Annotated in this window: 58 protein-coding genes, 6 pseudogenes and 1 riboswitch (1 of these 65 running past the window's edge); of the genes and pseudogenes, 22 read left to right on the forward strand and 42 right to left on the reverse strand. The window is 71.1% G+C overall.

Annotated features, from left to right (window positions below):
- Positions 1-219, reverse strand: a 219-nt coding sequence (locus tag FMEAI12_RS14435) for a winged helix-turn-helix domain-containing protein (protein WP_235014000.1), incomplete at its 3' end; no start/stop codon positions are given.
- Positions 220-372: 153 nt separating this feature from the next.
- On the opposite strand from FMEAI12_RS14435, the gene FMEAI12_RS14440 reads away from it, so the two are divergent.
- On the forward strand, positions 373-1,599 hold the full coding sequence (locus FMEAI12_RS14440) for a class I SAM-dependent methyltransferase (protein ID WP_112106417.1): 1,227 nt from the start codon (positions 373-375) through the stop codon (positions 1,597-1,599).
- 8 nt (positions 1,600-1,607) lie between these two features.
- Here the strand turns inward: FMEAI12_RS14440 and FMEAI12_RS14445 are convergent, their stop codons facing one another.
- Together FMEAI12_RS14445 and FMEAI12_RS14450 are read right to left on the reverse strand one after the other, a co-directional pair.
- Positions 1,608-2,675, reverse strand: a complete 1,068-nt coding sequence (locus FMEAI12_RS14445; protein WP_071059703.1) for a zinc-binding alcohol dehydrogenase family protein — start codon at positions 2,673-2,675, stop codon at positions 1,608-1,610.
- Positions 2,676-2,745: 70 nt separating this feature from the next.
- Positions 2,746-3,330: a TerD family protein gene (locus FMEAI12_RS14450; protein WP_112106418.1), complete on the reverse strand. Its 585-nt coding sequence runs from the start codon at positions 3,328-3,330 to the stop codon at positions 2,746-2,748.
- Positions 3,331-3,676: 346 nt separating this feature from the next.
- Here FMEAI12_RS14450 and FMEAI12_RS14455 point away from each other — a divergent pair, with 346 nt between their 5' ends.
- Both FMEAI12_RS14455 and FMEAI12_RS14460 read left to right on the forward strand, forming a co-directional pair.
- The gene (locus FMEAI12_RS14455) at positions 3,677-4,945 is read left to right on the forward strand and encodes an aspartate kinase (RefSeq protein WP_112106419.1); all 1,269 of its coding nucleotides are present in this window, start codon (positions 3,677-3,679) and stop codon (positions 4,943-4,945) included.
- Between the two features lie 17 nt (positions 4,946-4,962).
- On the forward strand, positions 4,963-6,024 hold the full coding sequence (locus FMEAI12_RS14460) for an aspartate-semialdehyde dehydrogenase (RefSeq protein WP_112106420.1): 1,062 nt from the start codon (positions 4,963-4,965) through the stop codon (positions 6,022-6,024).
- 488 nt (positions 6,025-6,512) lie between these two features.
- On the opposite strand, the gene FMEAI12_RS14465 is transcribed toward FMEAI12_RS14460, so the two are convergent.
- From FMEAI12_RS14465 to FMEAI12_RS14490, 6 genes are all read right to left on the reverse strand, one after another.
- Positions 6,513-6,716 (reverse strand): cold-shock protein, encoded by a 204-nt coding sequence (locus tag FMEAI12_RS14465; protein ID WP_009740954.1) that lies wholly within the window; start codon positions 6,714-6,716, stop codon positions 6,513-6,515.
- Positions 6,717-7,027: 311 nt separating this feature from the next.
- Positions 7,028-8,077 carry an aldo/keto reductase gene (locus tag FMEAI12_RS14470; RefSeq protein ID WP_020463984.1) on the reverse strand — a complete coding sequence of 350 codons (1,050 nt, stop codon included), beginning with the start codon at positions 8,075-8,077 and terminating at the stop codon, positions 7,028-7,030.
- A gap of 251 nt (positions 8,078-8,328) precedes the next feature.
- Positions 8,329-9,867 carry a CYTH and CHAD domain-containing protein gene (locus tag FMEAI12_RS14475; protein WP_071059708.1) on the reverse strand — a complete coding sequence of 513 codons (1,539 nt, stop codon included), beginning with the start codon at positions 9,865-9,867 and terminating at the stop codon, positions 8,329-8,331.
- A gap of 256 nt (positions 9,868-10,123) precedes the next feature.
- Positions 10,124-10,978, reverse strand: coding sequence for a CPBP family intramembrane glutamic endopeptidase (locus FMEAI12_RS14480; protein WP_112106421.1), 855 nt, complete (start codon positions 10,976-10,978; stop codon positions 10,124-10,126).
- Positions 10,979-11,060: 82 nt separating this feature from the next.
- Complete coding sequence (locus FMEAI12_RS14485; protein WP_071059709.1) at positions 11,061-12,053, reverse strand: cytochrome d ubiquinol oxidase subunit II; 993 nt, start codon at positions 12,051-12,053, stop codon at positions 11,061-11,063.
- The gene (locus FMEAI12_RS14490) at positions 12,050-13,615 is read right to left on the reverse strand and encodes a cytochrome ubiquinol oxidase subunit I (protein WP_071059810.1); all 1,566 of its coding nucleotides are present in this window, start codon (positions 13,613-13,615) and stop codon (positions 12,050-12,052) included. Before FMEAI12_RS14490 ends, FMEAI12_RS14485 begins: the two co-directional genes overlap by 4 nt.
- A gap of 155 nt (positions 13,616-13,770) precedes the next feature.
- Here FMEAI12_RS14490 and FMEAI12_RS14495 point away from each other — a divergent pair, with 155 nt between their 5' ends.
- The 3 genes from FMEAI12_RS14495 (at position 13,771) to ppc (ending at position 18,850) form a co-directional block, all read left to right on the forward strand.
- The gene (locus FMEAI12_RS14495) at positions 13,771-14,418 is read left to right on the forward strand and encodes a BlaI/MecI/CopY family transcriptional regulator (protein WP_112106422.1); all 648 of its coding nucleotides are present in this window, start codon (positions 13,771-13,773) and stop codon (positions 14,416-14,418) included.
- A 13-nt stretch (positions 14,419-14,431) separates the two neighbouring features.
- Positions 14,432-15,658, forward strand: a complete 1,227-nt coding sequence (locus FMEAI12_RS14500) for a M56 family metallopeptidase (protein ID WP_112106423.1) — start codon at positions 14,432-14,434, stop codon at positions 15,656-15,658.
- Positions 15,659-15,916: 258 nt separating this feature from the next.
- Positions 15,917-18,850, forward strand: coding sequence for a phosphoenolpyruvate carboxylase (gene ppc, locus FMEAI12_RS14505; protein WP_112106424.1), 2,934 nt, complete (start codon positions 15,917-15,919; stop codon positions 18,848-18,850).
- Positions 18,851-18,888: 38 nt separating this feature from the next.
- Here ppc and FMEAI12_RS14510 read toward each other — a convergent pair whose 3' ends face one another.
- From FMEAI12_RS14510 to FMEAI12_RS14550, 9 genes are all read right to left on the reverse strand, one after another.
- Positions 18,889-20,451 carry an MFS transporter gene (locus tag FMEAI12_RS14510; protein WP_112106425.1) on the reverse strand — a complete coding sequence of 521 codons (1,563 nt, stop codon included), beginning with the start codon at positions 20,449-20,451 and terminating at the stop codon, positions 18,889-18,891.
- Positions 20,452-20,760: 309 nt separating this feature from the next.
- Positions 20,761-21,138 carry a transglycosylase family protein gene (locus FMEAI12_RS14515; protein ID WP_112106426.1) on the reverse strand — a complete coding sequence of 126 codons (378 nt, stop codon included), beginning with the start codon at positions 21,136-21,138 and terminating at the stop codon, positions 20,761-20,763.
- 12 nt (positions 21,139-21,150) lie between these two features.
- A riboswitch (cyclic di-AMP (ydaO/yuaA leader) is annotated at positions 21,151-21,327 on the reverse strand.
- A 371-nt stretch (positions 21,328-21,698) separates the two neighbouring features.
- Positions 21,699-22,589 (reverse strand): SDR family NAD(P)-dependent oxidoreductase, encoded by an 891-nt coding sequence (locus tag FMEAI12_RS14520; RefSeq protein ID WP_071059714.1) that lies wholly within the window; start codon positions 22,587-22,589, stop codon positions 21,699-21,701.
- 119 nt (positions 22,590-22,708) lie between these two features.
- Positions 22,709-24,220, reverse strand: a complete 1,512-nt coding sequence (locus FMEAI12_RS14525) for a HAMP domain-containing sensor histidine kinase (protein ID WP_112106511.1) — start codon at positions 24,218-24,220, stop codon at positions 22,709-22,711.
- An 80-nt stretch (positions 24,221-24,300) separates the two neighbouring features.
- Positions 24,301-24,990 carry a response regulator transcription factor gene (locus tag FMEAI12_RS14530; RefSeq protein ID WP_112106427.1) on the reverse strand — a complete coding sequence of 230 codons (690 nt, stop codon included), beginning with the start codon at positions 24,988-24,990 and terminating at the stop codon, positions 24,301-24,303.
- Between the two features lie 26 nt (positions 24,991-25,016).
- On the reverse strand, positions 25,017-25,895 hold the full coding sequence (locus FMEAI12_RS14535; RefSeq protein ID WP_235014001.1) for an FAD:protein FMN transferase: 879 nt from the start codon (positions 25,893-25,895) through the stop codon (positions 25,017-25,019).
- A 97-nt stretch (positions 25,896-25,992) separates the two neighbouring features.
- Positions 25,993-26,481 (reverse strand): FMN-binding protein, encoded by a 489-nt coding sequence (locus FMEAI12_RS14540; protein WP_112106429.1) that lies wholly within the window; start codon positions 26,479-26,481, stop codon positions 25,993-25,995.
- The gene (locus FMEAI12_RS14545; RefSeq protein ID WP_235014002.1) at positions 26,478-27,923 is read right to left on the reverse strand and encodes a ferric reductase-like transmembrane domain-containing protein; all 1,446 of its coding nucleotides are present in this window, start codon (positions 27,921-27,923) and stop codon (positions 26,478-26,480) included. Before FMEAI12_RS14545 ends, FMEAI12_RS14540 begins: the two co-directional genes overlap by 4 nt.
- A gap of 111 nt (positions 27,924-28,034) precedes the next feature.
- Entirely contained in the window at positions 28,035-29,249 is a 1,215-nt protein-coding gene (locus tag FMEAI12_RS14550; protein WP_112106430.1) for a serine/threonine-protein kinase, read from the reverse strand.
- A gap of 342 nt (positions 29,250-29,591) precedes the next feature.
- On the opposite strand from FMEAI12_RS14550, the gene FMEAI12_RS14555 reads away from it, so the two are divergent.
- Positions 29,592-30,602, forward strand: a complete 1,011-nt coding sequence (locus FMEAI12_RS14555) for a fibronectin type III domain-containing protein (RefSeq protein ID WP_112106513.1) — start codon at positions 29,592-29,594, stop codon at positions 30,600-30,602.
- Positions 30,603-30,636: 34 nt separating this feature from the next.
- On the opposite strand, the gene FMEAI12_RS14560 is transcribed toward FMEAI12_RS14555, so the two are convergent.
- Positions 30,637-31,026 carry a PPOX class F420-dependent oxidoreductase gene (locus FMEAI12_RS14560; RefSeq protein ID WP_112106431.1) on the reverse strand — a complete coding sequence of 130 codons (390 nt, stop codon included), beginning with the start codon at positions 31,024-31,026 and terminating at the stop codon, positions 30,637-30,639.
- A gap of 202 nt (positions 31,027-31,228) precedes the next feature.
- Between FMEAI12_RS14560 and FMEAI12_RS14565 the strand changes: the two genes are divergently transcribed.
- The gene (locus tag FMEAI12_RS14565) at positions 31,229-31,663 is read left to right on the forward strand and encodes an HIT family protein (RefSeq protein WP_112106432.1); all 435 of its coding nucleotides are present in this window, start codon (positions 31,229-31,231) and stop codon (positions 31,661-31,663) included.
- 55 nt (positions 31,664-31,718) lie between these two features.
- Positions 31,719-31,994 (forward strand): cell division protein SepF, encoded by a 276-nt coding sequence (locus tag FMEAI12_RS14570; RefSeq protein WP_071059722.1) that lies wholly within the window; start codon positions 31,719-31,721, stop codon positions 31,992-31,994.
- A 4-nt stretch (positions 31,995-31,998) separates the two neighbouring features.
- Here the strand turns inward: FMEAI12_RS14570 and FMEAI12_RS14575 are convergent, their stop codons facing one another.
- From FMEAI12_RS14575 to FMEAI12_RS39250, 3 genes and pseudogenes are all read right to left on the reverse strand, one after another.
- Complete coding sequence (locus tag FMEAI12_RS14575; RefSeq protein ID WP_112106434.1) at positions 31,999-32,748, reverse strand: response regulator transcription factor; 750 nt, start codon at positions 32,746-32,748, stop codon at positions 31,999-32,001.
- Positions 32,735-33,781, reverse strand: a complete 1,047-nt coding sequence (gene macS, locus FMEAI12_RS39245; protein ID WP_368672075.1) for a MacS family sensor histidine kinase — start codon at positions 33,779-33,781, stop codon at positions 32,735-32,737. The genes FMEAI12_RS14575 and macS overlap by 14 nt, the downstream gene beginning before the upstream one ends.
- 157 nt (positions 33,782-33,938) lie before the next feature.
- Positions 33,939-34,067, reverse strand: a pseudogene (locus FMEAI12_RS39250) (sensor histidine kinase); the annotation flags it as partial.
- A gap of 89 nt (positions 34,068-34,156) precedes the next feature.
- On the opposite strand from FMEAI12_RS39250, the gene FMEAI12_RS14585 reads away from it, so the two are divergent.
- Both FMEAI12_RS14585 and FMEAI12_RS14590 read left to right on the forward strand, forming a co-directional pair.
- Positions 34,157-34,456 (forward strand): YiaA/YiaB family inner membrane protein, encoded by a 300-nt coding sequence (locus FMEAI12_RS14585; RefSeq protein ID WP_112106435.1) that lies wholly within the window; start codon positions 34,157-34,159, stop codon positions 34,454-34,456.
- 280 nt (positions 34,457-34,736) lie between these two features.
- Positions 34,737-35,645, forward strand: a complete 909-nt coding sequence (locus tag FMEAI12_RS14590; protein ID WP_112106436.1) for an LLM class flavin-dependent oxidoreductase — start codon at positions 34,737-34,739, stop codon at positions 35,643-35,645.
- Between the two features lie 67 nt (positions 35,646-35,712).
- Here the strand turns inward: FMEAI12_RS14590 and FMEAI12_RS14595 are convergent, their stop codons facing one another.
- From FMEAI12_RS14595 to FMEAI12_RS14635, 8 genes and pseudogenes are all read right to left on the reverse strand, one after another.
- Positions 35,713-36,006, reverse strand: coding sequence for a ribbon-helix-helix protein, CopG family (locus FMEAI12_RS14595; protein WP_112106437.1), 294 nt, complete (start codon positions 36,004-36,006; stop codon positions 35,713-35,715).
- Complete coding sequence (locus tag FMEAI12_RS38155) at positions 35,999-36,151, reverse strand: hypothetical protein (RefSeq protein ID WP_235014003.1); 153 nt, start codon at positions 36,149-36,151, stop codon at positions 35,999-36,001. The genes FMEAI12_RS14595 and FMEAI12_RS38155 overlap by 8 nt, the downstream gene beginning before the upstream one ends.
- Before the next feature lie 308 nt (positions 36,152-36,459).
- Positions 36,460-37,035, reverse strand: a complete 576-nt coding sequence (locus FMEAI12_RS14605; protein ID WP_112106439.1) for an HhH-GPD-type base excision DNA repair protein — start codon at positions 37,033-37,035, stop codon at positions 36,460-36,462.
- Between the two features lie 96 nt (positions 37,036-37,131).
- Positions 37,132-37,302 (reverse strand): hypothetical protein, encoded by a 171-nt coding sequence (locus tag FMEAI12_RS36625; protein ID WP_160144275.1) that lies wholly within the window; start codon positions 37,300-37,302, stop codon positions 37,132-37,134.
- The gene (locus FMEAI12_RS14610; protein WP_131624664.1) at positions 37,289-37,843 is read right to left on the reverse strand and encodes an NAD-dependent epimerase/dehydratase family protein; all 555 of its coding nucleotides are present in this window, start codon (positions 37,841-37,843) and stop codon (positions 37,289-37,291) included. Before FMEAI12_RS14610 ends, FMEAI12_RS36625 begins: the two co-directional genes overlap by 14 nt.
- A gap of 116 nt (positions 37,844-37,959) precedes the next feature.
- A pseudogene (locus tag FMEAI12_RS14625) lies at positions 37,960-38,160 on the reverse strand (dihydrofolate reductase family protein); the annotation flags it as partial.
- A gap of 90 nt (positions 38,161-38,250) precedes the next feature.
- Positions 38,251-38,417 (reverse strand): annotated as a pseudogene (locus tag FMEAI12_RS39915) (NAD(P)H-dependent oxidoreductase); the annotation flags it as partial.
- A gap of 70 nt (positions 38,418-38,487) precedes the next feature.
- Positions 38,488-38,829: a MerR family transcriptional regulator gene (locus tag FMEAI12_RS14635; protein WP_112106442.1), complete on the reverse strand. Its 342-nt coding sequence runs from the start codon at positions 38,827-38,829 to the stop codon at positions 38,488-38,490.
- A gap of 63 nt (positions 38,830-38,892) precedes the next feature.
- Between FMEAI12_RS14635 and FMEAI12_RS14640 the strand changes: the two genes are divergently transcribed.
- Entirely contained in the window at positions 38,893-39,750 is an 858-nt protein-coding gene (locus tag FMEAI12_RS14640; protein WP_112106443.1) for an LLM class F420-dependent oxidoreductase, read from the forward strand.
- Between the two features lie 380 nt (positions 39,751-40,130).
- Here the strand turns inward: FMEAI12_RS14640 and FMEAI12_RS14645 are convergent.
- Positions 40,131-40,376 (reverse strand): annotated as a pseudogene (locus FMEAI12_RS14645) (DUF488 family protein); the annotation flags it as partial.
- A gap of 48 nt (positions 40,377-40,424) precedes the next feature.
- Between FMEAI12_RS14645 and FMEAI12_RS39255 the strand changes: the two are divergent.
- Positions 40,425-40,724, forward strand: a pseudogene (locus FMEAI12_RS39255) (WYL domain-containing protein); the annotation flags it as partial.
- 472 nt (positions 40,725-41,196) lie between these two features.
- Here FMEAI12_RS39255 and FMEAI12_RS14660 read toward each other — a convergent pair.
- On the reverse strand, positions 41,197-41,580 hold the full coding sequence (locus FMEAI12_RS14660) for a twitching motility protein PilT (protein WP_235014005.1): 384 nt from the start codon (positions 41,578-41,580) through the stop codon (positions 41,197-41,199).
- Positions 41,577-41,807 carry a hypothetical protein gene (locus tag FMEAI12_RS14665; protein WP_131624663.1) on the reverse strand — a complete coding sequence of 77 codons (231 nt, stop codon included), beginning with the start codon at positions 41,805-41,807 and terminating at the stop codon, positions 41,577-41,579. Before FMEAI12_RS14665 ends, FMEAI12_RS14660 begins: the two co-directional genes overlap by 4 nt.
- A gap of 512 nt (positions 41,808-42,319) precedes the next feature.
- On the opposite strand from FMEAI12_RS14665, the gene sigJ reads away from it, so the two are divergent.
- Positions 42,320-43,207 (forward strand): RNA polymerase sigma factor SigJ, encoded by an 888-nt coding sequence (gene sigJ / locus FMEAI12_RS14675; RefSeq protein ID WP_112106447.1) that lies wholly within the window; start codon positions 42,320-42,322, stop codon positions 43,205-43,207.
- A gap of 17 nt (positions 43,208-43,224) precedes the next feature.
- Here sigJ and FMEAI12_RS14680 read toward each other — a convergent pair whose 3' ends face one another.
- Both FMEAI12_RS14680 and FMEAI12_RS14690 read right to left on the reverse strand, forming a co-directional pair.
- Positions 43,225-44,433 carry an NAD(P)/FAD-dependent oxidoreductase gene (locus FMEAI12_RS14680; RefSeq protein WP_200835288.1) on the reverse strand — a complete coding sequence of 403 codons (1,209 nt, stop codon included), beginning with the start codon at positions 44,431-44,433 and terminating at the stop codon, positions 43,225-43,227.
- 400 nt (positions 44,434-44,833) lie between these two features.
- Positions 44,834-45,400 carry a TetR/AcrR family transcriptional regulator gene (locus FMEAI12_RS14690; RefSeq protein ID WP_131624661.1) on the reverse strand — a complete coding sequence of 189 codons (567 nt, stop codon included), beginning with the start codon at positions 45,398-45,400 and terminating at the stop codon, positions 44,834-44,836.
- Between the two features lie 101 nt (positions 45,401-45,501).
- Here FMEAI12_RS14690 and FMEAI12_RS14695 point away from each other — a divergent pair, with 101 nt between their 5' ends.
- The gene (locus FMEAI12_RS14695) at positions 45,502-46,320 is read left to right on the forward strand and encodes an SDR family NAD(P)-dependent oxidoreductase (protein ID WP_160144276.1); all 819 of its coding nucleotides are present in this window, start codon (positions 45,502-45,504) and stop codon (positions 46,318-46,320) included.
- Between the two features lie 85 nt (positions 46,321-46,405).
- Here FMEAI12_RS14695 and FMEAI12_RS37145 read toward each other — a convergent pair whose 3' ends face one another.
- Both FMEAI12_RS37145 and FMEAI12_RS14700 read right to left on the reverse strand, forming a co-directional pair.
- Entirely contained in the window at positions 46,406-46,546 is a 141-nt protein-coding gene (locus FMEAI12_RS37145) for a hypothetical protein (protein ID WP_165938735.1), read from the reverse strand.
- Between the two features lie 54 nt (positions 46,547-46,600).
- Positions 46,601-47,464 (reverse strand): NAD(P)H-binding protein, encoded by an 864-nt coding sequence (locus FMEAI12_RS14700; RefSeq protein WP_112106516.1) that lies wholly within the window; start codon positions 47,462-47,464, stop codon positions 46,601-46,603.
- Positions 47,465-47,545: 81 nt separating this feature from the next.
- On the opposite strand from FMEAI12_RS14700, the gene FMEAI12_RS14705 reads away from it, so the two are divergent.
- The gene (locus FMEAI12_RS14705; RefSeq protein ID WP_160144277.1) at positions 47,546-48,376 is read left to right on the forward strand and encodes a helix-turn-helix domain-containing protein; all 831 of its coding nucleotides are present in this window, start codon (positions 47,546-47,548) and stop codon (positions 48,374-48,376) included.
- Between the two features lie 112 nt (positions 48,377-48,488).
- Here the strand turns inward: FMEAI12_RS14705 and FMEAI12_RS39920 are convergent.
- The 4 genes and pseudogenes from FMEAI12_RS39920 to FMEAI12_RS37150 all read right to left on the reverse strand — a co-directional run.
- A pseudogene (locus FMEAI12_RS39920) lies at positions 48,489-48,584 on the reverse strand (Fe-S cluster assembly protein HesB); the annotation flags it as partial.
- A 218-nt stretch (positions 48,585-48,802) separates the two neighbouring features.
- Positions 48,803-49,456: an NAD(P)-binding domain-containing protein gene (locus tag FMEAI12_RS14710; RefSeq protein WP_255565701.1), complete on the reverse strand. Its 654-nt coding sequence runs from the start codon at positions 49,454-49,456 to the stop codon at positions 48,803-48,805.
- Positions 49,457-49,483: 27 nt separating this feature from the next.
- Positions 49,484-49,828 (reverse strand): helix-turn-helix domain-containing protein, encoded by a 345-nt coding sequence (locus FMEAI12_RS14715; RefSeq protein ID WP_112106454.1) that lies wholly within the window; start codon positions 49,826-49,828, stop codon positions 49,484-49,486.
- A gap of 27 nt (positions 49,829-49,855) precedes the next feature.
- Positions 49,856-50,017, reverse strand: coding sequence for a hypothetical protein (locus tag FMEAI12_RS37150; protein WP_165938737.1), 162 nt, complete (start codon positions 50,015-50,017; stop codon positions 49,856-49,858).
- Between the two features lie 303 nt (positions 50,018-50,320).
- On the opposite strand from FMEAI12_RS37150, the gene FMEAI12_RS14720 reads away from it, so the two are divergent.
- The 4 genes from FMEAI12_RS14720 (at position 50,321) to FMEAI12_RS37155 (ending at position 53,135) form a co-directional block, all read left to right on the forward strand.
- A complete protein-coding gene (locus FMEAI12_RS14720) occupies positions 50,321-51,997 on the forward strand; it encodes a plasmid pRiA4b ORF-3 family protein (RefSeq protein WP_112106455.1) in 1,677 nt (558 codons plus the stop codon).
- Positions 51,998-52,099: 102 nt separating this feature from the next.
- A complete protein-coding gene (locus tag FMEAI12_RS14725) occupies positions 52,100-52,423 on the forward strand; it encodes a PadR family transcriptional regulator (RefSeq protein ID WP_112106456.1) in 324 nt (107 codons plus the stop codon).
- Complete coding sequence (locus FMEAI12_RS14730; RefSeq protein WP_112106457.1) at positions 52,420-52,779, forward strand: hypothetical protein; 360 nt, start codon at positions 52,420-52,422, stop codon at positions 52,777-52,779. The genes FMEAI12_RS14725 and FMEAI12_RS14730 overlap by 4 nt, the downstream gene beginning before the upstream one ends.
- Positions 52,776-53,135: a hypothetical protein gene (locus FMEAI12_RS37155; RefSeq protein ID WP_200835290.1), complete on the forward strand. Its 360-nt coding sequence runs from the start codon at positions 52,776-52,778 to the stop codon at positions 53,133-53,135. The genes FMEAI12_RS14730 and FMEAI12_RS37155 overlap by 4 nt, the downstream gene beginning before the upstream one ends.
- 20 nt (positions 53,136-53,155) lie before the next feature.
- On the opposite strand, the gene FMEAI12_RS37160 is transcribed toward FMEAI12_RS37155, so the two are convergent.
- Positions 53,156-53,293, reverse strand: a complete 138-nt coding sequence (locus FMEAI12_RS37160; RefSeq protein WP_165938734.1) for a hypothetical protein — start codon at positions 53,291-53,293, stop codon at positions 53,156-53,158.
- 505 nt (positions 53,294-53,798) lie between these two features.
- Between FMEAI12_RS37160 and FMEAI12_RS14740 the strand changes: the two genes are divergently transcribed.
- Entirely contained in the window at positions 53,799-54,407 is a 609-nt protein-coding gene (locus FMEAI12_RS14740; protein WP_112106458.1) for a helix-turn-helix domain-containing protein, read from the forward strand.
- Positions 54,404-54,692, forward strand: partial view of a retropepsin-like aspartic protease gene (locus tag FMEAI12_RS14745; protein ID WP_112106459.1) — the beginning only. It continues 944 nt past the right edge of the window; the window shows 289 of its 1,233 coding nt (coding positions 1-289); it begins with the start codon at positions 54,404-54,406; its stop codon lies off the right edge, out of view. Before FMEAI12_RS14740 ends, FMEAI12_RS14745 begins: the two co-directional genes overlap by 4 nt.

Genomic DNA, 54,692 nt, shown 5'->3' on the forward strand with positions numbered 1-54,692 from the left:
GACCCGGCGCAGCCTCGAGATGTAGGAGCGCAGCGTCGCCTCGGCCGACGGCGGCGGGGACTCCCCCCACACGGCATCGACCAGACGCGCGGGAGGCACCACGTCCCCCACGCGCGATCCGAGGATGGCCAGCAGCAGCCGCTGTGTGGGGCTGCCGATGGCGATCGGCAGCCCGGCGGCGTCCACCACGTCCACCGGGCCCAGCAGGCGCACGCGCACGAACCGATCATAGGAGTCCCATGGGTCCACAACCCGTCACACGCCGGACACGCCACCCCCGCGCTATCCCGCTGCAAGCCGGCCGCATCACTCCCGCAGTCCATACCCGGATGCTGAAGTCATCACCCGGCGTCACGAGGGAGCGGATAAATCATGACAATCATCACCGACTCGGCCACGGGCACGCCCGACGGCACGTCCGCCGCGGTCGAGGCGTTCACCCAACGGGTCTTCGACGCGGTGCTGGGCGCCCAGGAGGTTCAGGCGATCTATCTCGGCGACCGGCTCGGGTACTACGCCGCCCTCGCCGAGCGCGGGCCCCTCACCTCCTCCGAACTGGCGGACGCGACCGGCAGCACGGAGCGGTACGCCCGTGAGTGGCTCGAGCACCAGGCGGTCTGCGGTTACCTCACCGTCGCGGCGGACGTCGACCAGGACGAGAACGCGGACCGTGGCGCGGGCGGAAGCCGGGACGAGCATGGCGACCGGGGCGCGGGCGCGGAGCCCGCAGGAGACGGGCAGGCCGCGGGCACGGCCGAGGCGCTCTCCCGCCGTTACCTGCTGCCCGCGGGGCACGCGGAGGTCCTCGCCGACGTCGACAGCCTGAACTACCTGGCTCCGCTCGCCCGGTTCGTGGCCGGAGCGGGCCGGCAGCTCGGCGAGATCGCCGAGGCGTTCCGGACCGGCGGAGGGGTGAGCTGGGAACGGTTCGGCGCCGACGCGCGCGAGGCCCAGGCCGCCGCGAACCGCCCGATGTTCCTCTCCCTGCTGTGCCAGGAGCTGCTGCCGGCCGCTCCCGAGGTGCACGCCACGCTGGTCGCCGGCGCGCGCGTCGCCGACATCGGCTGTGGGGCGGGATGGTCATCGGTCGCGCTGGCCCGCGCGTACCCCGGAGTGACCGTCGACGGCTTCGACCCGGACACCGAGTCCGTGCGGCTCGCCGAGCGCAACGCCGCCGCCCTCGAGGTGACCGACCGGGTCACCTTCACCGACGCCGACGCCGCGCAGGCCGCGGACGGCGAGGCGGTGGGCGGCTACGACCTGGTGTTCGCCTTCGAGTGCGTCCACGACATGGCGGACCCGGTTGCCGTGCTCGACGCGGCACGCCGCCTGCTGACCGCCGGCGGCAGCATGATCGTCATGGACGAGCGGTGCGCGGAGTCGTTCCACGCCCCCGCGGGCGAGATCGAGCGGCTGCTCTACGGGTACTCGCTGGTCGGCTGCCTGCCGGACGGGATGTCACGGCAGCCCTCGGTGGGCACGGGAACCGTGATGCGCCCGGCGACGCTCGCCGGCTACGCCGAACTCGCGGGTTTCACCTCGACGGAGACGCTGCCCATCGAGCACGACTTCTTCCGGTTCTACCGCCTCGTCCCGTAAGCCGGCCGTCAGACGCCGTCCGGGAACAGCACGGCGGCGCCGTCCACCCGGTCGCGTGCGAGGTCCTCGAGCGCCTGGTCGACGGCCGTCAGCGGGTACGGGGTGGTTGTCACCGCGAGCCGGTGGCGCCCGGCGATCTCCAGGAACTCGCGGCCGTCGGCGCGGGTGTTCGCGGTCGTGCTGCGCACCGAGCGCTCCTGGAACAGGTGCCGCTGGTAGTTCAGGACCGGGACGTCGGTGAGGTGGATCCCGGCGATCGAGAGGGTGCCGCCCCTGTCCAGCGCGGCGAGCGCGACCGGGACCAGATCGCCGACCGGCGCGAACAGGACCGCCCCGTCGAGCGGCTCGGGTGGGGAGTCGTAGGCGCCGGTCGCGGACGCCGCGCCGAGCTCGAGGGCGAGGCGGCGGGCCCGGGCGGACCTGGTCATGACGTGCACCGTCGCACCCTGGGCGATCGCCACCTGCGCGGCGAGGTGCGCGGACGCGCCGAACCCGTAGACGCCCAGCCGGCCGCCGGGCGGAAGCTCGGCGCGCAGCAGCGCCCGGTAGCCGACGATCCCGGCGCACAGCAACGGGGCCAGCTCGCCGTCGCTGTAGCCGGCGGGCAGGCGGTAGGCGTAGTCCGCGTCGACGACGGCGTACTGGGCGTACCCGCCGTCGACGTCCCAGCCTGTGTAGAGCGACGCGGGGCAGAGGTTCTCGGCGCCGCGCCGGCAGTAGGCGCACGTCTGGTCCGTTCCGGCGAGCCAGGCGATGCCGAGCCGGTCACCCAGCCGGATCGGGGCCGCCGGGGCCGGATCCGGTGGCCGGGAGCCGGCCGCGCCGGCCGGCCCGGAAACCCCATGGCCCCCGGGACCGAGCGCGTCGACGTACCCGACGATCTCGTGACCGGGCACGGTGAGCGGCCGGTGCGGGGGGAGGTCGCCCTCGGCCAGGTGCAGGTCCGTCCGGCAGACGCCGCAGGCGGCGACCTTCAGACGGACCTGACCGGGACCGGGCTCGGGGATGGGCAGCTCGACCGCGCGCAGTGGCGCCGTGGCCACCGGCGCGGGGCGGGTGACCTGCCAGGCCAACACGCGACGCACCCCCCGTCAGCGGCCGGTCAGCCCGCGGGAACTGACCCGCAGGCACTCGGCTCGCGGGCGGTCAGACGTTGACGCCGTGGTCGCGGGCGAGGCCGCTGAGGTCGTTGTGCCCCTGGCCGACCGCGCGGAACTTCCAGTCGGCTCCGTTGCGGTACACCTCGCCGAAGATGACGACCGTCTCGGTCGAGTAGTCCTCGGAGAGGTCGTAACGGACGAGCTCGGTGCCGGTCTGGTCCACCACGCGGATGTAGGCGTTGCGGACCTGGCCGAAGTTCTGGGCCCGGTTCGCCGCGTCGTAGATGGAGACCGGCACGACGATCTTGTCGATCTCCGCCGGAACCAGGCCCAGGTTGATGTTGACGGACTCGTCGTCGCCCTCGCCGGCGCCGGTCACGTTGTCGCCGGAGAGCGTGATGGCGCCCTCCGGGGACTTCATGTTGTTGAAGAAGACGAAGTGCCCGTCGGACAGTGCCTTGCCGTCGTTCTTCACGCCGATGGCGGAGGCGTCGAGATCGAAGTCGGTGCCGGTCGTCGTGCGGGCATCCCACCCGAGCCCGACGGTGAGCGCGGTCAGCGCTCCGGTTCCTGCCTCGGCGGCCTGCTTCGTGAGGCTGACGTTGCCGCCCTTGGCAAGGCTGATCGCCATGACGAATGTCCTTCCTGAAGGATCCCTTTAACGCCGACGATCCTCCACGTCGAGGACCATCGGACCAACACGGTCGCTTCCCGGGTCACCCTTGCACACAAGGCCGAACTCTCCGGGTAAGCCGTCGGTCGGATGACACACGTGCCACCGGATGACCGCCACGCGTGATCGCTCTCCGGTCACACAGGCGATCCGCCGTCCCTCGCAAGGCCAACGAAGCGGGGGCGGGCAGGGTTTCCGGCACGAGCAGCCGCCGGTCGGGATCCGCGGATCCCGACGGACGGCGGCCGACCACACATCCGCGGATCTCGGCGGAGGTGCCCCTGGTCTCGGTAATCTGGCAGCCATGGCGCTCCTGGTCGCGAAGTTCGGCGGGTCCTCGGTCGCGGACGCGGATCGCATCAAGCGGGTGGCCGACCGGATCGTCCAGACCCGCCGGGCCGGGAACGACGTGGTTGTCGTGGTGAGCGCGATGGGCGACACCACCGACGATCTGCTCGATCTGGCCGAGCAGGTGAGCCCGCTGCCGCCCGCGCGGGAGTTGGACATGCTGCTCACCGCCGGCGAGCGGATCTCCATGGCGCTGCTCGCGATGGCGATCACCAAGCTGGGCGCGGAGGCGCGTTCCTTCACCGGCTCGCAGGCCGGCGTGATCACCGACTCGGTGCACGGCCGGGCCCGGATCATCGACGTCACCCCGGGCCGCATCCGCACCGCGCTGGACGAGGGCGCGATCGCGATCGTCGCCGGCTTCCAGGGTGTCAGTCAGGACACGAAGGACATCACCACGCTGGGGCGCGGCGGTTCCGACACGACCGCCGTGGCGCTCGCCGCCGCGCTGGGCGCCGACGCCTGCGAGATCTACACCGACGTGGACGGCGTCTTCACCGCCGATCCGCGCATCGTCCCCGACGCACGCCGCATCGAGAAGATCTCCTACGAGGAGATGATGGAGATGGCGGCCTGCGGGGCGAAGGTGCTCATGCTGCGGTGCGTCGAGTACGCCCGCCGTTACTCCGTCCCCGTGCATGTCCGCTCCTCGTTCTCGTCGAAGCCGGGCACATGGGTCACCGAGACTCCGGAGGCACAGCTCGTGGAACAGGCCATCATCCGCGGCGTCGCGCACGACTCGAGCGAGGCGAAGGTGACAGTCAAGGGCTGCCCGGACAAGCCCGGGGTGGCGGCGGCGGTGTTCCGCGCGGTCGCTGACGCGGACGTCAACCTCGACATGATCGTCCAGGTCGGCTCGGTCGCCGGCTCCGGGCGGACGGACATCTCGTTCACCCTGCCGATGACGGACGGCCGGACGGCGCTCGGCGCGCTGGAGAAGGTCCGCGACCAGATCGGCTTCGAGCGGACCCTCTACGACGACCACATCGGCAAGCTGTCCCTGATCGGCGCCGGGATGAAGTCCCACCCCGGGGTGTCCGCCCGGTTCTTCGGCGCCCTCGCCGACTCCGGCGTCAACGTCGAGATCATCTCGACGTCCGAGATCAGGATCTCGGTGGTCGTGCGGGACACCGACCTCCCGGTGGCCGTACGCGCCGTGCACGCCGCCTTCGAGCTGGGCAACCCGGACGAGTCCGCCGTGGTGTACGCGGGAACCGGTCGATGAGCGAGCGGAGTCAGGGCATGGGTGGGACGTCCCGGCGGCCGACGCTGGCCGTGGTCGGCGCGACCGGCGCGGTGGGCACGGTGATGCTCGCGCTGCTGACCGAGCGCCCCGACGTCTGGGGTGAGATCAGACTGGTGGCCTCCGCCCGCTCGGCCGGGCGCACGCTGCGGGTCCGCGACGAGGACGTCACCGTGCGGGCCCTGTCGCCGGAGGTGTTCGACGGCGTCGACATCGCGGTCTTCGACGTGCCGGACGAGATCTCGGCCGAGTGGGCGCCGGTCGCCGCCGCCCGGGGCGCGATCGCGGTGGACAACTCCGGCGCCTTCCGGATGGATCCGGATGTTCCCCTGGTCGTGCCCGAGGTGAACGCCGCGGCGGTGGCGGACCGCCCGCGCGGCATCATCGCGAACCCGAACTGCACCACCCTGTCGATGATCGTCGCAGTCGGCGCGCTGCACCGGGCCTTCGGCCTCGAGTCGCTCTTCGCGACGTCCTACCAGGCCGCGAGCGGGGCCGGCCAGTTCGGCATCGACACCCTCTACGCGCAGCTCGCCCTGGTCGGGGGCACCAGCGAGCTGGGGCAGAACGCCGGCGACGTGCGCAAGGCCGTCGGCGAGGAGGGCCTCGGCCCGTTCCCCGCGCCGCTGGCGCTGAACGTGGTGCCCTGGGCCGGCTCGCTCAGGGACGGCGGCTGGTCGTCGGAGGAACTCAAGATCCGCAACGAGTCACGGAAGATCCTCGGCATGCCCGGGCTGCGCGTCTCGGCGACCTGTGTGCGCGTGCCCGTGGTCACGACGCACGCGGTGGCGGTGCACGCCCGGTTCGTGCGGCCGGTCACGGCCGAGCAGGCGCGGGACGTCCTGGCGTCAGCGCCGGGCGTGGCCGTGCTCGACGATCCCGCCGCGGGCGAGTTCCCGACGCCGGCGGATGTGGTGGGCACCGACCCGACCTGGGTCGGGCGGATCCGTCAGTCGCCCGACGATCCGCACGAGGTCGCGTTGTTCGTGTGCGGGGACAACCTGCGCAAGGGCGCCGCGCTCAACACGCTGCAGATCGCGGAGCTGCTCGCGGCCGACTGACGCCGAGGGAGATCGATTCGAGACCTGCGTGGACGCGGGTGATTCGCGACCTGCGTGGACGCGGGTATCGACGCGGGGCGTGAACCTCTCGCAACACTGAGCATCGCGCGACTCTCGCCGCGGCGCGATATTTGCGCCCTCACGCATTCCACGCGGAAGCTTTTACGGATACGAGTAATCCAACAGACGCTTCCCGAAACATCGGCAAGCTGTCCTCGGACATTGGAACGATCGGCGTCGGTCATTCGTTAAGACCCCGCACGGTTCAGCCGCTGCATGCGACCAGTTCAGAAGCGAACCGGTTCAGAAGCGAAGCATGTTCGTTCCGTGGTCTGTCCGGGTCCAGACGAGGGCGCAGATAAGACGCCCCCGAACAGATCGGAACAGATCCGCAAGACCCGTGGATCCCGCCGAAAAACGGTCAGCCCGCCCGTCGGAGACGTCCGACAGGCGGGCTGACCAAACCTGGTTTTACTGCTACTCGTGGCTCAGACGACGCGGACGGCGTCGGCCTGCGGGCCCTTCTGGCCCTGGGTCACCTGGAACTCGACCCGCTGGCCCTCCTCGAGTGCCTTGTAGCCGTCCATCTGGATTGCGCTGTAGTGGACGAAGACGTCAGACCCGCCGCCGTCCACGGAGATGAAGCCGAAGCCCTTCTCCGAGTTGAACCACTTCACCGTGCCCTGAGCCACGTGCCGTTCTCCCTGCTGGTGCAGTCAGGACCCGCACCGCGCGGGCCCCGGGCCGAACGTGACAGCGATACGATTCGCCGCCGCGTTGTTCCGCCGTGTCTCGGTTGAGGCACGAACTGGCGAACTCTGGCCACGCCTGACGCTACACGCACGCAGCCTCTGACGGGAGACCTCCGGCAGAAGAAGTCCACTTCACGGCTCGACATTACGAACATCGACTTCGTCACGCCGGTGCGCCACGGACCACTCCACCGAAGCCACCGCGCACCCCGAACACCCTCTCCAGATGACCGGAGGAACGCTGTGAGTCCTCACACGAGGGCGCTGCCAGGCAGCGCGGGGCCCTGCCGAGACGGCCCCGCACCCACATCGAGACGTTCGACCGCGACGCCGATCTCGTCCAGGTCGAGGTCGGTCAGGACCACCGCTCCGCCCGCGGGCAGCCAGGCGTCGATCTGGTCCGGGCGCCGGGCCCCGACGATCGCGGCGGTCACCCCGTCGAAGGCCAGCGTCCAGGCGACGGCCACCGCGGCCACCGTCGTGCCGTGCCGGGCCGCTATCGGACGCAGCACATCGACCAGGGCCAGGTTGCGCTCGAGGGCCGGCGGGTTGAACTCCGCCGCCGTCCGCCGCCAGTCGTCCTCGGCGAGCGCGCGGGTGCGCTGCACCGACCACCCGCCCGTCAGCAGCCCGGACTGCATCGGGCTGTAGACGATCACACCGATGTCACGCATGGCGCAGTACGGCAGCAGGTCGGCGGCCGCCAGCCGGTTGACCAGAGAGAACGGCGGCTGCAGGACATCGACACCGCCCGCCGTCGCCGCCGCCTCCAACTGGGCGACCGAGAAGTTCGACGCCCCGACCGCGCGGATCTTGCCCGCGGCGCGGAGCTCGTGCAGGGCGCCGACGACCTCGGCGATCGGGGTCCCGTCCTGCGGCGGCCAGTGGAGCTGGTAGAGGTCGATGCGCTCCACCCCGAGCCGGCGCAGCGACGCGTCCACCTCGGCGCGGATCGAGGCGGGCGCCCCGACCCGCAGGGGGGGCCGCGTCGGGTCGCTCTCGTCCCAGACCAGGCCGCACTTGGTGAACACGTAGGGACGTTGCTCGGCGGGGATGCCGGCCAGCGCCCGGCCGACGAGCTCCTCGGAGTGCCCGAGGCCGTAGACCGCGGCGGTGTCGACCCAGTTCACCCCGGACCGCACCGCGGCCCGGATGGCCTCGACCGCCTCGTCGTCGTCCTGGCGCCCCCAGCCGAACGCCCAGTCCGCCCCGCCGATGGCCCAGGCTCCGAACCCGACCCGAGTGATCGACATGTCGGTCAGGCCCAGTCGGGTGGTGCGCAGGGTCGCTGGCGCGGTCATCGGCGTCTCCTCACGGTGCGGGGATCTGCTTGGCACGGGGCCCTGCTGGCGCCGGCTGTGCTGGCGCAGGGCTGTGCTGGCGCGGAGCCGGGGCTACCGGGACCGACCAGTGCCGTACCGCCCCGATGCTGCCCGATCCGGGCCCCCGCCGCCCACTCGGACGGCACCATACCGCCACTCTGCGCAACATGTGCGACCAACATCACACGCGCCCGGCCGGCACGGACGGGGCCGGGCCGGCCCCGGACGGGTCAGCGGCGGACGAACCAGCGCCGGTGCCGGCGCGCCGACGCGTCCGGCCACAGGTCGAAGAAGTCCCGTTCGGCGGTGCGGGCGCGGCACTCCTCCAACCCGAGCAGTACGCCCAGGGTGTAGGCGGTCGGCTCGCCGGCTGTCTGCGCCTCGACCCCCCAGTCTCGCAGCAGGCCGCGGGCGATCGTCGCGTCCTGGTGGGTGCCGAGCAGCTCCTGCATCGACTCGGCGAGCCGGGCGAACGCGGCCGCGGGCGGGCCGTACACCGGACCGACCACCTCGGCCGCGTACCGCAGCCGCTTCGCCTGCTTGCGCGCGGAGTGCAGGAGCTCGTCGCGTTCGGCACCCACCGGCAGGGGGGCGGCGCGGCCGACCTTGCGGCTCAGCCGCCGGTCGGCGTCGTGCAGGAGACCGGGCAGCACCTTCTCCGCGGGCTTGCCCGAACGCCCGACGAACGGGCCGTTGACGAGCGCGAGCAGATCCTCCACGAGGGTCAGATAACGCTCGCTGCGCAGCATCTCCAGTGCCTGGGCCCGGGCGGCCGTCTGGTCGGCCGCGAGCCGGGCCGAGATCGCGCCCACGACGTCCCCGCGCAGCAGGTCGGCGGGCAGGTCCTCGAGCCGGCCCGTGAAGTAGTCGATCTGTACCTCGGCGTCGCGCGCGGCGGACAGCGCCCCGGCCAGGTCGCGCAGCTCGACGTCGAGGTGCGCGACCAGCTCCGCGGGGAAGAAGGGTGCGAAGGTCCGCAGGGTGCTGCGGGTCCGCCGGCAGGCCACCCGCATCCGGTGCACCGCGTCGGGCGCGTCCAGGCGCACCCGCGGGTCGGTGGCGAGCAGCGCCTCGACCTGCGCGATCAGGTAGGCGCGGACGACCTCGCCGGCCGGGGTCCGCCGGCGCAGCTTCGCCGCGGCGCGCGGCACGTCCGGGCCGGGCGCGCCGCTCAGCGCCGGGCCGAGCACCTGGGCCAGCTTCGACGCCGAGGCCGACAGCTCGGCGCCGGCGGCGGTCAGCACGGCCTCGACGGCGTCGAGCACGCCCGGGTCACCGGAGCCCAGCTCGACCTCGATCTCCCGCCACTTCTGCACGACCGTGGTCGCGCCGAGCGTCTGGGCCGTCACCTGGTCGTCGACGACCTCCGCCAGGTCGCAGCCCGCCTTGTCGCGCAGGCGGCGGGCGGTGCGCAGCGTCACCAGGCGGGCGACCGGGCGCAGCTCCGCCCCGCGCAGGTGCACGGTGGCGAGGTCGACAAGATCGGCGGGAACCGGATCGTGGGAGCCGAGCGGGCGGTGGATCTCGTCACGCACCCCTGGGGCCACGGGGAGCTTCAGGTGCCAGCCGGCGTCGTCCCCGCCCGTCCGGCGGCGCAGGGTGATGCGGTTGCGGGCCAGCCGCAGGTCATCGGAGTCGTAGTAGACGGCCTCCAGGGTGACGGTGCGGCGGGTGCGGGCGGTCGCGACCCCGTCCACCTGCGTCAGCCGGGGAAGTACAAAGCTCTGGTCGACGGAGTACTTCCGCTCGATCTCCCGCGAAGAGCCCACGCCCGCTCCTTTCCGCGCCCTCAGTGCCCGCAAGCGCCCGCGACCCCGGCGGATCCGTACCGCCACCCGCGGCCGCTGGCCCTCGCGACCGGTCGGCGCTACCCGACCGCCCCGGCCCGTGGCGTGGCATGGTGTTGGTCCGCCGTTCGGGCGTCGACCAAGCGGCCCGGGGTACCGGGGGCCGTTACGGTGCGTGCCCAGCTCGCACCCAAAAGGACGATCGTTGTTTGCCTTTTGTTAACCTTAGCGCGGAACGTTAGCGCGGAACGGGTATCCACGACACCCTTCCGGCCAGCGTCACATACCCCACGAACGCGACCGTGTCGATGAGTGTGTGTGCTACGACGAGCGGTAGCACCCGGCCGGTCCGCTGGAAGATCCGGCCGAACAGCAGCCCCATCGCGACATTGCCGGCGAATCCCCCCAGCCCCTGGTAGAGGTGGTAGGAGCCGCGCAGCAACGCGCTGGCGGCGAGCGCGCGGTTGTCGCCCCACCCGAGCTCACGCAGACGCACCAGCAGGTACCCGGCGACCACCACCTCCTCGGCCAGACCGTTCTGGGCCGCCGAGGCGACGAGGACCGGGATCCGCCACCAGACGTCCGGCAGGTTGGACGGCGCGACAGTCAGATTGGCGCCGCTGTGCCAGGCGACCAGGTAGAAGGCGAGACCGGTGCCCCCGACCGCCGCCGCCAGCGCCGCGCCACGGAGGGCGTCCGAGCGGGGACGGCGCCGGTCCAGGCCGATCACCGCGGGCCCGCCGCCGTGGCGGCCCAGCAGGTGGACGACGAGAAACACCGGTACCAGCGCGGTCGTGAGCGAGGCGGCCTGCAGCGCGAGATCGAGCCAGGGGCGCCCCGGCGCTGCGGACGAGTTGAGCCGCGCGACCTGCGAGCGGACCGGCTGCTGCGCGGTCAGCACCCCGAGGTAGCGGATGAGCGCGAACAGGCCGGAGGCACCGAAGGACACCCCGAGGACGAGCAGGACCTCGGTGCGCAGCGACCGCCGACCCAGCGGCTCGCCGCCGGCGGTGCCGGTGGTGGTGCCGGTGGTGGGGCCCGCTGGCCCGTCGGAATCGCTGGCCCGGCCGCTGCCGATGCTGGCCCTCGTCACCCGTCGACGGTAGTCGCGGGCGGCGGGACGCCTGGTGCCGGCCGGCCGGCGCACACCTCCGCGCGCCGGCCGGCCGCGCCGGTCAGGACTTGACTTCGGGGTTCGCGAACAGGCGGAACAGCATCCACAGCGATGGGATGAGGACCACCAGCCCGCAGGCGACCGCGATCAGCATCGCCACGATGTTGGCCTCGGGCGCGGCGGCGGAGTCGACCGTCGCGCGGCCGACGACCAGATCCGGGTACTGGGCGGCCGCCCACCCCCAGAGCACGCCGGCCACCGCTGCCCCCGCCGTGATGCGGGCCGCGGTGAAGCGGTGCTGCCACAGCGCGACCAGCGACGCGATCCCACCGAGGGCCGAGATCACGACAAAGGGCACGGACCGCTCGGCGAACCGCTCCGCCACGACAGGTGCCTCCGACCACAGCAGCGGCAGCAGCGCCGCGGCGAGCAGCCCCGAGACGACGGCCCCGCCGAGCGCGCGGCGGCGGAACCCGGGCACCAGGTGCTCGGTCTCCGGGCTCGACGCCGCGTCCCGGCACAGGTACACCGCGGCCAGGAAGGCCGTCACGGCGAGGGTGAAGACGCCGCAGACGATCCCGAAGGCGCTGGTCACCGGGGCGAGCGCGTCGCCCTCGGTGACATCACCGGTGGCCAGCGCGGCGCCGCACACCCCGAGCGCGACCGGGGTGATCGCGGACGAGATCGCGAACACGTGGCCCCACCAGTGGTCCGGCCCGGCCGCGCCGGCGCCGTAGGCGCGGTACACGTACGCGGCCCCGCGCAGGACGATCCCGGCCAGCGCGCAGATGAGCGGTATCTCCAGCGTCGACCCGACGATGCCGAACGCGGCCGGGAAGCCGCTGAACATCATGACGATCACGAAGATCAGCCAGACGTGGTTGGCCTCCCAGACCGGGCCGAGCGCGGCGGAGACGAGCCGGCGCTGGTCGGCCGCGTCCCGGCCGCGGGCGAGCAGGTCCCAGACCCCGCCGCCGAAGTCGGCGCCCCCGGTGAGGGCGTAGGCGGTCAGCCCGATCACCATCACGACGGCGAGCAGGTCGGCGGCGGTCATCGGGCGTCCCCTTCGCTGCTGGACGGATCGGTTCGCGGCGTGGTGGGCGCGGACGTCCCGGGCCCGTCGCCACCGTCGCCGTCACCGCGGACCCTCGCGGGAGTGTCGGGAGAGGCGGGAGCGGGACGCGCGTCCGGGATGTCCGGAGTCGTGGAGGTCTCCCCCACGGTGGCGGCCAGCTCAGGGCCACCCGTCGCCATCCGGCGCAGGATGAGGATGAGCGCCGTCGCGAGGCCGAGGTAGAGCAGGATCGTGCCGGTGAAGATCGCCGGCATGCCCGAACTGCTGGTCACGGCCTCGTCCACCCGCATCCGGCCGTAGACGATCCAGGGCTGGCGGCCGCCCTCGGTGACCTCCCAGCCGGCGAGCATCGCCAGCATGGACGCCGGTCCCGAGGCCGCGGCCGCCCAGAGCCACGGTCTTCCGGTGGGCAGCAGCGGGCGCTCGCCGCGCCGCCGCCGGCGCAGGACGACGACCCCGGTGACCAGCGACAACGCGATCAGGGCCATCCCGAGGCCGACCATCACGTTGAAGGCCGAGTGCACCAGCACGGCGTTCGGCCGCTCCTCGGGCGGGACGGCGGTCAGGCCGGTGATCTCGTGATCGGCGCTGAGCCCCTGCATGAGCGACAGCAGGTCGGGGACCTCGATGCCGTGCCGGACCTCGCCGGTCTGCTCGTCGTAGATCCCGCCGATGGTCAGCGGGGCGTGCGTGCGGGTGTGCCCGAGCCCCTCCATCGCGGCGAGCTTGATCGGCTGCTCGTTGCCGACCACCCGGGCGGCCCAGTCACCGACGATCAGCTGCAGGGGGGCACAGACGAGCAGGACGGCCAGACCGACGCGCAGTCCCCGCTGGTGATACGCGTCGCGCCGGCCGCGCAGCATGCCGACGGCGTACACGCCGGCGACGATGCCGCCGGTGCACATCAGCGCGGCCAGCAGCATGTGGATGAGCTGATGCGGCGCGGTGGCGGCCAGGAACGGGGCGAACGGCTCTGCCGATACGACCTTGCCGTCGACCTCTGTGACGTGGCCGGGGGTGTTCATCCAGGCGTTCGCCGTGATGATGAAGAGAGTCGAGAACGTGCCGGCGATGGCGATCGGCCACAGCGTGAGCCAGTGCGCCCGGGCCGACAGGCGCTTCCAGCCGTACAGGTACATGCCGATGAAGATCGCCTCGGCGAAGAACGCGAAGCCCTCCAGCGTGAACGACAGTCCCAGCACCCCGCCGTACCGGGCCATGAAGGCCGGCCACAGCAGGCCGAACTCGAAGGACAGCGCCGTCCCGGAGACGGCGCCGACGGCGAACATGACCGCGAAGGCCCTGGACCACTTGCGGGTCAGCGCGAGCCAGACGGGGTCGCGGGTGCGGACCCAGCGCCCCTCGACGAACAGCAGGAGCCATGGCATGCCGACGCCGAACACCGCGAAGCAGATGTGGAACGCCAGCGAGAACGCGGTCTGTGCCCGGGCCAGGTTGGTGGACACGGAGCTCGCCTGGGGCGGGTCCGCGGCCTGGGCGAGAGCCGCGACGTGGGAGAGAACTTCGGCGGCATGGACCATCTGGACCTCCTCCACCGTGGGCGGCAGCACGCCCGTCGCATTCTTCTACATTACGTAGAAGATTCTACGTTCGGTAGAAGATTTTTTCGTTGTGAGATCGACCGGGCTCGACGAAGTTCCGGGCAAGAACTTCTACGCGGCGTAGGATCGGTCCCATGGCACGCCTGGGTGACCTGGAACGGTCTGTCATGGACGTCCTGTGGTCGGCCGACGACTGGCTGACAGCACGCGACGTGGCGGCCCGCCTGCACCACGAGCGCGACCTCGCCTACACCACCGTGCTGACGGTGCTGGAGCGGCTGGAGCGCAAGGGCTTCGTCCGGCGCCAGCGGGCCGCCCGTGCCCACCGCTACGCGGCGACCGACAGCCGCGAGACCGTCGTCGCCGAGGCGATGCTGGAGGCCCTGGGCACCGCCGACGACCGGGGTTCCGCACTCGTCCGCTTCGTCGGCTCGGTCTCCGCGGAGGAGGCCGAGATCCTGCGCCGCGCGCTCGAGCCGGCCGGCGACGCGGCGACCGACGGGACCGCCACCGCGTCCGGGCCGGGCGGCGCCGTGAGTGACAGCGGCGCAGGCAGCGGCTCCGAGGGCATCAGCGCCGAGGGCGTCGGCACCGAGGGCGCGGGCCGTGGGCCGGGCGCTCCCGGCGAGGCGGGCGGTCCGGCCACGACCACCGTCGGGGGGCCGGCGGACGTCGCCGACGTCACGGACAGCACCGCGGCGGCCACCGTGGCCAGCATGTCCGAAGAATCGTCAGTCACGGCCGAGCCGCGACCGGTGCACCTCCCGGTGGACGAGCGGTAGCGTCTGCCGGGACATGACGACCGCGGCCCTTCTCGCCCTGTTCGCGGGCGCGCTGGCCTGGCCGGTTCCGCGCCTGCTGGCCGCCGCGCGGTGGCCGCACCGCTGCCCGCGGGCGGCGATCGTGCTGTGGCAGGCGATAGGCCTCGCGGGTGGGGTGTCGGCCCTGCTGGCCGCCGCGGCCTTCACTGTGGCCCCGCTGTCGCAGGGCATCCCGTCGGCACTCGCCGACCACGCCTCCAACCTTCTCGCCGGTGAGCCGCTGGTCGGGCTCGGGCGGACGAACCTCGTCGGGCTGGCCATCGCGGCGGCGCTGGCGGCACGCCTGTTCGGCGTGCTGGCCATGTCGACGGCGGCGACTCTGCGCGAGCGCCACCGGCACCGGCACCTCGTCGACCTCGCCGGCCACCGGCACCGGCACCGCGGGCACGACCCCGGTGGCCCCGGCGACCCCGGCAGCTCCGGTGAGCACGGGGAGCACGGCACCGGGTGCCGCCTGTGCGAGCACCGGGACAGGGCCGGCACCCGGCTGCGGATCCTGGACCATCCCGTCGCCGTCGCCTACTGCGTCCCCGGAGTGCGCCATGCACGGGTCGTCGTCTCCGCCGGCCTGCTGCGGACGCTGACCCCCGAGGAACTGGACGCCGTCCTCGCGCACGAAGAAGCACACGTCAGCGGCCGGCACGACCTGGTCATCCAACCGTTCGTCGCCTGGGAGCGCACCTTCCCCTTCCTGCGCCCGGCCCGTGAGGCGACGGCCGCCGTCTCGCTGCTGGTCGAGATGCTCGCGGACGACGCCGCCGCCCGGCGCACCTGCGGGCGGACCCTGGCCCGGGCACTCGCCCGCCTCGGCGTCACCCGCGCACCGGTGCCCGCCGGGACGCTGAGCGCGACGGGCCCGGTCGGACCGGCGGACTCCGGACCGGCCGACTCCGGACCGGCGGACCTCGGGCCGGCGGACCTCGGGCCGGCGGACCTCGGGCCGGCGGACCTCGGGCCGGTGAGCCCGCCGGAGTCACCCGCCGTGCTCGGAGTCGCCGGCGTGGGTCGGCTGGCGGCCGTCGCCGCCGCGGTGGCCACGGACCGCACCGACCCGGCGCGCAACGCGGGCGTGCGGACGCCGGTCGTCGCCCGGATCGCCCGGCTGCTCGACCCGCCGGCCGTCCCGATCTGGCTGCCCGGGACCGCCTACCTCACCGCCGCCGTGGTGTTCCTCACCCCGGTGATCCTGCTCCTCACCTGAACCTGAGCTTTCCGTTCACCTGAGCTTTCCGGCAACCCGGGTACCACAGAAGCGCACACAGTCGGCAGACTGGACATGTGCGTCGGCAGGGCAACAGCCCGCTCGCCGGCGCGGCGACACCGCCGTCGCCGGATCCGGACAGCGAGCCCGCACCCGCACCTGCAGAGCCCGCACCCGCACCTGCCCCGCAGACACGTCCTCACCTGATCGCTGTCGCGGAGAGCTCTTCCGCGACATCAACCCATCGGAGACGGCGGCGTGACCACCACACCTGGCATCCCCGGGACGGCGAGCACCGAGAGCCCGGAGAGCAGCAACAACCCGGCGAGCACCGGCAACCCGGCGGACGGGCGTCCGGACCAGCAGGCCCAGGACCCGGGCGGCTTCTCCGGCGGCGTGTCCTCCGACGCGCGCCACGCGGCCGTCCGCGCCGGCGTGCGCCGCCTCGGCGCGCTGCTCGGCGAGGCCCTCACCCGCCACGAGGGCCCGGAACTGCTCGCGCTGGTCGAACGGGTCCGCATGCTCGCCCGCGGCGAGGACGGCGGCACCGAGCTCGCCGCCGTCCTCGACGGCGTCGACGCGCGGCAGGCGATCCTGCTCGCCCGCGCGTTCACCGCCTACTTCCAGCTCGCGAACATCACCGAGCAGCTGCACCGGGCGCGGGAGATCTCCGACCGCCCGCGCAGCCGGCTGCGCGACCTCGCCGACCGCATCGCCGAAGCGGTGGACGAGGGGGCCGTCGACCCGGACCTTCCGGCCGAGGTCATGCGGCGCCTGCAGCTGCGCCCGGTCTTCACCGCGCACCCCACCGAGGCCAGCCGCCGTTCCGTCCTGGAGACGCTGCGCGGCATCGCCGACCTGCTCGACGCCACCGACGACCCGCGCCGCCCCGGCGCCGACGACGAGCGGCTGGCCCGTCGTCTCGCCGAGCTGGTGGACGTCCTCTGGCAGACCGACGAGCTGCGGGTGGAGCGGCCGAAGCCGGCGGACGAGGCACGCTCGGCCGCGTACTACCTCACCTCGATCGCCACCGAGGTCCTGCCCGATCTGCTGGAGGAGCTCGACACCGCGTTCGCCCGGATCGGGGTCGAGCTGCCGGTGGCCGCCCGTCCGCTGGCCTTCGGCTCCTGGGCCGGCGGCGACCGGGACGGGAATCCGAACGTCACGCCGGAGGTCACGCTGGAGGTCCTCAACCTCCAGTACGAGTTCGGCATCCGGGCGCTCACCGCCCTCGTCGACCGGCTGGTCCGTGAACTGACGGCGTCCACCCGGGTGGTCGGGGAGGTCAGCGGCGGCCTGCTCGCCGCGCTGGCCGCGGACCGCGCCGCGCTGCCCGAGGTGTACGACCGCTTCATCCGGCTCAACGCCGAGGAGCCGTACCGGCTCAAGTGCAGCTACATCCTGGCGCGGCTGGCCGGCACCCGCGCCCGGCTGGCCGCCGGCGCACCGCACGTCCCGGGCAAGGACTACCTGCGGCCCACCGACCTGGTGGACGAGCTGGAGCTCATGCGGGTCTCTCTCGCCGCGAGCCACGGCGAGCTCGTCGCGAACGGGCCGCTGCGGCGCGCGATCCGGACGGCGAGCGCCGTCGGCCTCTCCCTGGCCACCCTCGACATCCGCGAGCACGCCGACGCCCACCACGCCGCCCTCGGCGCGATCTACGACCAGCTTGCCGAGCTGGACGTCCCCTACCGCGACCTGGACCGGCCGGCCCGGCTCGCACTGCTGTCGGCCGAGCTGGCGGGGCGCCGGCCGCTGCTCGGTGCCGTCCCGCCGCGGCTGCCCGAGCGGGTGGCGCGCACCCTCGAACTGCTCACCACGGTGCGCCACGCGCTGGACCAGTACGGCGACGGCGTCATCGAGAGCTACATCGTCTCGATGACCCGCGACGCCGACGACATCCTGGCCGTCGCCGTGCTCGCCCGCGAGGCCGGCCTGGTCGGCCTCGGCCGGCCACCGGGGACGTCCAGCGGCACGGAACGTCACGGGCCCGCGGTGCCGGCGGTCGCGTGGGCGCGGATCGGGTTCGTGCCGCTGTTCGAGACCGTCGCCGAGCTGCGCGCCGCGGGGACGCTGCTCGACCGGCTGCTCGCCGACCCGTCCTACCGGGCGCTGGTCGCGGCACGCGGTGACGTCCAGGAGGTCATGCTCGGCTACTCGGACTCGTCCAAGGACGCCGGCATCACCGCGTCCCAGTGGGAGATCCACAAGGCGCAGCGTGAGCTGCGGGACACCGCCCGCGCCCACGGGGTCGTGCTGCGGCTCTTCCACGGCCGCGGCGGATCGGTCGGCCGCGGCGGCGGCCCCTCCGGCGAGGCGATCCTCGCCCAGCCGTTCGGCACCCTGGACGGGCCGATCAAGGTCACCGAACAGGGCGAGGTGATCTCGGACAAGTACACCCTGCCGCAGCTGGCCCGGCAGAACCTGGAGATCACCCTGTCGGCGGTGGTGGAGGCGTCCGTCCTGCACCGCACCTCCCGGTTCACCGAACAGGCGCTCGCCGGCTGGAACGGGACCATGACGGCGGTCGCGGACGCGGCGAAGGACGCCTACCGCTCCCTCGTCGCCGACCCGGCCCTGGTTCCGTTCTTCCTGGCGGCGACGCCGGTGGAGGAGCTCGGCAACCTCAACATCGGCTCCCGCCCCTCGCGGCGGCCCGGCGGCTCCGGAGGGCTGGCGGACCTGCGGGCCATCCCCTGGGTGTTCGGCTGGACGCAGGCCCGGATCATCCTGCCCGGCTGGTTCGGGGTCGGCTCCGGGCTGGCGGCGGCGCGCGAGGCCGGCGCGGGCGGGGAGCTGGCCGAGATGTACCGCTCGTGGCATTTCTTCCGGACGTTCCTCGGCAACGTCCAGATGACCCTGGCGAAGTCGGACCTCGCGATCGCCCAGCGCTACGTCTCGGCGCTGGTCGACCCGGCCACGGCCGCGCTGTTCGACGTCATCCGGGACGAGCACGCGCGGACGGTGCGGGAGGTGCTGGCCGTCACCGGGCAGGCCGGCCTGCTCGAGACCGCGCCGGTGCTGCGCCACACGCTGCTGGTCCGGGACGCCTACCTGGCCCCGCTGCACGCGTTGCAGGTCTCCCTGCTGGCCCGCACCAGGGCGGCCGGTGACACCGCCGACCCTCAGCTTCGCCGCGGCCTGCTGCTGACCATCAACGGAATAGCCGCCGGCCTCCGCAACACGGGCTGATCGTCAGAGCGCGGGCGCAGGGCCGGGCGGGTGGTGGGTCAGGGGCTGGGCTCCGGTTCGGCGGTCACCGGGTGGGCGGCCTGCTGGTTCCCAGCCTGTGGGGTCGCGGCCGGTGGGGTGGCAACCTGCTGGGTCCCTTCCTGCGGGGTGGCGGCCTGCCCGGGAGCGGGGGTGGTCAGGAGACGGGACCGGGTCTGGTCCGCGGTGCGCCGGGCCCAGGTGCCCGTCGTCGCGAACCCCAGGGCGAGGACGGCGGCGCAGGCCGCGACCACCGCCCACCAGGCGGCCGTGCTGGTGGGGTCGATCCCGACTCCCGGGCCGTCGCCGACGGCCCCGACCGTCGCGGTCGCTGCCGCGACGGAGCCGATCACGGCCACGCCCAGCGACTGGCCGACCTGGCGGCTCGTCGAGGCGACCGCCGCCGCGACCCCGGCCTGCGCGAGCGGCATCCCGGAGACCGCAGTGTTGGTGATCGGCGCGTTCACCAGGCCGAAGCCCGTCCCGAAGAGGACGTAGGCGACCATCAGGGTGGTGACGGAGGTCTGTGGGGACAGGCCCGTCATCGCCGCGCTGCCGGCGGTCAGGGTGACACCCGCGGCGAGCAGCGACGGACGCGGGCCGAAGCGGCCCACCGCCCGGCCGGACAGGGGCGCGACCACCAGGGTGGCCAGCGCCATCGGCAGGGTCAGCAGGCCGGCGTGCAGCGCCGAGTAGCCACGGACGTCCTGCAGATAGATCGTGTTGAGAAAGAGGAAGCCGGCGAGGGCGCCGAACGCGCACACCGCGATCGCCGTCGCGCCGGAGAAGGGCGCGCTGCGGAAGAAGCGGACGTCCAGCAACGGCTCGGTGCGCCGCGACTCGTAGCCGACCAGCAGCGCCGCCGCGGCGACCGCCGCCGCGAACAGGACGAGCGTTTCGGTGGACGTCCAGCCGGCCGCGGGCGCCTCGATGATCGAGTAGGTGAGGGTCGAGAGGACGGCGATCACAAGGAGCTGTCCGACGGGGTCCAGGCGGCGTGGGCTCGGCGCGCGGGACTCGGGGACGAAGCGGTGCGTGAGCACCAGCGCGGCGAGCCCGATCGGGATGTTGATCCAGAAGATCGCCCGCCAGCTCACCGTCTCGACGAGGATGCCGCCGAGCACCGGGCCGAGTGCCATGCTGATCCCGATCACCGCGCCCCAGAGACCGATGGCGCGGGCCCGTTCCCGCGGGTCGGTGAACGTGTTGGTGATGATGGACATCGCAACCGGGTTCAGCATCGAGCCGCCGACGGCCTGCACCATTCGGAAGGCCACCAGCCAGCCGAGCCCGGGCGCGAGGCTGCACAGCAGCGAGCCTGCGGTGAACAGGGCCAGTCCGGTCTGGAAGATCCGGCGGCGGCCGAGCCGGTCGCCGGTGGAACCACCGAGCATGAGCAGGCTGGCCAGGACGAGGGTGTAGCTGTCGATCGTCCATTGCAGGCCCGCGGGCGACGCACCCAGATCCCGGCGCAGTGCGGGCAGGGCCACGTTCACGATGGTGCCGTCCAGCCCCACGATCAGCAGACTCATGCAGCAGATCGCGAGAACGGCGAACCTGCGGCGGCTGGTCGGCTCGGCCATCGACAACCCACCTCTCCGGCCGCCGCCAACTCGGCCGCAGGTGCGCGGGCGGACGACTGTTCAGCGTACGGCAGGTCTCTTTTCCTCGCGCTCGCGCTCGTGCTTCCTCGCGCTCGTGCGACGCGGCCGGTGGTACCGAAACGCCGGTGGCCCGGGTGTCGACACTGACACCCGGGCCACCGATCGCGTTCCACGGACCATCTGTCACGCTCAGCCAGGGCTCAGCCAGGCTGGTCCGTCACCTGTCTGCTCCATTCGACGGCCGCGTCAGATTCATTCGACGGGCCGCGTCAGAGCCTGGGGGCTGGGTCAGAGCTTGGGGCCCCAGCAGCTCTTCGAGGCGTACCACGGGCTGGTTCCCTGCTGCGCGTACAGGATGTGCGCGCGCTTCCACTGCTCGGCGGCGCTTGCGTTCTGCGGGAGACCCTGACCACCGACGCCGCGCCAGGTGCTCGGCAGGAACTGGAACAGGCCGCCCGCGCCGATCTCGTTGACCACGCGGGGGTTACCGCCGGACTCGCAGGGCACAACCGCGCTCAGGAAGCGGTGTGCGTCCGGCCGACCCGCGGCGCTGGCGGGCTGTGACATCGCGATTCCGCCGCCGATCGTGGCGGCGAGGAGCGGTGCGACAAGCAGCGCACGGCCGCGGCGGATGGAACGACTGGTCTTACGAGCACGCGAAGCCATAACGGACAAAGTGATGCCCCTCCCCACGCCTGCGAAGTTAGCTGTCGGGTTCGGGCTGGGATTTACCCGGTCGCGCTACGCGACTTCACCCCGAGGACGTCTGTGATCGACGCCCGAAGGTTGGTTCCCCCGCTCCCGCCCTGAGGTTTGTTGTTCACCGGGCGGGGCAGGATTCGGCGTGTCGCCCGGTGCGCGCTTTCCTGAACGAAAGCACGGCGCAGACGTTACACACAACGGACCAACAATTGCCAAGGCTCTGTGGCGAGCACCACATGGCCCATCGAAACCTTGAAGATTCTCCGTAGACGGCGTATCACGCGCGCAGGCGCGTTCCTCTTTAACGGACCGTCCCATCACCGTGACCGCCCCGCCACGATGGCCGAGAGCGGTGACACGGAGAGTGGGTGACGTGCTCACCTCGGCGCAGGAATTCGACCCGTGAACCGGGAAGAAGTTGCGCGAGCATCAAGTTGGAAATGGTCCCGGCGTTCGTCCGGGCACCACCCAGACCTGTTGACAGGCCCCTGATGCGGACGAGTCGTAATTTCGTCCGTTCCGGGTCAGATTTCCGGAGTCGGCAGCGCAACCTCCGGAGCCGGCAGAGGCACGACCCCGTGGTGCGCGGTCAGGCCCCCGTCGGCGACCAGCGTCGTTCCGGTGATGTAGGACGACTCGGCGGAGGCCAGGAACCAGACGGCCGAGGCCAGCTCGCCCGGCTGCCCCCAGCGCCCCATCGGAATGCGGCGGCTCACCGCCGCGGTGGACGCCGGGTCGGTGCGGTGGCGCGCGGTCAGCGCCGTCTCGGTCAGGCCGGGGGCGACGGCGTTGATCCGGATGTTCTGGGCGGCGTGGTCGAGCGCCGCGGCCCGCACCATGTTGATCACAGCCGCCTTGGACGCGTTGTACGCCCAGTTCCCCGGTTCGCTCTGCAACCCGCCGCTGGAGGCGGTCACGACGATTGAGCCGCCACCGCCCGCCCGGAGCGCGGGGACCACCGAACGGATCCCGATCGCGACGCCCCGCACGTTGACGGCGAGGATCCGGTCCAGCCGGTCGATCGCGCCCGGGGCCTCCCACGGCAGCGTCGTGCCGATCCCGGCGTTGAGCACCGCGACGTCCAGCCGCCCGAAGCTCGCGAGCGCCAGCTCCGCCATGGCGGCCCCGGTCTCCTCGACCGAGACGTCCCCGACCATCGGGACGATCCGCGGCTCCGGCCCGCCCGCCGGCCGGGAGTCCGCCCCCGTCACGGCACCGGCATCCGCCGCGGTCCGGGGATCCGCCGGGGCCACGGCGGGCCGCGGGGCGCGCGACTGTGCTCGGGTCAGCGCCGCCAGGCCGACCTCGTCGACGTCCACGGCGACCACGCCGAACCCCCGCGCGGCGAACAGCTCCGCGCACGCCCGCCCGATCCCGGATGCCGCTCCCGTGATGACGACCGCCGAGGTGACCACACGTCCTCCACGAGCTCCGAGAGACCTCACCAGCACGGCAAGTCCCGCCCGCCGGACGGATCCCGGCCGACCGCGCCGAGATCAGCCTGGCGGGTCGCGGTGAACGGAGCCGATCCAGCTCATGACGAAGAGGGATCGGGGCGGGGCAGGACGAGCCGGAACGTGGCGCCGCCGCCCGGTGTCGGCCGGTGCTCGGCCCGTCCGCCGTGCGCGGCGGCGACGGCCTCGACAATGGACAGGCCCAGCCCCGTCCCGCCGGCGTCGCGGGAGCGGCCGGAGTCGGCGCGGTAGAACCGCTCGAAGACGTGGTCGACGGCGTCAGCGGGGACTCCGGGTCCATGGTCGATCACCGAGATGACGACCTCCCGGTCGTCATCCACCGCACCGGCCGCCGCACCGCCGTCGGAGTCGCCGTCCGCGTCCGTGTCGGCGTCGCGGACGGTGAGGGAGACCGTCGCCTCGGGCGGGGTGTGGACGAGCGCGTTGCGGACGAGGTTCCCGACGGCCTGGCGCAGGCGTCCCCCGTCCCCCGTCACCTCGAGGATCGGCGGGGCGTCGACCTCGATCGTCCGTCCCGGGCTGACGGCGCGGGCGTCGGCGGCGATGTCACGGAGCATGGCCGCCAGGTCGACGGGTTCGCGCTCGAGGTCGGGCTGGTGGTCGAGGCGGGCGAGCAGCAGCAGGTCGTCGACCAGCTCGCTCATCCGGGCCGACTCCTCCTCGATGCGCCGCATGACCATCGCCAGGTCCTCGGGTCGGCTTGCCGCTCCCCTGCGGAACATCTCGGCGTAGCCGCGGATCGACGTCAGCGGGGTGCGCAGTTCGTGGCTGGCGTCCCCGACGAAGCGTCGCAGGCGCCGCTCGGAGGCCTCGCGGGCGCGGAAAGACGCCTCGATCTCGGTGAGCATCGTGTTGAAGGCCAGCCCGAGACGCCCCACCTCGGTACCGCGGTCCGTGTCGGTGACCCGTTGAGTCAGGTCGCCGTCCGCGATCATGCCCGCGGTGTGTTCGATACGGGTCAGCGGGCGCAGCCCGAGGCGGATGATGACGTAGGCCAGCGCGGCGAGCACCACCAGCATCGCCGCGCTCACGATGATCTCGATCCTGGTGACGTTGTCGAGAGTGGTCTCCATCTCGGCGAAGGGCACCGCGACGACCAGCACGTCTCCGTTGCCGAAGCGCTCGGCGAGCAACCTGAACCTGTCCCCGCCGCCTTCGGCGGGGACCGTCCACAGGGAGGCGGTCGCCAGGTCGGGCCGCACCGGGGCGGCGGCGAGCATGCTCTGGGTGACGGCCGGGCGCCGGGTCGGTGCCGCGGGGCCGTTCGGGCCGGGGCTGGTCTCGGCCACTCGCCGGCCGGCGCTGTCGTACAGCGCCCCGTAGGTGCCGACGAGGAACGCGGTGCCGAACCGTGGCGCCCGGTCGTCGGCGTCGTGGTGGTACGGCATGTGGTCCGTGTCGCCGCCGAGCAAGGTCTGTTCCATCACCGGGTGGGCGTCGCGCACCTGCCGGTCCAGCCGGCCGAGCAGGTACGACTCGACGGCGTTCTGGGTGCCGAACGCGCCGAGCATCAGGCCGAGCGCCAGCAGGCCGACCAGGGCCAACAGCAACCGTGCCCGCAAAGAGACCATCCGCGAGGACACGAGATGCCGCCGCAGGACGCGCCGGTGCAGGACGCGGTGCAGGACGCGCCGGGGCGGGGCCGGATGTCTCACCGCGGCAGGCGCAGCACGTAGCCAACCCCGCGCACCGTGTGGATCAGCGCCGGCGGAGCGTCGTCGATCTTGCGGCGCAGATAGCTGACGTAGGTCTCCAGGACCCGGGCGTCACCGCCGAAGTCGTGCCCCCAGACGTGGTCGAGGAGTTGGGCCCGGGTCAGCACCTTGCGGGCGTTGACCAGCAGGTAGTGCAGCAGCCGGTACTCGGTGACGGTCAGCTCGACGAGGCGCCCGGCCCGGCGCACCTCGCGGGTCCCCGGGTCCAGCTCGAGATCGGCGAAGCGCAGCGGCTCCGGCGCGCCGTCGACCATTCCGGCCCGGCGCAGGATCGCCCGGACCCGGGCGACCAGTTCACTGACCACGAACGGCTTCGTGACGTAGTCGTCGCCGCCGAGCATCAGCCCGTGCACCTTGTCCTCGGTGGTGTCGCGGGCGGTCAGGAACAGCGTCGGCACGTCCCGCCCGGCGTTGCGCAGCCGCTGGCAGACGGCGAAGCCGTCGATGTCGGGCAGCATGACGTCCAGCACGAGCAGGTCGGGCGGCTCCCGCGAGACCTGCGTGAGCGCCGCCTGCCCCGAATGCGCGGCGCTCACGTCGAAGCCCTCGTAGCGCAGCGCCATGGCGACGAGATCGGTGATCGCCTCCTCGTCGTCAACGACGAGGACCCGGACGGGACGCTCCATCCGCTCAGTGTCACCTCCCGTCAGTGTCACCTCCCGTCGGGACGTCCGGCGGCCGGCCTCGGGGCGGTCGCTCGCGCGCCCGGCCTCGGGGCGGTCGCTCGGACGGCCGGCCGCGGGGCTGTCTCGGCAGCCGGCCCCGCGGCGGTCGTGGTGACCTGGCCCGGGAAGCCCGCGGAGTGCGTGAGCCGCCCGGTGGTGTCGACCGTCAGCCACTCCCATCCCCGGCGGGCGAGGTGGGTGAGCAGGGCCGGCGCCTCCGGCCCGGCGGCGAGGGCGGCGGTGGCGAACCCGTCCGCGAGCGTGGCGTCGGCACTCACGAGGTCGGCGCCCACGAGGGTGACCGAGGCGAGGCCCGTCGCCGGGGCGCCGGTACGCGGGTCGACGACGTGCGCGCCCCGCTCGGCGACCCCCGAGGTCGCGACGGCCAGCTCGGTGCCCTCCACCACGGCGACCAGCCTGGCCCGGTCGAACGGATCGGCGATCCCGATCCGCCATGGACGTCCCGGCGCCCACCCCGAGGTGCCCCGCACCCGCAGGTCACCGGCGGCGCTGACGCAGTGGCTCGGGGCACCCGCGGCGGTCAGGGCCGTCGACGCGGCGTCGGCCGCCCAGCCCTTGACCAGCCCGGTCGGGTCCAGCGTGCCGTCCCCGCGCCAGGCGGGGTCGAACCATCCCCCGGTCTGCTCCCGGCATTCGGCGGCCGCCCGGTACACCTCGCGGACGTGATCCGGACAGTCTCCGAGCTCGATCTCGCCGCGGCGCAGCCGCGACACCCAGGACGTCGCCCGGAACGTGCTGAAATCCTCGTCGACCCGATGCAGCACACGGACCGCGGCACCGATCGCCGCGTCCAGGCCGACCGCGTCGAGCGGCGAGCGGACGTCGATGCTGACAACCGTGCCCATCACCGGTTCGGGGTGGCTGCGCCCCGGTCGCGACGGGCGCCCCGGTCGCGACGGGCGCGACGGGCGCGACGGGCGCGCGTCCTGGCCGGCGCCGGCCCTAGACACCGGCGGCGTCCAGGGCCGACTGGACGGACTGGGCGTACCCCTGGCTGGTGTAGGACGCGCCGGAGACGACGTCGATCTGGGCGCTCTGGACGTCGAGCACCTCCTGGCGCAGCAGGGGCACGGCCTGGTCGTTGATCTCCCGGTCGCGCCGCTCCCGGTCCGGCAGCTGCACCGCCACCACATCGGTGATCCTGCTGCCGGTGAGGACGACCTGGACCTGCACGAGGCCGTACCGGGTGTGGACGGCGTCGCCGGTCACCGTCCGCGTGGTGGTCCCGCTCGTCGAACCCGTGCCAGTACCCGAACCCGTTCCCGTGCTGGTGCTGGTGCTGGTGCTGGTCGTCGCCGGTGTCACGGCGAGGGTGGAGGGATGCGCGCCGATGCCCGTCGCCGACTTCGCCCCGACGACGAGGACAACCGTCCCCAGCAGTGCGGCGAAGCCGAGACGCGCCCGGTAGGGCCTGCCCGCGTTCTCGTTCATCTCAGCGTGAACTCCTCGGTGTGGATCTGCCCGTCGGACAGGCCGAGCTCGCGCAGGGCCCGGACGACCGCGAGCGTCATGCCGGCGGGCCCGCAGACGAAGACGTCCCGATCGGCGACGTCCGGCACGGCGGCGGCGAGATAGCGGGCGGCCAGCGGATCGTGGCCGAGCTCGCGCCGGGATCCGACCACACGGTGGACCACCACCCGACCGACGGCCGGCCCATCGGCAGTCGGCCAACCGGCGGCCAGCCGGTGATCGGCCAGCTCGTCGAACTCGCTCCGCAGTGCGAGGTCGGTCGCCCTGCTCGCGCGGTGCACCACCACGACGTCGTCGCCGCGGCCGGCGAGATCCTCGGCGAGCGCGCGGATCGGGGCGATGCCGCTGCCGCCACCGACGAGCAGCGCCCGGCCCCGGGTGGCGCGCTCCGCGGTGAAGTGCCCGAACGGACCCTCCGCGACGACCGGCGTCCCCGGGCGCAGGTGGGCGATCGCGCGGGAGTGGTCGCCCGCGTCCTTGACGGTGATGCGCAGGCGGTGCGGCTGCGCCGGCGCGGACAGCGAGTACGGGTGGGCGGTGACGGCATGCCCCCGGGCGGCGAACCGCCAGAGCAGGAACTGCCCCGGCCGGGCGCCGAGACGATCCAGGTCACGGCCACGAATCCACACGGAGACCACACCGGGCGCCTCGGTGACCACCCGCTCCACGGTCATCCGATGCCGGACGACCGCCGCGATCGGCAGGACCAGACGCCAGATCACCAGGCAGGCCGCCACCGCGACGTACATCCCCTGCCACAGCAGCGTGTTGACGGGATGCCCGACGAAGTCCGCGCCGGTAGCCGTCTGATGGGAGTACACGAGGAGCACAGCCACGTAGGCGCTCAGATGCAGCAGGTACCAGATCTCATAGGAGACGTGCCGTCGCAGCGCGCGGGCGCTGGCCACTCCGACGGTGACGAACAGCAGCGCGCCCGCGGTCGCCTTCCACATCTCCGGGTAGGTCATGATCACCGTGACCAGTTCGGACAGCGGCTGATGATGCGCGGTCAGGCCATACCCCCACACCACCATCAGGACGTGGACGGCCATCAGCAGCACGACGTTCGTCCCCAGGCCGCGGTGCCAGGCCGCCAGCCGATCGAACCCGACCGCGCGTTCGAGCCCCGGCACCCGCGCCATGAGCAGGAGCTGCACCAGCATCAGGTAGGCGGCCAGCAGCCCGGCGACCCGTCCGAGCGCCGTCAGGAGCAGGCCGCCGCCGTGAAGGCTCGACGCCGAGGTGCCGAACCACCACATGGCCACGACCACGACGCCCCAGGTCACCAGCCCGACGCGCACCCCGAGCGCCGGCAGCCGGGCCGGCGCGGACCACCGCCCACGAACCGCCCCCGGTTCCGGTTTCAGTCCCGGCTCCGGTTCCCGTTCCAGTGTGAGGCTCATAGCCTCGGACGATGTGCCCGGACCCTGAGAATCGGCTGTGCGAATCCTCAGAGCTTCCCGGGAAGTCGCACCGCCCCCGCGGACGGCTCGAACCGCCTCCTCCGCACCTGGTCAGCGCGTCGGGGCCTGCCGGCGGCAGGCGTTCAGCACCGCCTCGATCTCGCCTGCCGAGGTGCCGTGAAACTCCCACAGCCGGCAGATCTCCACAGGCCGGCCGGGGCCCCCTCGACGTTCGATCTCCAGCACGTTGTTGTGAACACGCGCGTCGGCGATCTCACTCCACGGCAGACGTAGATCGTCGGGAAACCGCCGGCGCCTGATCCCGTCCGGGCCGACGGTCAACAGGCCGGGCCGGACGATCGGAGGAATCAGGGCAGCCGTCCAGACCGCGAACACGACCGACCAGAGCGCGGCCGGTACGAGCGCCCAGGCCGGCAGGTCGACGAAACCCTGGACCATCCAGGGGACAGCCGCCCCGACCGCGGAGCCCACGGCCAGGCCGACGCCGACGGCACCGGCGGGGGCCGCGAGCACTGCGACCAGCGCCTCGTGTGCGTCCTCCGCGCCCAGCCGGACGCCGGGGTCCTTGTCGAGCAGGGAGAGGATCGTCGCGCCGAGTGGCCCTGCCCGTCGGGGCGGTTCCGGTTCGTGGGAGAGCACGGCGGCCACCGTCGCGGCCTCGGTCTCCCGGGCGAACGGCGAGACTCCCTCCGCCGCCGTGTAGAGGGTGGCGCCGAGGGAGAACAGGTCGCTGGCCGCCATTGCGCGGGCTCCGGAGAAACGCTCGGGCGCCATGTAGGCGAGCGTTCCGAGCGGGCTCTGAGTGACCGTGGAATGTGATTCCAGGACGGCAACGCCGAAGTCGACGAGAACGATCCGGCCGTCGTCGCCCAGGAGAATGTTCGCGGGCTTGACATCCCGGTGCACGATTCCGGCCGCGTGCGCCGCGACGAGAGCGTTCAGAACCGCCAGGCCGACCCGGGCGACGTCCCCGGGGGCAAGCGGCCCCTGCTGCCCGACGACTTCCGCGAGCGAGCGCGACGGGACCCACTCCATCACGATCCACGGCAGGTCACCCTCGTGGACGACGTCGAGGACGGTCACCACGTTGGGGTGGTCGCGCAGCAGGGCGACGACCTTCGCCTCGTGAACCACCCGCGCGAGCAGGCCACTCGACTCCGGGTCGGTCACCGCGGCGTGGAGCCGTATCTCCTTGACCGCGACATTGACGTCGAGCAGCTCGTCCACCGCACGCCACACCGTCCCGTACGCGCCGGCGCCGAGTCGCTCCGCGAGTCGGTAACGGCCGGCGACCAGACGATCCATCGTCCCGTGCGGGTCGGAAACCACAACATCCCCAGTCAGCTCACACCCCGCAGCTCGCTCAGGCTCCGCGGCCCGTGGGCGGTGCTTCGGTGCCGCCGTGGGCCGATTCCATCATGTCCCAGCTACGCGGCCGGGCGCGGCGGATATCCGGATACCAAGGATGAGGATCGCGCCGTCGGCGGATGATTGTCCGCGTGAACGGTCGTAGGATCATCGCTGGTGGCTCGCCCGCACGGTGCCCTGCTTTCGGACCTCGGGCCGACAGCGCTGGTGGGGACCATCGCCCGGATCTCCGATGACCGCGTTTCGTCACGAGGCCTGACTGGTGTCGGAAAGGCGTCCATGGAACCGAACCCCCCGCGGCGAAACGACAACCTGCGGTTTCGGTTGGCCGTCCTCACCGGCGACCGGATACGACGAGCCGGTTCTCTTCTCTTCGGTGACGCGGGCCGCGGGTTCCGCCGCTGGTGCGCTCTGCCGGTGGCGGTGCTGGCCGTCGCGGCGACGGGCGCGCTGTTCGCCGTCGACGCCGGGAACACCAACGCGGCGCAGGCTCACCCGGCGGGCGGCCCACCCGGCGCGGCGACCGCGGCCGCGGACCTCTCGGACAGCCCCGCCACGCCGGAGCGTGCTCCCACCGGGAGAGGTGATGCGTCCGCGCCGGGTTCTCCCGGGACGTCGCGGCCCGGCTCGGCGTCGCCATCTCCCCCACTCACCTCGACTCAGCCGCCGGCGCAGCCTCCGCCCTCGTCGGCGTCGCGTCCCGGCCCGGCCGGCCCCGAGGCCGGTTCCGCCGAACGGGTGATTCCGCCGCCGGCCACCGGGCTCACCGCGGCCCCCGGGAACGGCTCCGCCCGGATCTGCTGGAATCCAGCGCCGAACGCCACCGGCTACGTCATGTACCACCGGGACGTCACCACCGGCGAAGGCTGGTACCGGGTCCCCTACCCCGTCACCGACACCTGCAGCACCGTCACCCAGCTCACCAACGGCCACACCTACGAGTTCAAGATCCGATCGAGCAACGCCAACGGCGAGGCCGACTACTCAGGGACGGTGCAGGCACGGCCGGCCGGCACGATCCCGCCGCCGGCCACCGGGCTCACCGCGGCCCCCGGGAACGGCTCCGCCCGGATCTGCTGGAATCCAGCGCCGAACGCCACCGGCTACGTCATGTACCACCGGGACGTCACCACCGGCGAAGGCTGGTACCGGGTCCCCTACCCCGTCACCGACACCTGCAGCACCGTCACCCAGCTCACCAACGGCCACACCTACGAGTTCAAGATCCGATCGAGCAACGCCAACGGCGAGGCCGACTACTCAGGGACCGCCGCCGCCACGCCCGGCTGACATCCGTCCCGAAGGCCTGTCCGGCCGGCCGGCGCTACCCGAGCTCGACGATCCGCGTGGGATTGAGCGTGATCACGACCCGGTCCTCCCTGGGCCCCTCGAAGGTCTCCAGATCACTGCCGTAGAGGCCGAGAAGGCGGCTTAGGAACTCCAGGCCGGGATCATCGGTGATCTCCGCGGTGGCGCGGATCTCCAAGGTCCGGAAGGGATTCTGTGGATCAATGACGAACAGCGTCACCTTCGGATGCGCCAGCAGGTTCCGGTACTTCTGCCTGCTCTTGGTCAGCGAGGTGCGCACGACGTCGCCGTCGAGCATCGCCCAGATGGCGGTGACCTGGGGCTGCCCGTCGGCACCGACCGTGGCGAAGGTGACCGTACGGGGCTTCGCCAGCAGATCGCGGTGGCTGGGCGAGATGGTCAGCATTCGTGGGCTCCTCCGCTCGCTCGCGAGACGCCCGCCAGATCGGGCCAAGGCGTCGTCGCATCGACCATAGTCGCCGCTCTGGAGGACCCTGGAGACCGCTCAGGATTATCCCCCGCAGGACTTCTTTCCCAACTCGTTACAGCTAAGCAGGCGCATGCGGCACACTGCGTGCGTGGCCGGAGACAGAGAGGTGGGACGCCAGGTGGACGACAGCGAATGCGTGTTCTGCGCGATTGTCCACCGTGGAGCCGCCGCGAGCATCATCCATGAGGACGACACGGCCCTGGCCTTCATGGATCATCGGCCGGTAACGCCAGGGCATCTTCTGGTCATACCAAAGGCACACGCCGTGGGGCTGGAAGATCTCGACGAGCGGGCAGGCGCACAGGTCTGGCTGGTCGCCCACCGGCTCGGCCGCGCATTGCGTCGATCAGGCCTGCGATGCGAAGGCGTCAACCTGTTCCTCGCCGACGGCGAGGCCGCCTTCCAGGAGGTCTTCCACGTCCACCTGCACGTTTTCCCGCGGTTCACCGGCGACAGCTTCCGCCTGGACGCGGACTGGCGCCTGCGCGATCGCGGCGAGCTCGACAGGTCCGCCGAGGCGTTGCGCCTCGGCATGTCCCGGCTCGACTGTTGACTCGAAGGCAGGGTATTGGAATTCGAAGCCCATCACCACGAGGAGGGAACCCGCATTGAGCGACGACGCAAGCCCTGACGAAGAAGCCCTCGTCTTCGAAGTCGCCGACTACGGTGATGCCCATCACGCAATCACAGCTTACCGTGAGAACGGCGTCGTGATTGTGGACTACCGGGCAGCGGACGAGGCCACCCAGCGCCGGGTAGCCGACATCTGTACCGGTGCGAGCCTCGCACGCGGGTTCTCCCCGTTCAGGCTCGCCACGGGGGTTTACTTTCTGACAACCGGAAGATTCCCGACAAGGACTGAACGGCAGAAGTTCAGGGACTGATGGTTCAGGAGGCGTCGTCGTAGCCCTCCCGGACGGCGAAGCGGGTCAGCTCGACGCGGTTGCGGAGTTGGAGCTTCCCGAGCACGTTGTGAACGTGGTTCTGGACCGTCCGGTGCGACACACCCAGCTGGCGGGCGGCATCCCGGGCGGACAGGCCCTTCGCGACCAGTCTGAGCACCTCGACCTCCCGTGCGGTCAGCCGTGGAGCCGTGGACGAGCCGGGATCCGAACGTGAGCCGGAGTTCCGCGCCGCCCGGGAGTTCTCGCCGAGGACGAGCGCCGCCAGCCCGGCGGTGAAGACCGCGACCCCCCGTGCCGTGCGACGGACCGCGTCGACAAGCTCCTCAGGACGGGCCGACTTGAGCAGGTACCCGGAAGCTCCGGCCTTGACCGCTTCCAGCACATCGGCCTGCTCCCCGGAAGCGGACACCACGAGCACCGAAGCCGGAGCACCGGTGAGTGGATATGGAGACTCGGCCGAGCCGACCAGGGCACGTATCACCTCGACGCCCGAGCCATCGGGCAGCCCCAGATCCAGGACGACGATCTCGGGCCGGGTCGCCGCGAGCACGCGCAGCGCCTGCGCGACGGAGCCCGCGGTACCGACGACCACGAAGCCCGCTTCGGCGATGTCCCGGCTCAGCGCCTCGCGCCACAGCGGATGGTCATCGACGACGACCACGCGGCCGCCGCGGCGCGCTCCGCCGGAATCGTCAACCCCGGTAACCGCGTCGTCATCGTCAGCGCGGGACACGCAGCTCGACCTCCGTCCCCTGCCCGGGACGGCCGGTGACGACGACGTCGCCACCGAGATCCCGGATCCGTCCACAGACGGAGACCGCGAGACCGAGCCGGCCCTCCGCGGCAGCCTGCTCGGCCCGTCCAGGTTCGATGCCGATCCCGTCGTCGCGGACGGTCACGGTCACCGAATCGCCGTCGTCCTCGAGCAGCAGCCACGCCGAGGCTCCGGGTCCGGCGTGCGTGGCCACGTTGTTCAACGCAGCTCGGACGGCGGCGACAACCTCGTCGGCGTGATCTGCCGGTAGCGGTACCGGCGCGCCCGGGGTGGAGACCGTCACGACCGCCGGCATGTCCTCGGCCGACGGGCCGGAGATCATCCCGGACAAGGCAGGGCCGGGCGGGATCACCCGTCTCACCGCGGTCGTCGAACGTGACATCCGCGCCAGACCCGTCAGCAGTGGCTCAAGATCTGCTTCGGGGCGGGCGGGCCGCGACGATCCACCCCCACGGCCTGCCCCCCTGCGGCCTGCTGCGTCCCTGCGGCCTGGTCCCGTCTCGCGTCCGGTCGGACGTCCCAGCTCGACGGGCTGAGAGGTTCCGGGGGTACGTAGGAGATCACGCAGCGCCGACTCCTGGGCGGCGGCGAGCCTGGCGACGTCGGCCGCCGCCATACCGCGCTCCGCCTCGCGCGCGATCAACGACAGAACCTGGAGCACGCTGTCGTGGACGCCTCGGGCGAGACGCTCCCGCTCGGCGTCCCCGGCCCGCGCCGCCAGCACGTCGGCCAGCGCGGACTCGGCGCGAATGGCAGTCCGGCTCAGATAGCCGACGACGATTCCCGACACGACGAACAGGACCGCCGGCCTGACTGAGGAGTCGCTCACCGAACCGCTGGCGACGAAGGAGGCCACGGCCAGTGCCGAACCGCCGGCGGCCCCGCCCGCGGTTCCGCCGGCCAGCGCGGCGCTGAACACGCCGCTCGCCGTCCACAGCGCGGGCAGGACGTCCGTGGACCCGGCCGGGCTCACCACACCGCACGTCAGCATCACGGCAACACAGACCACGACATCGGCCACAACCAGGCCATACCGCCGCCACGGCCGCCAGCCGCCGGCCGCCGGCCGCCGGCGCGAGCCACGACATGACAACCGACCAGACCGCCAGCACACCGAACCAGGTGAGGCCACGCCCCGGGTGCGGCGTCTGGCCCAGATCGAGCCCGACCGTCGCGACGGCGTAGGCCGCCGCCACCAGGCGGAAGACGGCGAGCGATCGCCACAGCGCGCCACGCACACCTTCCGCTGCGCGAAACCGGTCCGGTCCTCGCGACATCCGCACCCGGCAAGTGTGGCAGAAAGTCCAGGTTCGAGATGAGTACGGTTACTCAGGCCAACCGGCTCCAATGAGCCGAGACTAGGCCCATGACCCATTCCAAGCCCCTCGTCCCCAGGACCACGACCGCGTTCATGGTGCAGGCCGCGCTTTCCTTCGGCATCTCGGTGGTCGCGGTCACCTACGCGATCGCCCATCTCCCGGGGGATGCGTGGATACGCGGCTTTCTCCTGCTCGGCATGCTGTACATCATCACGTCCACGTTCACGCTCGCCAAATGCGTCCGTGACCAACAGGAGGCGTCCGCGGTCATCAGCCGGGTTGACCAGGCCCGCCTGGAGCGGTTTCTCGCCGAACACGACCCCTTCAAACAAACGGTCGGGCACTGACGGACGGGTTGGGGCCGAACCGTTCATCAGCTTCTGCAGCCCGGCGCAATGACCATGCTGGCCCGCGAAGCCGGCGTCCGCCGAACACCGGAGCGTGGCCCTGCCGCTACCAGCCTCGGCGCGGTCTTGGCGGGCGTCGCGCCGGTTGCCACGGTGCTCGGGGAGGCGCGCCACAGTCGCTGCGGCGCCCGGCTGCCGGCGATCGTCACTCGGCACGCCGGTGCGGGCGGCACCCGCGCTCCGCGACCGGCGTAGGCAGAACGTAGGAAGGGAGAACGCCGTGCAGGACCGCGACGTGCTGTTCGGGTTCGGGCTCGAGACCGGGGTCGGCGAGGTGGACGCTTTGCTCGCGCACGCGACGCAGGCCGACCGGGATGGGCTCGACCTGGTCACGCTTTCCGACCATCCGTACCTGGCCGACAGGCTGGACGCGTACGCCGCGCTCGGCGTCGTCCTCGGCCGGACGACGTCCATCACCGGCGCGGTGAACGTCACCAACACTCCGAGCCGTCCCGCGCCGATGCTGGCGCGCACGATCAGCGCGTTGTCCGCGCTCTCGGGCGGCCGGGTCGTCCTGGGGGTCGGAGCTGGCGGACTCTGGTCGGAGATCGTGAAACTGGGCGTCGAACCGCTGGCACCGGCGCGGGCCGTGCGTGCCATGGCGGAAACCATCATCCTGGTGCGGGCATTGACCGGCGGCGGCGATCCAGTGACCTTCGAGGGCGAATTCCACCGGGTGACCGACCTGGTTCCTTCACTCTCCCCGACACCCGCGATCTGGACGGGCTCGGTAGGTTCACAGTCATTGGCCGTCACCGGAAGGCTGGCCGACGGGTGGATTCCCGGCCATGCCGCCGACTGGCTCAGCTCACGGTTCGCCGAGTCGCGCCCGCTCATCGACGGGGCGGCCGCAGCGGCCGGCCGGAACCCGGCGGACGTCGCGACCATCTACAACGTGCAGGGCCGCATCACAGCCTCGCCGTTGCCCGCTTTCCGTGACGATTCCGGCCGCTGGTTCGGCGGATCGGTGGATCAGTGGGTGGACGAGCTGACATCGGCCGTCCTGGAGCACGGAGCCGCCGGTTTCATCTGCTTCCCGGTCGACGACGGGACCGGGACGGATGTTGCCCTGGGCAGGTGGGCACGAGAGATCGTCCCGGCGGTGCGCGAGGCGATCGACAGGCCCTGACGGGAGCTGAGTTGCCACTGGCGTGGGCCGTTTTCCGCCCTCCTGCGGACTGTTTGCGGATTGCAGGTCACGCTGATTCGCGGAGGACCCTGCGCACAATCTCTTCGACCTGCTCCACGCTCACGACAGGAGCCTCGGGGCTCTGCACCGCCCGGGCGAGGATGCGCCGGACCAGAGCCGAGGTCGGCAGGTGCTCGGCGGCCGCACGGGCCTTGAGAGCCTCCGCCAACGACGCGGGAACCCGCACGGACACGACGGCCTGCTCGGCTTCCACGGCCTCCGCTTCGGCAGCCTCGGCCTCCTCGGCCGCGTACTCGGCTCGGATCGCGTCACGCCGGGCACGCCTGGACGAATCAGTCACCGCCGCTCTCCCCCTCCAGGTAGTCCCGAAGATCGCTTCCACGGATCTTCCACGCGGTGATCCCAGCCTCGTCGATCGGATCAACGATCACGGTCAGCACGAACCCGGCACTGCGCGAGTACCCGATCAGGCGGGCCGCGCCCATCCTGCTCCTCGGATCCGGGTCACGAACGACCCTCCGCGGATCCTTCACCGCCTCCAAGGTCCACTCAGGTTCGATGTCGGTCGCGCCGGGATAACGATCAGACCGATGTCGGATGTATTCCGCGTCCTCCTGGTCCCACCAAAGGCCGTCCACCACAACTTACAGTGTCACACATCTACTCACACGGGTGAACGAGGGTCAGACACCGACTACAGCGAGGCAACACGGCACCCGACGCAGACGTGCGACCCTGGCCATCCAGCGGGCGCCCTGCGGACTGCCTGAAGGGTTCCCGCGAAACCCGCAGGTCAGGCCGTTGTAGCCCTCGCTGTCACCTTCATCTGCTTCTTGTAGTCGCGGACCTTGTCGCGACTCTGCTGGTCAACGATGTCGGCCACCGAGAGGTAGCTGCCGGCCTCACCGAACGGAGCGGTGGCCTCCCGCCAACCCTCGGCCTCGACGCCGAGCTGCTTGCCGAGCAACGCCACGAAGATCTTCGCCTTCTGGATCCCGAAGCCGGGTAGCGCCGCGACCCGCTTCAGTAGATCCTTCCCGTCCGCGGCAGCCGTCCACACCCGCGCGGCATTACCGTCGTAGCTGTCGATGACGATCTGACAGAGCTTCTGGGTCCGCTGCGCCATCGCCGCCGGGAAACGGTGCAACGCAGGCTGGATCGAGAAAACCGCAGCCAGCTCGTCCGGATCCATCCCCGCCAGGTCCACCGCGTCCAACGAACGGCCGAGCCGCCGCGTCAGCTCCAGCGGGGCCGCGAACGCCCGCTCCAACGGGATCTGCTGGTCCAGCACCATCCCGATCAGCAGCGCCAACGGGTCGTTCGTCAGCAGCTCGTCCGCTTCGTCGATCTGGCTCAGATGCAGTCCCACGACATCACCGTAACCGTGTCGGGGTCCGGACGGTCGATGGGCGCACGGGACACCATGGTCGACCCCGCGCCAGCGCCGATGTCCTGATTCGCTTGGTCAGGGTACGGACGGCCCTGGGGAAACGGCCATCTCCTTGAGCACGATGTCCAGCGGCGTGGCCTCGACACCCAGCGCCGCACGGGTGACCGCGGTGTCGAGCAGCATCGGCCGATCGAACAGGTAGAACATCTCCACGATCTCCGCCACCACCGAGTCAGCCCGTCCCAACCGCTCCAGCTCCGCCACGGTCAGCGGTGACAACGCGGGCCTCGGCACGCCCGCCGCCACGGCCAGGCAGCCGGACTGACAGCTCCGAGGTCGACGGCACATGCCAGGCCCGGCGCCAGGACCACTCATGCAGGGCCGCGGCCACCAGCACCCGCGCCACATCACCCACATAGCTCCAGGAATGCGGGACATCGAGATCCCCCGGATAGGCGACCGGCGTACCGGCCAACACTTCCGGCGCCACGAACAGCGTGAACAGCGAGACCGCGTCGAAACCCAGGAAGTCGCTGGCGCGTACCTCGGTCACCCGAACCCGTCCCGCCTCGTACGCCGCCCGCGCGTCCTCCCACATCCGCACCCGCACCCGGCCCTTCACCGAGCTGGGCGCCATCGGACGATCCTCGGTCACCGGACCACCGGCGAGCCCATAGCCATACATGTTGCCAAGCAGGACGTAGTCGGCGCCCACCCGCTCCGCGGCGGCCAGCACCGCGGCCGCCAGCGGCGGGAACTCCGCCGGCCACCGGTCGTACGACGGCATCGCACCACCCCGATCAGCAGCGCCAACGCATCGTTCGTCAGCAGTTCCTCCGCCTCGGCGAGCTGACTCACGTGCGTGCTCGTCCTGCTGTCACTCAGCGATGGCCCGAAACACGGCTATGCGATCACCATGGACGTGCCGGAGCAGAACGGGATTCGGCTCGGCCGGCGCATGAAACGCTTCTCGAGTCCCTCCAGGCCTTCCCACATCCGCGTCCCTCGGCCGAGGACGGTCGGAACGACGGCGACATGCAGGTGGTCTATCAGGTCCGCGGCCAGAAACTTGCGGATCATGGTCGGCCCACCCTGCACACCGACAGGTCGCCGCGGATCTCCGGGATCGAGATCGCCTTCGAGGACGGCGAGGTGATCTTCGGCTCGATGTCGAGGGGTGGACGCCCACGCTCGGGTGCCGTACAGCACGAACGGCGGCAGTATCTCTCGATGCCCGGGTAGTAGAGGATGCCGTGCCGATCGAGAACAGTAGATCGTCGATGGGGCCGTTGATCCCGCGCGGTGTAGTGCGATTCCGGGCCGCCGGCGGTCACAGACAGCAGCGCCTTCCTGCGGGCCAACGCGAGCGGGCCCCGGTGGCCGTCTACGAGCGGACGGGTGACGACCCCGGCGCGGTGGAGAGCACCGACCTCAGGCCGCAAGCATGCGGGAGAGCAGGGCGCGGGCACGATCAAGCTGATCGGTCTGTCGATCCAGGCGAGCGAGTTCGCCACGAAGTCTTGCGACCAGCTCCGCACATGGAACGACCCTCGGCGTCGCATCCAGGGTGCAGGGCAGCACTTCTCGGATCGTCGCCACCGACAGTCCCGCCGCCAGCAGCACGCGGATTCTCGCCACCGTCTCCACCGCCGAGTCCGGGAACTGACGGTAGCCGTTCGCGCCCCGCTCGGCGACGAGCAGGCCGTGCCGCTCGTAGTGCCGCAGCGACCGCACGCTCGCACCCGTAGCTCCTGCCAGCTCACCGATCAGCACCTGGCACCACCTCCGGTCCGCGCACTTGACCCTTACACCAGTGTCAGACTTTACGCTTCCCGCATGGATTTCGGGATCTTCACTGCGGTCACGGACGACCAGCTCAGGCCGGCGTTGCTCGCAAATGCGATCGAGGAACGGGGATTCGAGTCGCTGTTCGTCCCCGAACACACCCACATTCCGGTACACCGGGAGACCCAGCATTCCGATGAGAACGGTATTCCACGCGAGTACTACCGCAATCTCGATCCGTTCGTCAGTCTGACGGCCGCGGCGACCGTGACGACCCGGCTGCGGCTGGGTACCGCGATCGCGCTGGTGGTACAGCGTGACCCGATCACGTTGGCGAAGGAGACCGCCAGCGTCGACCTCATCAGTGACGGTCGCTTCGAGTTGGGAGCCGGCGCTGGCTGGCTGCGCGAGGAGATACGCAATCACGGCACCGATCCGACGACCCGGGTGACACTTCTGCGAGAGCGGCTCGGCGCGGTCAAGGTGCTGTGGACCCAGGAGCGAGCGGAGTTTCATGGGCGGTTCGTCGATTTCAATCCGGTGTTCCAGTGGCCGAAGCCGGTGCAGCGACCACATCCACCGGTGTGGATCGGCGGCTGGGGCCCCACCACATTCGACCGGATGGTGGCCGACGGTGACGGCTGGCTTGCCCCGGCTGTCCCGATCGATGAGCTGGCCGTGGGCGTCAAACGCCTGGCAGAGGTCGCGGCGGAAGCGGGGAAAGCCACCCCACCGGTCATCGCGACCCTGCAGTATCCCGACGAGGCCGCAATCGAAAGCGCGGTCGCCCTCGGAGTGCATCGGATTCTGTTCAGCCTGCTCACCGTCACTGACGCGACCACGACCCTGCACGACCTCGACCGCCTGGCCGCCTTGGTTCAGCGCGTAGCTCCCGGAAAACGCCGGTAATGGTCGGCGATCTGGCCGCTGGCGGTCCGCCAGGCATCGCTGGCCACGCTGTACGCCCTGGCCACAGCGGGTCGACGAACGCCCCACGCTGGTCGTCGACCTGCGCGCGTCCAAGACGGCACCTACTGAGCCAGCAGACCCTGACTGGATCACGCTAACGGCGCCGCCGCGAGGTCAGATCCGTTCGCGACGTTCCGCGCGGTCATCAACAGGCTCGCGCACCCGGAGACCGCCGGCGGCGACCCGGCCGATGGGCTGACCGTGGTTGCCCGTCGCTGCACCAGGCGGGACTACGGCTGATACGGGGTTCGCGGTCCGGCGCGTTATCAGTCCGCGGATGCCGGCTCGGCGGGCCGAGCCGTGAAAAAGCGGATGATTTCGTCCTCGGCGTACTGGAGCTGGCGTAGCTCGGTGGTTGGGGCGAGCTCAAGGTGGCGCTCGTAGGTGATCCGGGCTTGGGCGAGGGCCGCTTGCAGCCGCAGTGAGTTCGCCCAGGCGTACTCGGGTCCGCGGACGCCGCGGCGCTGCCGTACGTCGAGAAGGAGGCGGACGTTCGCCTCCCGCAGTCGTTGCAGGAAGGAGCCGACGTCGAAGCCATAGACGCCGATTGTCACCATCCTGAGCACTGGATATCACCCATCTGCCTGCTACTCGCGCCGGTCGAACTGGCACGAGACCGAATCTGGCGAGAACGCTGCGCGCAGTTCCTGTCCGACGGCCATATCACCGTGCTGGTACGGGTGAACCCGGCCCGGCGGGAAGAACTGCTGAACAGCACGCTGGCCGTCCGCGCCGAGGAACCCGACGCAGACGGCTGGCTGCGGCTGGAGGTGACCTTCCAGGATTCACGGCACGCCGAGTGGGCGCTGTGGCAGCTCAGCACGAACGCGGAAGCCCTCGCCCCGCAGTCGTTGCGCACTTCCCTGCGCAACCGCGCCGCCGCTATTGCCACCCGCTACGAAGACCCATCCTGAGAGTTCGTCGCCCGGTACCGCTGGCCAGCCTGGTAACCGTCGCGGGACAGCGCTGGGCGGTGGATCACGAGCCCAGCGGTCGGCCTGCCGGTCACTGACCCTCGCGGCCTCCGGCTGATGATCGGGGCTGGGACGGCCGCGATAGACGCGGATGGCGGCGAGCTCACCGCGAGTGCCACTCGTTCTTTCCACGCTCGCCGAAGGTGCTCGGCGGCACTCCCCGGCCCGCCTGCCTGCGCATCCCCACGGCTGCCGCGGCGTTCAGATGGGGCGCGGTGACGGACCGGCCAGGCCGTGGAGGAGTAGATCGGTCAGCGTGTCGATGACAGCGTCGTCCGTGACGGGCGGCGCGTGGGTTCCCGCCGAACGCCTGAATTACCAATGTCGTGTACGGGGTCAACGAGCGAGCCTCGTCGGCGTTGGTGGCGTCGCAGCCGTGCTGCTGGCCAAGGGAAGCCGGCTGGTGAAGTTGCTAGCAGGGCACCACCACGGCTGGTACGCCGCCCGCCTGAACAAGCCGGGTGATGTCCTTGGGGTCGCTGGTCAGGATGCGGTCGCCCGGACGGGCGAGCAGGGCGACCGTCGCGTCAACCACATCAGATGTGCCGGCGCGGCCAAGGAGCACACCGGCATCGCGACCGGTCCGCTCATCAACGGTGCACACCTCCACCGCGCGTAGCAGGCGGGCCAGTGCGGCCTGCCGCCCGGCCTGATTCCGCCAGACCTGGGCAACGACGACGGCGTTGCTCCGTAGCCCGATGTCCCGCTGCTGCGCGATCCGGAGTCGGGCGACCATCTCCCGATCGCCGCGCTCGACAGCCAGGAACGCGCCCGCGTCGAGAACGAGCGCGCTCACGCCGCCGACTGATCCGCGCGCAGGCCCAGCTCGCGCTCAGCCCGCGCCAGTTCCTCCGGTGTCAACGCCGGATTTGCCGTCTCCCACGAGTCGAGGAACTCGGCGAGGGCATCGGCTCGAAGCTTCGCGGCAGCGGCGACCGCCAGCCAGGCCGACAGCCCGACGCCAGCGCGCCGGGCGGCGTCCCGAACCGCGTCGCCCAGTTCGCCGTCGAACGAGACGCTCATCTTGTCAACCTTCACCGCTCCAGAATACCGGAGTAGCAACTACCGCGGTATGTCAGCTCGTGAATACCGTAGCCGGGTCCGGGGCGCGGAACTGTTCTGGCTTGATCAGCTGGGGCCGAAGCGGTGACCCGGGCGGATGGTAGGACGGAAACGTCCTGGTAGATGGCTTCCTGCGCGGGGCTGAGGGTGATGGTCGGGGCAACCGCGCCGGCGGGGCTGGTCAGGGTCACCTGCGTAATCCGGCCGGTCTGGCGGTGGATGGTCCGCCAGGTTCGCCCGGGATCGGCGTTCGGCGACGCGGATGAGGAGCACGGCGAGCGAGCAGAGCAGGACGGTGCCGCGGATCCTGTGCTTGCTGGTCCCCCTGACAAGCAGGATCGGTGACAGGGCGGTGGGCTCGAAGTCACGATGGGACGAGCCGGCCTCCTCGCGCGGCGCACCCGTTGCGCGAACCGCTCGTGTGCCAGATGGCACGATCCCGGGCGGTCGCAGGGCGATGGCAGGAGGCGAGAATGACCGACACGGCGAAGCCGGACGTTCCGGACGCGGTGCAGGTCTTCGAGGAGCATCGGGGCCGGTTGCGGGCGGTGGCCTACCGGGTGCTGGGGAGTTTCAGCGACGCCGAGGACGTCGTCCAGAACGCGTGGCTGCGCTGGTACGGCGTGGAGATCGCCACGATCGACGACCCCGAGGCCTACCTGGTGCGGATCACCACCAGGCTGGCGATCGACCGGCTGCGCAGCGCCCAGTCACGCCGCGAGTCCTACGTGGGCCCGTGGCTGCCCGAACCCGTACTCACCAGTCCGGATGTCGCCGAGAACGTCGTCCTGTCGGATTCCGTGTCGACCGCGATGCTGCTGGTGCTCGAGACCCTGTCACCGATCGAACGCGCCGTGTTCGTGCTACGGGAGGCGTTCGGCTATCCGTACGGCACGATCGGGGAGATCGTCGGGCGCAGCGAGGCGACGGCTTGCCAGACCGCCCGCCATGCCCGCGAGCACGTCGAGGCGCGGCGCACCCGCTACGACACCGACCTGGCGACCCGGTCGGCGGTGACCGAACGCTTCCTCGCTGCTTCCGCCGGGGGTGACCTCGCGAGGCTCATCGAGGTCCTGGCTCCTGACGTCAGCCTCGTCAGTGACGGCGGCGGCCTCGCCCCGGCGCCGCGCAAGGCCATCCATGGCGTGGACCTGGTGGCACGAGCCCTGGTCACCTTCGCGGGGCGGATGCCTGAGGAGGCGAACATCCACCTGGTCATGCTCAACGGCGGGCCCGGCATCGTCGTCCGCTCCGGCCTGACACCACTGGCGGCGATCAGCCTGCACCTGGTGGATGGTGCCGTGCGCACCATCCACCTGGTCAGCAACCCCGAGAAGCTGGCGGGGCTGCGCGACCTATGATCGCCGCCGTCCGGAGCTCACGCGGCGGCCGGACGGCGCGCCGCTCGGCCGCCGCGGCTCGACAGCGCCGCCGCGGGCAGCGGCACCCGCCGCGCGAGACGGTAGGTCGAGCGCGGGCTGCTGGTGACCGTCTCCTTGTAGCGGACGGCGGCCCGGCCGCGCAGGTACCAGCGGCGAGGGGTGTCGTCCGCGTGGGTGAACTGAATGACCGCATCGCGTCGGCCGAGACTCACCGGCTGATGGATGTAGCCAAAGCGGAACGGCTTGGCCTCGCGACCCCGCATCCGCCGCGCAATCGAGGCGGCGGCGTGCGCCCCGGTGGGAATCCCGCTCTGGCAGGTGCCGTGGATGACACCCCAGGCCTGATGGATCGCGGCCGCGTCACCGATGGCGTAGATCGCCGGATCGCTGACCGCGCGCAGCGTCTCGTCCACCACGATCCGGCCCGTCGCGTCGACGGTCAGGCCCGCCTCGGCGGCCAGCGGCGAGGCCCGGAAGCCCGTCGTCCACAGCACGGCGTCCGCCGGGACGATCTCGTCGCCCAGCTCGACACCGTCGGGAAGCACCTTGGTGATCTCCACCCCGGTTCGGACCTCGACGCCGAGGCGGTCGAGCGCCCGCCGAACGTGGGCGCGGGCACGCGGGCCCATCGCGGTGGCGGGCTCGTTCCGGCTGAGCAGGATGACGTGGATGCCCGGATAGGACTCGGCGATCTCGGTGGCCGCCTCGAGCCCGGTGAGGCCGGCCCCGCCCACCGCCACGGTGCCGGTGCCGATCTGGGCCAGCCAGCCCGCGAGCCGCGCCGCCTCCGTCGGGCTGTTCAACGTGTGCGCGTGCAGGCCGGCGCCGGGGACCGGATCGGTGTCGGCCGCGCTACCGGTCGCATACACCAGCGTGTCGTAGGGCACCGGCAGGGGCCCTTCAGCGGTGTCGACGTGCAGCACCCGGCCGGCCCGGTCGATCCGCGTCGCCCATCCCTGGACGAACTCGATGCCGGCGGGCTCGACGAGGCTCGGAATGTCGATCTCGGCCATCCGCTGGGCGGTCGCGATCTGGTGCATCCGCAGCCGCTCGGTGAACCGCGCCGACGGGTTGACCAGCACCACCTTCCCGCCGAGCCGGCGGGTGCGGCGGGCGACTCCCAGCGCGCCCATCATGCCGGTGTAGCCGGCGCCGAGAACCACGATCCGGTGCTGCTGCCGCGTCATCCTGCCTCTGCCTGCCATGATCGGCTCCTCCGTCGCGCGCCGCCCGCTGTCGGGCGGCTTCGACTCACGGACGAGACAGCCGGGCAGGACGCGAAAAAGAAGCGTGTGACCTGCGTCACGGTGGAGAGGTGACCTTGCGTCATGGTCGTGCGATCATCCGCCCCTGGGAGGAGGACTGGTCGCCAGGAGTCGATCGCGTTCGTGTACGCGGACGGCGACGACGCATGGCTCGACGGGGATGCGCCGGTCGCCGGGGGCGGCGTGACGACCTGTGGGGTACGTGGGTCGCCCGCCAGACTCCGGGCGGAGCCGGGCTCCGCGTGAGGCAGGCTCGGCGCTGCTTCGCGCTGCCGCGCACCCGCCGAATGCCATGACGATCCTGTCGAGAGAGCTGGAGACGGAACACCAGCGCGCCGTGCTAGTGGGAGCGTGGCCGCAGCGCTCGGAGGGCCAGTTCCACATGGTGCTCGATATCCGGGACGGCCGGGCGTGGGAGGAGTTGGACTATCCGTACGACGCCCAGGAACTGGTAGGCGATGTCGGTAGCGGTGATGTCGTCGGCCAGCGTGCTGTCGGTCCGGGAGCGTTCGACCGCGTCGTGTCCGATGCCCGTCAGATGGGCGACGCAGAGTTGCAGCTCGGCCCCTGAGGGGTCGGCATTCGCGAGCAGGTCGACCGCCGCCCGGTTGTGGACCAGGGGCGTCAGCGCCGCGGTGAAGAACGCACGGAGCGCGTCGATCGCGGATGGGCCCGGGGGGAGGCCAGACGTGGCGAGGCCCGCCAGGTCGGTGTTGGTGATCTCCTTCACCAGATGCTGGCGTGTCGGGAAGTGCCGGTAGAGCGTGCCGACGCCCACACCCGCCTCTCTGGCGATGGCGCGCATGTCGACGTCGAGGCCGCGCTCCCGCAACATCGTTGTGGCCGCCGCCACGATGCGGGCCCGATTGGCGACCACGTCGCGGCGCGGGCCGTCCGCGCGCTCCACGAACACGATCCTAGCGGCACGCCCAGGCACATCGGAACATGTGTTCCGATGTGCTACCTTCACCAAAACGGAACATGGGTTCCGATGCGGCGGGAGTGGCGATGAAGACGGTTGTGATCACGGGGGGAACTGACGGGATGGGAGCAGCACTCGCCTCGCACTACCTGCGGGAGAGCGAGCGGGTCGTCGTGGTGGGCCGCAGCCGGGTCAAGTTCGAGGCTCTGCTCGCCGCGTTGGCCGCCGACGATCCGGCCACGACTGACCGGGCCTCGTTCATCGCCGCCGACCTCTCGCTGACCGCCGAAAGCAGGCGGGTGGTCGAACAGATAAAGGCACGCCATGAGCGCGTCGACGTACTCGTGCTGGCCGCCTCGTTCATCCGCCAGAAGCGGCATGAAACCGTGGAAGGGCACGAGGCGTCATGGGTATTGTTCTTCGTCTCCAAGTACATTCTGACCACCGGTTTGACATCGCTCCTCGCCGACAGTGACCATCCGACTGTCGTGAACATTTCGGTACCGGGCGCAAGGGTCGAGGCAATCGATTTCGACGATCTCGAGTCAGTGCGATGCTTCAGCTTCATCCGCTCCAACGCCCAACAGCGGCGGGCCAACGAGCTACTCGGCATCCTCGCGACCGTGGAGAACCCGACACTCGCCTACCTCACATGGGGACCCAGAAGGCTGGTCAAGACCAGCTTCGCCGGCGACGTCGGATGGGTGATGAAAATGTCCTCAGTCATCCTGGGAGCCGTCGCCGCCCAACGACCGGCCGATGCGATCGAGCCAATCATCGCGCTCGTTGCCGACCCGCCCACCGGCCGCGCGGCCTACCGTGGCGCCGCCCGGGTCCCACTCGTCCACGGTCCACACGACGCAGACGATGCATACCGACTCGCAACCGCGATCAAAGAATATTAGGTCGGTGTCGCGCGCCGACCCGAACTCGCCACCACGAGCCGCAGATGAGCCGTGGACCGCGGCCAGTGCCCTTGCCAAAGATGTGTTACCAGGAAGACGTGGATCGCCCGATCCCACTCCATGGTTCCGATACCGGCTGGTCGAGCACCATCCCGATCAGCAGCGCCAACGGGTCGTTCGTCAGCAGCTCGTCCGCTTCGGCGATCTGGCTCAGGTGCAGTCCCACGGCACAACAGTAGCGCCGGTCCGTCCGCCCACAGCACGGCACAGCTGAACGGGGTCATGACGCGCCGAAGGCATGGCGGTGCTGGTAGGCCCAGGCCTGGAAGCTGGTCGGGGGGCGGCCCAGGACAGTGGCCAGGTCGTTGGTCAGGATGGCGTTACGGCCGGCACGAACCCAGGCGGAGCCAATGATGATCACCTCGACGGCGGACCTGTCCATCCCCGCGGCGAGCATCTGGTCGGCCGCCTGCTCCAGGCTCATGGGGACGGTGCCGATCCGGCGTCCGGTCACCCGCGATAGGGAGGCGGCCTGTTCGGCGACGGTCAGCAGTTCCGGTCCCGTCAGTGTGTAGATCTTACCGACGTGCGCTGAAGACAGGAGGACCTCCACTGCGGCGGCGGCGACGTCGTAGGGGTTGATCACTCCCTGCCGACCCGGTCCGGTGAGATCGGGCACGGGCTGCCCCTTGTCGATCGCATCGACCCACTGCAGGGTGTTCGACGCAAAGCTGGACGGGCGCAGCACCGTCCACCCCAACCCGCTGTCGCGCACCGCCTGCTCGGCCGTCACATGCCAGGCCCCGACCGTATCCGGTCCGATCTTCTCGCCCGTGCCGATGGCGGACAGTTTCACCACCCTGCGCACGCCGGCCCTTCGTGCCTCGTCGAGCAAGGCCAGATCGTGGCGCGCAGTAGGTACGACCGGTGCGGTTATCAGGAACATTGTCCGCACCGCGGCCATGGCCGGCCGGAGCGACGCGGGTTCGTCGAAATCTGCCCGGACAGTCTCCACGCCCGGACGCACCGGTACATTTCTCGGATCGCGGCTCACAGCTCGGACCTGCAGGCCGCGGGCCGCCAGGATGTCGAGCACCTTGCTGCCGATGGTGCCGGTGGCACCGGTTACCAGGATCACGGGCATCACGATGTCCGGGCAGACGCGACCGCCGCTAGGAAGTTTCGGCAGACCCGTTCCCGCATGCGGCTGCCTACGGTGGGAAGCATGCGCATCGACGAGCGTCGCATTCCGCTATCGGATGCCCTGCGACCGTGGATCTCCGAGATCAGCGTCACGACGATTGCCGTGCACGACGGAGCGCGCACGATCGTCGAGCCGCCGGATCACTCGGCCGCCCTGGCCCTGCGTGTCTTCCCGGGAGAGCACACCGACCTGGTCGTCATGGGACCGCGCACCCGGGCGCTCTATCATCTCGGTGAGCCGGGACCGTTCTGCGTCAGTGCCAGGATTCGACCCGGTCACGCCGCCTCGTTGCTGGGCCGCTCCGTGGCGGGCCTGCGCGATCGCGCCGTGCTGCTGAGCGAGCTGTGGGGCACGCCGGGCGCCCAACTCGCGAGGGAACTCACCGACGTCGGTTCCGATCCTGCCGGAATCGACGAACGGTTGCTGCTCGGACGGGTGGAGCAGGCGTTCACGAGCAGGCTCGCGGGCCTGCCGCCTCGGCAGCAGGCCCGCAGCGACCTGACGCACCGCGCGAGCCAACTACTGACCGGACGCGGCACGACCCACAGCGAACCGGAGCAGGTGTCCGCAACGGCTACTCGGCTCCACGTGAGCGAACGCAGCCTGCGCGAGGTGTTCACTAGCACGGTCGGCCTCGGGCCCAAACAGTTCGCCCGGATCGACCGCCTGCGAGAAGTACTCGCACACGCGGGCGAGGCACCCTGGACGCGCGTGGCGACCGAACTCGGCTACCACGACCAGTCGCATCTGAACGCCGACTTCCGCACCATGATGGGCGTTACCCCCACCGCCTACCTCACCGGTCGGCTACCCACGGCTCTCCGATGCGATACACACCGCCCTGCCCGCTGAGCCTGAGCATCTCGATAAGGCAGGCGAAAACCAGTCGCTCCGAATGGCACGCACCGGCGATGCGACACAGTCAGGTGAGTGCGGATTGCCCCGCCCCGCTCTATCTTTCCGATACTGGCTGGTCCAGCACCATGCCTATGAGTAGCGCCAAAGGGTCACTCGTCAGCAGCTCGTCCGCTTCGTCGATCTGGCTCAGATGCAGTCCCACCCCCTCACCGTAGCGAGGCCGGCCGGGCGGGTCAGCCGCGTCTGCTCGTATCGCGTCGAACAGGCCACGTCGATGGTGAGCGTCCGGTCGAAATCGGCTGGGTCGGGACTCAGGGCGACCCACACGATCAGGGGCCACCCCGGGCTGGCGCCCGGCCGCGCGGGGTGGGACGAGCGAGAGCTGGGTCATGGCTCCCGTCGCCGGCCGATCGTGGCCTCCTAGACAGAGGGGATTGCGTCGACCAGGTTGAACACCGTGCTCGTGTCCCGGCCGCCGAACAACAACGAGATCACAATCGCGGCCATCGCCTCCAGATGATGAGCGTGGCGAAGGTCGCCGACTGACACGGGTTCGCCTCCGACGTGGTCGATGAGCTGACGAGCGACCGCCGCCGCGGCGGGGTGGTTCGTGCAGTACGGCACGGACAGACGACGACCGTCGAAGAGCGGCGGGGCCATCTCCCACACTCGTGCGTGGCACAAGTTGAACGCTTTTACCACCTGCCCGCCGGTCGCATCCTGGATCTCCCTCGCCATGGCTCGGCCCGGGTCGGTGACCAGGGTGAAGTGATCAACCTCGACCGGGTTGTTGCAGTCGATGACCGGCTTGCCATACAGGCCGCCGCCGATCGCCGCCAACGTTGCGGGCATGCCCTGATAGAGGACCGCGATCAACGCCACGTCGGCGAACTCGGCCGTCTCCCGAAATCCGCCGGCGCGGCCGCCCCACTTCTCCGCCAGCGCGCGTGCCTTCTCCGTCGTTCGGCCCGCGACCATGAGCTCGTGACCGGCGGCGGCCCACCGGGTTCCGAGCGCGTCGGCCATCACACCGGCACCGAGAATTCCGATTCGCATAGCGGCGACGCTAGGCAGCCGTGGGGAACCATCCGGTGCCCCACGTCAGGTGGACGAGTCGCCGGCGAGTTCCTCCGCGTGCTCCTCGGCCCACCGGGCGAGCACGGAGACTGGTGCCAGGAGGCTCCGGCCCAAGTCGGTCAGCCGATACTCGACGCCCTTGGGCACCGTAGCCAGGTTTCGCCGCTCGACGATGCCTCGCCGCTCAAGCTTTCGGAGAGTCTGGGTCAGCATCTTCTTGCTGATCCCACCAATCCGATCACGAAGGTCGCTGTAGCGTCGCGGGCCGTCTCCGAGGGCATACACCACCACGACAGACCAGGTGTCGGCGATGACCTCCAGGGTCGAGCGGGCCGGGCAGTCGGCTACGAAGACGTCATAGTCAGCCATCGAACACTCGCCACGGCGCCGTGGCCGTCAGGCCAAGCACACGACGCGGCTGCCGCGCCGGCCACCCTCGCGGGGATCACTCCATGGTTCCGACATCCGCTGGTCCAGCACCATCCCGATCAGCAGAGCCAACGGGTCGTTCGTCAGCAACTCGTCGGCCTCAGCGATCTGGCTCAGGTGCAGTCCCACACCATCACAGTAGCCGGCGTCGCCGGGAGGCTCGGGTGACGGCCAGCCGAGATGTCCGGCGGCGGTCCCGCGGGGCCGCCGGCGGCACGTCGGCGTGCGACCGCGATCCGAGGCTTTACAACTGTTGTTCCGGAATCAGGCCGTTTTCAACAGCCGGTCCAGGTGGAAGTCGAACCAACGGTCTATCGCGGCATCGGGTCGGCAGGCGCCTGAGCGAGCCGAGCTGCCAGGCCGATCAGACACGTGCGCGGGCGGGCCACGCCGGGTGCATGATGACGTCGCACCTGCTGCAGACTTGAATGCATGAGCCCCGCGAGCCGTGGTCGCAAGAACGGGAAGAAGCCCTCCGCGAAGGAGCCAGCGCCGGCGAGGCGCACCTCGCGGCCCGCGCTGTCCGCTGTGCCGGACATCGGTGATCAGTCTCCGCGGCCTCCTGACGACAGCGAGCTGGACCCGCGCGCACTCACCGCCGACATGCTTGAGATCGGCGGGGTACTCCGCGAGAACGACGACCCGCTGATGGCGGAGGTGGCCGGTGCGACGTTCGCCGTGCTTGACGACCTCACCGACGGCTCCATCGGGGTGGCGTTCCTTCAGGAGATCGTGCCGCGGCTGGAGGCAGCGGCGACCGAGGGCGCCCTTGCGGTGCTGCTGGCAGTAGGTTCCGTCGCGTCGGGGCCGGTCGGTGTCGCCGCAGATACCGCCGCCGGCCGGCTCGCCGCGGCCGGGGTCTCCCGGCCGCGGTGGGCGGACGAGTTGACTGCGCCACTGGTGGCCGGCGACTTCCAGCGCCGGTATGACGACGAAGGTGACACCGTCCTTCTGAGCTGCACCGTCGAACGGGCTGGCCGGCCGCACGCGTTCTTGGTAATTGTCGACCCATCGGCCTGTGGTGAGGCCGCAGACCTCCTCGTCCTCCCGGCCGAGGACCTTCCCAAGGTTCTGGAGGAGATCACCGCCGCGGCTCGCAGGGACAAGGTCGGACTACGAACCGAGACGCTGGACGCCGAGGAGTTTCGCTGGCAGGTCGAGAACGCCCTGAGCGCGCGTGCGGTGCACGACGACGAGCTCTCGTTCGAGGACGACGAGGAAGCCGCCCCCTTTCTCCGGTTCGGCGAGGAGGTCGAGATCCCCTTCCATGAGGAGGAGGACGGCGAGGATGGGCCGCCGTACGAGGCCCTGGTGCTCGTGCTGCGGTCGCGCCTCGCGACGCTCCCGACCCCCCGGAAGCCCCCCGCTCCGCATGCGGATGACGACGAGGACGAGGGGATCGACGCGCTCGGTGACTTGGCCGACCTCGTCAGGATGCTGGACGAGCGGGGGGTGAACCCGGCCGAGCTTGCCGCAGGCATGCTGGCGAACCTGACTGGGCGGCCCGGTCTGCCGCCGACGCTCCCGAAGAAGCCGAAGCGGGCCAAGGGGCAGCGCGCCCCGGTCTACCAGGTCAAGGTAGGGCTGCGCGACGCGAAGCCACCGATCTGGCGACGGTTGGAGGTGCCAGCCGACACCAGCCTGGCGCGCCTGCACACGATCCTTCAGACAGCGTTCGGCTGGGACGACAGCCATCTGCACGTCTTCGAAACGCCCTACGGCAGGTTCGGCAGGCCGGACGCGGACCTTGGCCAACGCGCCGAGGCGGCGGTGTCGCTGGAGCAGGTGCTTCCCGACGTCAAAGCAAAGATCAGCTATACCTACGATTTCGGCGACGACTGGGAGCACCAGATCGTCCTCGAGAAGATCCTCGATCCCGACCCGTCCGTCCGGTATCCGCGCTGCACCGGCGGGCGTCGCGCGGCCCCGCCGGACGACTGCGGCGGTATCTGGGGCTACGAGGCGCTCCTGGAGACCCTGGGCAACCCCAGTCATCCCGAGCACGAAGAGCGGCTGGAATGGCTGGGCCTCGACAACCCCGCCGACCTCGACCCCGCCAGGTTCGACGCTGAGGAAGTGACAGCCGCGCTGTCCCGGCTCCTCCGCTGATGGTGGCGCGACGTCGATCCGACAGCCGCCGAGCGGAGCCTGACGAATGACGAACGCCGACGGCCTTGCCGCTCCCAACTACTACGCCATACGATGCATCGCATGGCGAGGTTCGGACGGGACGAGGGCCTGGCCCGCTTCGGCGAGCCGGGAGTACTCGTCCTGCTGTCACTGAGCGACGGCGCCAAACACGGTTACGCGATCACCGCCGATGTGCTGGAACAGACCGGGGTCCGGCTCGGCCCCGGCACCCTGTACGGCTCGCTGACCAAGCTGGTGGAACGCGGCCTGATAGCCGCACTGCCCAGCAACGACCGCCGCCGCCCCTACGAGATCACGCCGGCGGGAAGAGCGGCGTTGGCCGCTCAGTTGGCTACCTGGTCCCGGGTCGTCCAGACCGGGCAGTCACGGCTGGCCCAGGCATGAGGCGCTTCCTTCTCGCCCTGTGCCCCAGGCAGTGGCGGGCGCGCTACGGCGACGAGTTCGCCGCGCTCCTCCGGGACACCCCTCTGGCCTTGGCCGCCGTCGTCGACGTCCTGCGCCTCGCCATGAGGCTCCATCTGCGGGCCAGGCCGTGGCTCGCCCAGATCGCCGGAGCGGTACTCGCCACGGCCGCCATGGAAGCCGCTGCCGTACGGGCAGAGCTGACCGACAACATCCTGTGGGCTCCGAGCACGCCGCTGCGGGCGCTGGCCCTGGTAGCGGTCCTGACGCCGACCGCGATGGTGGTCGACTCCGCGGCCATGCGCCGTGCCCGGCTCCGCGGAGACGAGCTGGCGTGACGGGACTGGCCGTAGCCGCCGTGGTCGCAGCGAGCCTGATCACGGTGGGCCTGATCACGGCACGCCGACCCGCGCCACCGCCAGCCGCTGGCTGGGCCGCACAACTACGGCGCGCGGCGGTCTGTCTTCTCCTTCTGGCGGCCGGCGCCGTTCTTGTCGCAAGGGCCGGATACATCCTCGCCACCGAGCATCCCGGCGATCCGGAGACCTATCAACACGCCTGGGGCGGCCCTCATTACATTGGTTTCATCATCGTGCACGTCGGCCCCGCCGTCCTCGTCCTGTTCCTGACCGGCCTGGCGCTGTGCCGCAGGTTGAGGGGACGCCGGCGAGCGGTCAGCCAGCAGCGCGGGTGACAGGAAACCCGGGCCAACCGTTATTCGTTCTTTCCGAAACCCGCATGGTCAAGGACCATGTCGATGAGCAGCGCCAACGGATCGTTGGTCAGCAGTTCGTCTGCTTCGGTGATCTGGCTCAGGTGCAGTCCCACGCCATCACCGTAGCCGACCGTCACGTGGCGCCCGTGGCACCGTCGGCGCGAGCAAGAAGGTGACGCAATGGACATCCGTGCCGACAGTCCGGTCTCGACGCGGATCACGTCCCGACGGAACTGGTGCGAGCGCCCCATAGTTCCGCGATCCGTCCGCCGGGGCGCCTACCTCTTCGGCCGACTGCCCGCGGCGATCCGATGCGGTCCTCACCGTCCTGACCGATGACGACACCACACAGTCAGGCAGGGACGGACTGTCAGATTCCGCTCCATCTTTCCGATACCCGCTGGTCCAGCACCATCCCGATCAGCAACGCCAACGGGTCGTTCGTCAGCAGCTCGTCGGCCTCGGCGATCTGGCTCAGGTGAAGTCCCACGTCACCACGGTAGCGGTCGGCCCGCGGCTGATGGCCTAGCCGCGGCACACCCCGGCAGTAGTCGTCGTGGAACGGCTGTTGCCGTCGTCGCGTGACACCTTGTATGTTATTACGTAATTTCGAAATTACGGATAAATGTTGCGGGGTCTGGGATGACATCGGACGGACTGGAACAGCGGGTCGCCTCGCTGGAGCGGCGGGTCGAGCGGTTGGAGGCGGCAACGGTCACGAGGGCAGAGCGACAAGGCCATGACCGGTCGGCCGAAGGGTCGTCCCTGCAGTTGCTGAGCCGGCTCCGCGAACGCGCTGGCGTCGAGGATCATGACAGGCCACGAACCGGCGTTGGTGGCCCGAGCGGCGCCGTGGCCTACGCGGGGGCTGTCACCGTGGACGACCGCGAGTACCTGTGGGCCAAGGAACACCAGGTTCGCGACATCGTCGGGGCAGACTGGGCCGCCGGGGCAACAACGCTCGAGTGCCTCGGCAGCCCGGCACGGCTGGCGTTGCTCGCCGCGCTGATCGGGGCGCCGCGCAGTCGCGCGCAGCTGCAGGAGGCGCTCGGCGAAACCTCGTCCGGGCACCTGTACCACCACCTGCGAGAGCTGCAGGCCGCTCGGCTACTCGTCCAGCGCCGGCGCGGCGAGTACGAACTGGCCACGCACGCGCTGGTCCCGCTGCTCGCCATCGTCGCAGCCGCAATGGATCTGGGGGCCGACGACCGTCCGGCACCGGCAACGGCCGGGGCGGAGGCAGAGCGATGACATGGATTTATCGCCAGCGGCTGGCGCCGGACGCGCCCGCTCGCGCCGCGTGGCGGGCGTGGACGCGCGGCGACATCGGTGAGGCCGAGCGCCTGGCTCAGCGGACCTCCCCGCTGCAGCGCGCGCACCTGTTGTTCCTGACGAGTTACGTCCAGGGGCGCTACGGGGAAGCGCTCGGGCACCACGCGGTCGTCCACGCCCGGAGCCCTGGACGCACCGCCCTGGACGAGCCGGCGGCACTCGCCTGGCTGCACGTCGGCCAGCCGGACGAAGCCTATGCACACG

The sequence above is a fragment of the Parafrankia sp. Ea1.12 genome, assembly GCF_900465275.1.
GTDB classification, from domain to species: Bacteria; Actinomycetota; Actinomycetes; order Frankiales; family Frankiaceae; genus Parafrankia; species Parafrankia soli.

Bases quoted from the DNA above. Each gene is read 5' to 3' on its own strand.
- FMEAI12_RS14440 (WP_112106417.1), top strand. From the start codon at position 373: ATGACAATCATCACCGACTCGGCCACGGGCACGCCCGACGGCACGTCC.
- FMEAI12_RS14450 (WP_112106418.1), bottom strand. From the start codon at position 3,330: ATGGCGATCAGCCTTGCCAAGGGCGGCAACGTCAGCCTCACGAAGCAG.
- FMEAI12_RS14455 (WP_112106419.1), top strand. From the start codon at position 3,677: ATGGCGCTCCTGGTCGCGAAGTTCGGCGGGTCCTCGGTCGCGGACGCG.
- FMEAI12_RS14460 (WP_112106420.1), top strand. From the start codon at position 4,963: ATGGGTGGGACGTCCCGGCGGCCGACGCTGGCCGTGGTCGGCGCGACC.
- FMEAI12_RS14470 (WP_020463984.1), bottom strand. From the start codon at position 8,077: ATGACCGCGCCAGCGACCCTGCGCACCACCCGACTGGGCCTGACCGAC.
- FMEAI12_RS14485 (WP_071059709.1), bottom strand. From the start codon at position 12,053: ATGACCGCCGCCGACCTGCTCGCCGTCGTGATGGTGATCGGGCTGACC.
- FMEAI12_RS14490 (WP_071059810.1), bottom strand. From the start codon at position 13,615: ATGGTCCATGCCGCCGAAGTTCTCTCCCACGTCGCGGCTCTCGCCCAG.
- FMEAI12_RS14495 (WP_112106422.1), top strand. From the start codon at position 13,771: ATGGCACGCCTGGGTGACCTGGAACGGTCTGTCATGGACGTCCTGTGG.
- FMEAI12_RS14500 (WP_112106423.1), top strand. From the start codon at position 14,432: ATGACGACCGCGGCCCTTCTCGCCCTGTTCGCGGGCGCGCTGGCCTGG.
- FMEAI12_RS14510 (WP_112106425.1), bottom strand. From the start codon at position 20,451: ATGGCCGAGCCGACCAGCCGCCGCAGGTTCGCCGTTCTCGCGATCTGC.
- FMEAI12_RS14515 (WP_112106426.1), bottom strand. From the start codon at position 21,138: ATGGCTTCGCGTGCTCGTAAGACCAGTCGTTCCATCCGCCGCGGCCGT.
- FMEAI12_RS14525 (WP_112106511.1), bottom strand. From the start codon at position 24,220: ATGGTCTCTTTGCGGGCACGGTTGCTGTTGGCCCTGGTCGGCCTGCTG.
- FMEAI12_RS14530 (WP_112106427.1), bottom strand. From the start codon at position 24,990: ATGGAGCGTCCCGTCCGGGTCCTCGTCGTTGACGACGAGGAGGCGATC.
- FMEAI12_RS14535 (WP_235014001.1), bottom strand. From the start codon at position 25,895: ATGGGCACGGTTGTCAGCATCGACGTCCGCTCGCCGCTCGACGCGGTC.
- FMEAI12_RS14540 (WP_112106429.1), bottom strand. From the start codon at position 26,481: ATGAACGAGAACGCGGGCAGGCCCTACCGGGCGCGTCTCGGCTTCGCC.
- FMEAI12_RS14545 (WP_235014002.1), bottom strand. From the start codon at position 27,923: ATGAGCCTCACACTGGAACGGGAACCGGAGCCGGGACTGAAACCGGAA.
- FMEAI12_RS14550 (WP_112106430.1), bottom strand. From the start codon at position 29,249: ATGGATCGTCTGGTCGCCGGCCGTTACCGACTCGCGGAGCGACTCGGC.
- FMEAI12_RS14555 (WP_112106513.1), top strand. From the start codon at position 29,592: ATGGAACCGAACCCCCCGCGGCGAAACGACAACCTGCGGTTTCGGTTG.
- FMEAI12_RS14560 (WP_112106431.1), bottom strand. From the start codon at position 31,026: ATGCTGACCATCTCGCCCAGCCACCGCGATCTGCTGGCGAAGCCCCGT.
- macS (WP_368672075.1), bottom strand. From the start codon at position 33,781: ATGCTGACGTGCGGTGTGGTGAGCCCGGCCGGGTCCACGGACGTCCTG.
- FMEAI12_RS14585 (WP_112106435.1), top strand. From the start codon at position 34,157: ATGACCCATTCCAAGCCCCTCGTCCCCAGGACCACGACCGCGTTCATG.
- FMEAI12_RS38155 (WP_235014003.1), bottom strand. From the start codon at position 36,151: ATGGGCGCGGCCCGCCTGATCGGGTACTCGCGCAGTGCCGGGTTCGTG.
- FMEAI12_RS14610 (WP_131624664.1), bottom strand. From the start codon at position 37,843: ATGCCGTCGTACGACCGGTGGCCGGCGGAGTTCCCGCCGCTGGCGGCC.
- FMEAI12_RS14640 (WP_112106443.1), top strand. From the start codon at position 38,893: ATGGATTTCGGGATCTTCACTGCGGTCACGGACGACCAGCTCAGGCCG.
- FMEAI12_RS14665 (WP_131624663.1), bottom strand. From the start codon at position 41,807: ATGAGCGTCTCGTTCGACGGCGAACTGGGCGACGCGGTTCGGGACGCC.
- sigJ (WP_112106447.1), top strand. From the start codon at position 42,320: ATGACCGACACGGCGAAGCCGGACGTTCCGGACGCGGTGCAGGTCTTC.
- FMEAI12_RS14680 (WP_200835288.1), bottom strand. From the start codon at position 44,433: ATGGCAGGCAGAGGCAGGATGACGCGGCAGCAGCACCGGATCGTGGTT.
- FMEAI12_RS14695 (WP_160144276.1), top strand. From the start codon at position 45,502: ATGAAGACGGTTGTGATCACGGGGGGAACTGACGGGATGGGAGCAGCA.
- FMEAI12_RS14700 (WP_112106516.1), bottom strand. From the start codon at position 47,464: ATGCCCGTGATCCTGGTAACCGGTGCCACCGGCACCATCGGCAGCAAG.
- FMEAI12_RS14705 (WP_160144277.1), top strand. From the start codon at position 47,546: ATGCGCATCGACGAGCGTCGCATTCCGCTATCGGATGCCCTGCGACCG.
- FMEAI12_RS14715 (WP_112106454.1), bottom strand. From the start codon at position 49,828: ATGGCTGACTATGACGTCTTCGTAGCCGACTGCCCGGCCCGCTCGACC.
- FMEAI12_RS14720 (WP_112106455.1), top strand. From the start codon at position 50,321: ATGAGCCCCGCGAGCCGTGGTCGCAAGAACGGGAAGAAGCCCTCCGCG.
- FMEAI12_RS14725 (WP_112106456.1), top strand. From the start codon at position 52,100: ATGGCGAGGTTCGGACGGGACGAGGGCCTGGCCCGCTTCGGCGAGCCG.
- FMEAI12_RS14730 (WP_112106457.1), top strand. From the start codon at position 52,420: ATGAGGCGCTTCCTTCTCGCCCTGTGCCCCAGGCAGTGGCGGGCGCGC.
- FMEAI12_RS14740 (WP_112106458.1), top strand. From the start codon at position 53,799: ATGACATCGGACGGACTGGAACAGCGGGTCGCCTCGCTGGAGCGGCGG.